A 57671-nucleotide genomic window follows, 5' to 3' on the forward strand; every position below is an offset into this window, starting at 1 on the left:
GTTCAAACAAAGAGGAACAAGAGGGGCGAATTTATCACAATTCCTAGATTTATTGAATTTACCATATGGTAAATCAGCTTTAATCGATGCTAAAAGCCCTGATTATCAAAAAATCCAGCAATTAAAAACCACCGTGAGAGCAAGCGCCATGACGCCTGCTCTCATGGTGAGGACTCACCCCTGCTCAAAGGCCTGATGGTAGCGCACTTCACCACTGGGCATGGCAGCGCCGAACGAGCGGGCCATGAAGTACTCGGCCGGCACGCCGGGCAGCGTCAACCCCGGCTCGGACACGAAGCCGAAACGACCGTAGAAGCCGGGATCCCCCAGCACCACGCAGCCGGCCGCTCCCATCCCCTTGAGCTCGGCCAGACCCGCCTCCATCAGCCGTGAACCCAGCCCCTTGCCGTGCAGCTCGGGGGAGACGGAAATGGGGCCAAGACCATACCAGCGTTCGCTGCCATCGCTGATGGTCACCGGCGAGAAGCAGAGGTGGCCGACCACTCGCCCCGCCTGCTCCGCCACCAGCGACAGACTGAGTGCCCCGGCCTGGCGCAGATCGCGCACGATCAGCTGCTCGTTGTGATCGGTATGGGGGGCCTTGAGGAATGCGGCCACGGTCACCGCTTCAATGGCGTCTTGATCGGTGACCGTTTCCGGTCGAATGAGGATGTTCATAAGGGTTTCTCCGTTTGCTCTCTTTCAATGGATGTTCTGATCAGACTGCCTGCAGGCAGCAGATCACATAGCCGTAGCTGCCCAGGTATTGGCGGTGAATGGCCACTTCCCGGCTCAGATCCTGCCAGGCTGGGCTATCCCCCAGCTCGGCGCGATGGCGCGCCAGATTGCGCTCGATGGGATCCAGATAGTTGTGCCAGGCCCTTTGCGGCAACTGGGTGTGCCACAGGCAGCGATACCCCGCCTCCTGCACCGTCTTGAGCAGGCCAGCCAGGGTCTGCATGGCAGGATAATCCCGTTGCCAGAACGCCAGCGCCTCCTCTGGCGGCGTGTCGGTCAGCCACACCAGGTCGCTCAGCACGATGCAGGCATCAGGGCCGGCAAGGTGCGCCCGCCAGGCTTTGAGCGCATTGGCCACCCCTATGGTGTAGGCGCTCCCTTCGGCCCAGATAAGGTCGGCGGGGGCCAGCTCCACCGGCAGCGCCGCCATGTTGGCGCACAGGGTAGTGACCTGCTCAAAGCCAGCCGCGCTGACCGATCTGGCCACGGCGGCCAGCGCCTCCTCGTCGAGGTCGATGGCCACGATGGCGGCATCCGTCACCTGTGCCAGCGCCAGGGTGGCGGCGCCGCGCCCGCAGCCCATGTCGAGGATCCGGCGAGGTGCCATGGGCAGCGCGGCAAACTGCTGCTGAGTGAAGGCGCAATCCCCCGGCCCCCAATAGCTCATGCCATCCAGCAACTGTTTAAAATCCTGGATGTAGCGATCATGCTCGTTCATGTCTTTGCTCAGCCACTGCAAGTGGTAGCGCTCCTTTTCACTGAATCCCTGCTTCATCACCCAGTCGAAGTAGGCCTGCGGGGCTTGATGCTGCAGTTGCAACTGCCAGGCCTTGAACTCGTCGCCGGAGTGCGCACGCAAACCAGCGAGATCCGCCAGCAGATCCCTGGCGCGTTGCATCCGCGCCAGCTCCTCATCCAGCTCCCTGACCCGGGTCTGCAGCGTTGCCTGCTCCAGCTCCCCCGCCAGACAGGCGAGGCACTGCTTGAGGCTGAGCCCGCCCGCCTGCAGGGCCTGCACCATCCGCAGCCGCTGCAGATCTTCATCGTCGTAGTGGCGATAACCGTTGGTGCCTCTCGTTCCCGCAATCACCCCCAGCTTCTCGTAATAGAGCAGGGTGGAGCGGGCCAGGCCGCAGCGCCTGGCCAGTTCGGATATTTTCATGACAGCGACTCTCAGTGGGGTCCGTGACCCGATGAAGGAAAGCTTAAACTGTGAAGCAATAGACGGGTCAACGGCAAAATCCGGGTTCATACCATAAAAAAACGGCCACCCTGAGGTGGCCGTCATCGGCAGCAAGAGAGACTCGCGGGATCAGAGGCCGGCGGCCTCCAGATGCTCCACCAGCAGCTGCACGCTGCGGTTGCCACGCCACTCGTTGACGTCGAGCCGGTAGACCAGCCGCACCCGTTTGACCGAGGCATCGGGCCAGCGCTGCAAGTCGACCCCGAAGGCGATGGCATCCACCGCGTGGCCGGAATCCGTGGTCAGCATCATCTTGAGGTGCTTCTCCCCCACCAGCCGCTGCTGCACCAGCACGAATTCGCCATCGAACAGCGGCTCGGGGAAGGCCTGACCCCAGGGGCCGGAGGCGCGGATCAGCTCCGCCAGCTCGAGGGTGAGCTCGTCCGGCAGCAGTTCGCCGTCGGTGAGCAGCACCCCGGTCAAGAGCTCAGGGGTCACCAGCTCGCCGATGACCGCCTCGAACGCCCGCCCGAAAGCCTCGATATTGGCCTTGGGAAGGGTCAGCCCCGCCGCCATGGCGTGGCCGCCAAACTTGCCCATCAGGCCGGGGTGACGGGTATCGAGCAGTTCCAGCGCATCGCGCAGGTGCACCCCGGGGATGGAGCGCCCGGAGCCCTTGAGCTCGGTCTCACTGCTCTCGGCAAACGCGATGACCGGGCGGTAGTACTTCTCCTTCACCTTGGAGGCCACCAGCCCCACCACCCCCTGATGCCACTCGTCCCGGTGCAGCACGATACCGGAGGGCACCTCGCCATCACGAAACCGGATCTGCTCCAGGGTGGCCAGCGCCTCCTGCTGCATCCCCTGCTCTATTTCCTTGCGCTCCTGGTTGAGGCTGTCCATTTCGGATGCTAGCTGGCGCGCCAGGTTGATGTCCTCGCTCAGCAGGCAGGCGACCCCGAGGGACATGTCGTCGAGCCGGCCCACCGCGTTGAGGCGCGGCCCCAGCGCAAAGCCGAGATCGGCGGCGCACAGGCGACGACCATCGCGACCGGACACGTCCACCAGCGCCTGGATGCCGGGGCGGCAGCGGCCGGCCCGGATCCGCTGCAGGCCCTGATGGACCAGGATGCGGTTGTTGCCATCGAGCGCCACCACATCGGCCACCGTGCCGAGGGCCACCAGATCCAGGTAGTCCGCCACGTTGGGGGCGCGCAGCCCCTGCCGCTCATACCAGCCGCTCTGACGCAGGTGGGTGTTGAGAGCGGCCATCAGGTAGAAGGCTACCCCGACTCCGGCCAGCGACTTGGAGGGGAAGTCGCAGCCATGCTGGTTGGGGTTCACTATCGCGTCGGCGTCAGGCAGCTCCTGGCCCGGCAAATGGTGATCGGTAACCAGTACCTGCATGCCGGCCGCCTTGGCCGCCGCCACCCCGGCAAGGCTGGAGATGCCGTTGTCCACCGTGATCAGGAACTCGGCGCCGCGGGCCACCGCCAGCTCGACGATCTCGGGGGTGAGGCCATACCCGAACTCGAAGCGGTTGGGCACCAGAAAGTCGATGTGGCGGCCACCCATGGCGCGCAGGGCCAGCACACACAGGGCCGAGCTGGTGGCGCCGTCACAATCGAAGTCACCGACGATGAGAATGCGCTTTTGCGCCGTCAGCGCCTCGGCCAGCAGGGGCACCGCCTGCGCCATGCCGAACAGGCGCTGGGGTGGCAACAGCTGATTGGCGCTGCGCTCCAGCAGGGCAGGGTCTTCGACTCCACGGCTGGCGAAGATTTGCCGCAGCAAGGGATGAAGGGTGGCGGGCAGATGGGTATCATCCACGCGCGGACGACGACGGATTAGCAGGGGCATCGATGTGATCCAGTATCTTGAGCAGTTGTTCAGGGCTCTGATAACCGCGCAGCAGGTCGCCATTTGGCAGGACCCAGCTCGGCAGCGCCTTGATCCCGAGCCACTGGCTCAGGCCGATATGATGGGCAAGGATCTCATTACAGCCGCTCTCAGGCAAACGATCACTGAGTTCGAGTTCGCGCAGCAGCCCGGGATCGCACCAGCGCGCCTGCGCCTCGGCCAGATCGGCAAAGGGGCCAAGCACCGGCAGCAGCTGCACGCTCACCCCCCTCGCCTGCAAGGCGGACAGCTCATCCAGGGTGGTGCGACAGCCGCGGCAGGCGAGATCGGTAAACAGGGTGAGGCGGTGGCGCTCGGGCACGGCCTTGAGCTGCATCCGCCGCTCGCCGATCTGGGCCAGGGCCAGCTGCCGCTGTTGACGCTGGCCCAGCATGGTGAGGTTCTTCATGTCGTGGGCCAGATCCAGCATGGTGCCCAGCAGCACATGGTCGCCTCTGGCATCGGTATAGAGGGGCCCCTGCGCCGTGCCCAGCAGATAGAGGCCGGAGACCGGAGTCTCGTCCACCAGGTAGACCTGCACCCCGAGCCGCCGCTCTATGGTCTGTTTCAACAGTTGGGGATCCATCCCCGCGCTGACGGCAAAAGAGCCCAGCAGCATCATTCCCAGCAGTAAATAGTGCACTTTTTTACTCACTTGGCATGAACGAATGGACTCACAAGGTTACTCAGCAAATATGCTCGCCTCAACTGCTTAATTACTGATTGGTTAATAGAAGGGTCGCAAAAAAATCCCGATCTGACAGGTTGCCAATCGGGCAAAGCCCCAGCAAGCTAACCGGGACGACAGGAAACACGATGGTCATCCTCTGTTTTCCTGATGCTTTATTATTCAAACACCAGGGCGGCCCAGGCCGCTGCTAGCCCATTTTTGGAGGGGAAAATGAGTCTGATTCAAGAGTTCAAGGCCTTTGCATCCAGAGGCAACGTCATCGACATGGCGGTCGGTATCATCATCGGGGCCGCCTTCGGCAAGATCGTCTCCTCCTTCGTCGGTGACGTGATCATGCCGCCCATCGGCCTGATCCTGGGGGGCGTGGACTTCAGCGACCTCGCCGTGACCCTGAAGGCCGCCGAGGGCAGTGCACCGGCCGTGGTCATCGCCTACGGCAAGTTCATCCAGACCATCATCGACTTCCTGATCATCTCCTTCGCCATCTTCATGGGGCTCAAGGCCATCAACACCCTGAAGAAAAAGCAGGAAGAGGAAGCCGCGGCACCGACCGCCCCCACCAAGGATCAGGAGCTGCTGACCGAGATCCGCGATCTGCTGAAATCCCAACAGGGAAAATAAGCGCCAGCTCCTGTCGTGTACTGGAAAAAAACCGCCTTCGGGCGGTTTTTTAGCTACATCAGCAACGGAACACTTTACACTTGGCATCACCCAGACCCTGATCTGCATCCGCCCCCATCCCACGCACATCATGCTTGAATGAATGTAAACCTACAGGAATCATCGCCATGACATCCCCGACAGTGAAGACCAGAGCGAAACATGGTTTCATTCTGCGCTATTTGCTGTTGCTCTCCCTGCCCCTGCTATTGATGACAGCCAGCAACCTCTATCTGTTTTTCATCAAACAACAGAACGTAGTACGCGAGCGCATGGAGTTTTTCAGCAGCAGTACGGCCCAGCAATGGGACAACGCGCTGAGCTCGGTCGAAGAGCAACTCAATATTCTGGCGGTGGATCTCGCCAACCATGACGGCGTGCTCCCGCCAGAAATGCGGGCGCGGCACTACTCGGTGTGGCAGCAGCTCAGCCGCTCGGGCAGCCTGCTGAAGGGGCTCTACTATGTGCAGCGGGACAATACCTTGGTCAACTTCAACCACCAGCTCCCCCCTTCCCCCCAGGCAATGGCCAAACAAGCATGGTATCTGGATGCCATCCATACGCCGGGGATCAATATCTGGAGTGCCCCCTATCTCGACACCGTCCAGCACATTCCGGTGGTGACCCTGTCACGGGCGGTCTTGAACCACAGCGGCAAGATAGTGGCCGTGATTGGTCTGGACGTCGAGCTGTCGCGAGTCTCGGACCGGATCGGGCGCATGCTGCAGGGCGGCAAGCAGATGACTTACCAGCTCTACGATCGCCGGTATCAGCGCATCGTGGCACACAGCAACCCGCTGCTGAACGCCACCCCGCTCGACGAGCCCTGGTTATCCCGGCTCCAGGGGAAAAATGGCGCGATCCAGAGCCAGGATGACGAACTCATCGCCTACTACACCCTGGCCAACAACCCCGGCTGGCAGGTCATCATCATCTACCCCTTCAGCAACTCCTTCGTCATCAGGGAGCTGCTGCCCAACATGATGATGGGGCTGTTGCTGTCGCTGGTCATGTTCATCCTGGTGGCCGTCATCTTCCATCAGCGGCTGGAGAACACCATCGGCATGCTGGTGCAGGTGGTGCGCCAGCTGCGGGTCACCCCGCCGGGACAGCCCCTCATCATCCCCCGCATTCCGGGCATCGAGGAGCTGGAGGACGAGATCACCCTGATTTCGGACCAGATGCAGGCGGAGAGCGAGAAGGCCCAGCGCGATGCCCTGACCGGGCTCTACAACCGCCGCTACATGGACACCCTGCTGAGCGAGCTGCACCAGCAACATAGCCCCTATGTGCTGGCCATCATCGACATCGACAACTTCAAGCAGATCAACGACCGTCATGGCCACCCCGCCGGCGACAGCGTGCTCAGACGCACCGCCTCTCTGGGCAGCAAGCTGCTGGAGGGCAAGGCCACCCTCTGCCGCTTTGGCGGCGAGGAGCTGGTCGCCATCTTCGAGCAGGGGCGGCTTAAGGAGGCACAGCAGCAGATGGATCAGTGGCGCCGCGCCATGGCCACGCAGAACTGGCGCGAACCGGGCTTGACCGTCACCTTCAGCGGCGGGCTGGCCGAGGCGCTGGATGCCCCGCCCGCCGAGGTGCTGGCCCGGGCGGATGCCGCCCTCTATCGCGCCAAGCAGGAGGGGAAAGATCGCCTCTGTCTGGCCTAGGCGCGCGGGTGGTGCTGGCCGTGCAGCGCCTTGAGCCGCTCGTTGGCCACGTGGGTGTAGATCTGGGTGGTGGAGAGATCCGCGTGGCCCAGCAGCATCTGCACCACCCGTAAGTCGGCGCCGTGGTTGAGCAGGTGGGTGGCGAAGGCGTGGCGCAGGGTGTGGGGAGATAGCTCCCCGCTGATGCCGGCCCGCAGGGCATAGAGCTTGATGCGGTGCCAGAAGGTCTGGCGGGTCATCATCTGGGCCCGCTTGGAGGGGAACACCACGTCCGAGCTGGTGCCCCCCAGCAGCAGGCCGCGCCCCTCACGGTAATAGCGCTCCAGCCAGTGCACCGCCTCCTCGCCCATGGGAACCAGCCGCTCCTTGTTGCCCTTGCCCACCACCCGCACCAGCCCCTGGCGCAGGCTGACATGCTCGGCGGTCAGCCCCACCAGCTCGGAGACCCGCAGCCCGGTGGCGTAGAGCAGCTCGAGCATCGCCTTGTCGCGCAGCTCTAGCGGGTCGTCCACCAGCGGCGCTTGCAGCAGCGCCTCCACCTCGGCTTCGCTGAGATCCGATGGCAGCTTCTTGGGCAGCTTGGGCCCCTCCAGCAACACGGTGGGATCGTCGCTGCGCAGCTTCTCCCGATTGAGATACTGGTAGAAGCGGCGCAGGGCCGACAGGAAACGGGCCGTGCTGCTGGCCGCGAACTGCTGGTCCACCCGCCAGGCGAGGTAGTGCTGGATGTCGTCCAGCCCGGCCAGCAGCAGGGAGCCCCCCTGCTCGTCGAGCCAGAGGGAGAATTTTTCCAGATCGGTGCGATAGGAGCTGACCGTGTTGTCGGAAAGGCCCCGCTCCAGCCAGAGGGCGTCGAGAAACGGCTCGATCAGGGGATGGGATTCAGCTTTGCTCATGGTACGCCGCGCTCAGGGAAACAGGCCCCCATTGTAACGTGTCGACCCACCCGGCCCGCAAGGCAGGCTTGTCCATGGCCCGGCAAGAAGTGAAGCGCGCCGGGCAATCTGCTAGACTGGCGCCCACCCCGGGCGCCGCTGTGCCGGTCACGCCCCTTGCCTACTGCGATCAAGAGAAGAGCGATGAAGATAGGTTTGTTTTACGGCTCTACCACCTGCTACACCGAGATGGCCGCCGAGAAGATCCGCACCCTCATTGGCCCGGAGCTGGTCGATCTCCACAACATCAAGGACGTGCCCCTCATCCGCATGCAGGAGTACGACATCCTGATCCTGGGCATCTCCACCTGGGACTTCGGCGAGCTGCAGGAGGACTGGGAATCCCGCTGGGAAGACATTGCCGACCTGCATCTGGAGGGGCGCATCATCGCCCTGTTTGGCCTCGGCGATCAGCTGGGTTATGGCGAATGGTTCCAGGATGCCCTCGGCATGCTGCACGATCAGCTGGTGCCCAAGGGGGTCAAGCTGGTGGGCTACTGGCCCAACGAGGGGTACGAGTTCGACGCCTCCAAGGCGCTCATCGACGATGGTCGTCACTTCGTTGGCCTGGCCCTCGACGATGCCAATCAGTACGACCAGACCGAATCGCGCATCGAACAGTGGGTCGACCAGATTTTGAGCGAGATCCACGAACTGCTGTGACGCCGGGTTTTCTGACAGCAGTGGCGATGGCTCCCTGCCATCGCCCGCTCCCCGCACGGCATGTCGAAAAAGGCCTTGTGACAGGCCCCTTGAACAGACGTCAGCTGCGACGCTTTCCCGCCTGCCGCCCCAGGTTTCGGACCACCGGGCGCATAAATCGCACCGATTTTCTCAATCGGTATCATCGCATGACGCTATAGCGACTTTTTTATCCTGGTCTGCAACAATGGAAGCGATACCCCATAACAATCACAGCCGGGTGTCGGAAGCAAACGGACAGACCAGAAAAGGACATTCTATGACCCCATTCTCCCTGTTGGCCCCCGCCATCGCCCGCGACGTGCTCGATCACGCGCTGGCGCTGGGTGCCGACTTCGCCGAGCTGTTTGTGGAGCGCAAGCGCCGCAGCCAGCTCAGCCTGCTCTCAAGCCAGATAGAAAATATCAGCGGCGGCCTCGATTTCGGCATCGGCGTGCGCCTGTGCTACGGCCACAAGGTGCTCTACGGCTACACCAACCTGGCCGATCGCAACGAACTCTTGCGCATCGTCACCCTGCTGGCGGCCAAGGACAGGCGTGACCCCGTGGTCACCGCCACCGCCTTCGATTTCACCCGCCTGAACGATCGCAACCCGATCGCCCTGCCCCTGTCGGCTGACAAGCTGCTGGAGCAGAAGATCGCCTACCTGCACGCCATGGATGCCGCGGCCCGCGCCGAGAGCGACAAGGTGAGCCAGTTCTCCGGCAACGTGCTGGGCTGGGAGCAGGAGGTGGAGATCTTCAACAGCGAAGGGGTGCAGGTGAGCGATCGCCGCCACTACAACCGCATCATGGCCCAGACCATCGCCGCCCTTGGCAGCGAACAGAGCGTCGGTTACGAAGCCCCCGGCGCCATGATGGGCTGGGAGCACGCCGCCAGTATCGATCCCCGCGAGCTGGCCCTCACCGCCACCCGCCAGGCGCTGGTGAAGCTGGGTGCCGCCCCCTGCCCGAGCGGCAAGCTGCCGGTCATCATGGAGAGCGGCTTTGGCGGCGTCATCTTCCACGAGGCGTGCGGCCACCTGCTGGAGACCACCTCGGTGGCCAAGAAGGCCTCGGTATTCCACGACAAGATGGGCCAGCTCATCGCCAATCCGGCGGTCAGCGCGGTGGACGAAGGCTTGCAGGGCAACGCCTGGGGCTCCATCAACGTCGATGACGAGGGAATGGCGACCCAGCATACCCAGCTCATCAAGGATGGCGTGCTCACCGGCTTCCTGGTGGACCGGATGGGGGCCCTTCGCACCGGCTACGCCCGTACCGGCTCCGGACGCCGTGAATCCTACAAGTTCGCGCCGGCCTCGCGCATGCGCAACACCTATATCGAGCCGGGCAATCACAGCCTGGACGAGATGCTGGCGACGGTGGAGCACGGCATCTATGCCAAGCGGATGGGGGGCGGCTCGGTGCAACCCGGCACCGGCGAGTTCAACTTCAACGTGCAGGAGGCCTACCTCATCGAGCACGGCAAGATCACCCGGCCCCTCAAGTCGGCCACCCTGATCGGCACAGGCCCGCAGGTGCTCAAGGAGATCTCCATGGTGGGGCGCGATCTCGCCCTCTCCGCCGGCATGTGCGGCTCGGTCTCCGGATCCATTCCCGCCTCGGTCGGCCAGCCACCGCTCAAGGTTGACAGCATTCTGGTGGGAGGGAACGCCTGATGAGCCAACTCGACATGAACCAACTGCTTGCCCGCCTGCTGGACCAGGTCGCCGATCTCGGTGCCGAGGCGGACATCATCGCCAACCAGGACAAGGCCTTCTCCCTCAAGGCCGACAAGGGCGAGCTCAGCGAATACAAGGTCACCAGCAGCCAGCAGATCGGCATTCGACTGATAAAAGAGGGTAGGGTCGGCATCGCCTATTCGGAGTCTCTCGACCAGTCGGCGCTGACCGCCATGGTGCAGGATGCGCTGGATGCCAGCCGCTTCGCCAAGGTGGACCCGGATCAGACCATCGCCGTGCAGCAGAGCCGGCTCACCACCGACTGCGCCGAGATCAATCAGCCCGACACCACCCCAGTGGAGGAGAAGATTGCCCTGGCCCTGCGCCTCGAGTCGGAGATGCTGGCGCTGCCGGACGTGACCGGCGCCCCCTACAACAGCTTCTTCGAGGGGGAGAGCCGGCTGTGGCTCGCCAACAGCCAGGGCAGCCTCTGCCAGCACCAGGCGTTCAGCGTCGGCTGCTACAGCTCCGCCCTCATCGAGCGCGACGGCCGTCAGTCCATGTTCTCCCAGGGGCAGTATGAGCGCCGCTTCGATGCGCTGGACAGCCAGACCCTCATCCAGCAGATCCACGCCGTGGCCGACGGCCTGCTGGCGGGAGACGCGGTGCCGAGCGGTCACTACAGCGCCATCTTCGACACCAATGCCCTGGCCAGCCTGTTCGGCTGCTTCCAGGCCGCACTGTCGGGCAAATGGGCACAGCAGGGGATCAACCCCTGGCGGGGCAAGCTGGGCCAGTCGGTGGCTTCCCGCTGGCTCACCCTGGAGAGCCGGGCCTATATGCCGGGCGGCATGCACATCAAGGCCTTCGATGGCGAGGGTGCCCCCACCCGGGATCTGCTGCTGATCGGCGAAGGGGAGCTCAAAACCCTGCTGCACAACAGCGCCACCGCCCGCCACTTCGGTGTGGCCAGCAACGGCTCGGCGGCCCGCAGTGCCCGCAGTGCGCTGGATGTCAGCCCGCACCACCTGGTGTTCGGGCTCGGCCCCCACAGCGAGGCCGAGGCGCAAGCCGGCGAGTATCTGGAGCTGGTCAAGCTGGACGGCCTGCACTCCGGCGCCGATGCGGTGAGCGGCGACTTCTCGTTCGGCGCCTCCGGCTTCCTGTGTCGGGACGGCGTGCGGGTGGCCCCGGTACGCGGCATCACGGTGGCGGGCAACTTCTACCGCCTGCTGAGTGAGCTGGAAGCGGTCGGCAACCTGCTGCACCACGACGATGGCAAGAGCTTCTACGCGCCGCTTATTCGCTTCGGCGGGCTGAGCATTGCAGGCAAGTAACTGTATATCTAGGGAAAAAACCTCCAGTTCCCCACCCAAAAGCGGCGCCTGATGGCGCCGCTTTTTTAGCTCTGGCGCCCCTCATGGGCCACTCCTAACCTCTAAGAAGCTGTCTACGACCTGCCGCGAGAGGCCGTCAGCAAGGAACAGAGCCGCCGGTCGCATCGGCCGGCACATGCAGGAGATCATCAAGATGGACAATACCCTGGTCTGGGCCGACATTCCGACACGGGATCTGGATCGCGCCATGGCCTTCTACTCGGCCCTGCTCGACGTGCCGGTCACGCCGATACAGGAGGAGATCCGCTTCGCCATGCTGCGCCACGACGGCAACAACGCGGCGGCCTGTCTCGGTCCCATGGACAAGTACCACCAGCCGGGGCACTCGGGCCCCCTCATCTACCTCGCCCTGGGCGATCGCCTGCAGGAGGCCGAACAGCTGGTGCCCAACATCGGCGGACGGGTGCTCGAGCCCCTGCACAGCATCGGCAGCGGCCATGGCTCACGGATCATCATCGAAGATACCGAGGGCAACTGGCTGGCCCTCTATGCCCCGCCGGCCGGCTGACGACGGCGGCTCCCAGAAACAACAACGGCGACCTGATGGTCGCCGTTGTGCATGAGCCAGTCTCCCGGGTCATCAGACCTGCGGGTTGAGACGGGTCGGCATGCCGGTACGCTGTTCCAGCACCTGTTTGACCACGTTGGAGTCGCTCTCCGCGTGGGCGATGAAACGGGTGGTGGCCGGGGTCATGGGCAGCGGCACGGAGGCGGTGGAGTTGAACTCCGCCTCGGTGCGCGACAGCGGCTCGTGCACTTCCATGTAGCGGCTGCCATCCGGCTCGACCGTGGTCTTGACCGGCTGGTTGACGAACTGGACGCGGGTGCCGACCGGCACGTGGTCAAACAGGTACTTGATGTCGTCGGCACGCAGGCGCACACAACCACTGCTCACCCGCAGGCCGATGCCGAAGGTGGCGTTGGTGCCGTGGATGGCGTACAGGTTGCCGATGTAGAGCGCGTGCAGGCCCATGGGGTTGTCCGGGCCGGCCGGCCAGACCGCAGGCAGGGTCTTGCCCTGGGCGGCATAGCGGCGACGGATGTTCTCGGTCGGGGTCCAGGTCGGGTTGGCACGCTTGCGCTCAACCTTGGTGATCCAGTTCTCCGGGGTGTTGACCCCCAGCTGGCCGATGCCGATGGGCAGCACCTGTACCACGTTCTTGCCTTTCGGGTAGTAGTAGAGACGCATCTCGGCCACGTTGATGACGATCCCTTCGCGGGGAGCGTTGGGCAGGATCAGCTGATGGGGAATGATCAGCTTGCTGCCAGCCTTGGGCAGGTAGGGGTCGACGCCCGGGTTGGCTTCCATGATGTTGGTCAGACCCAGCTGGAAGTCAGAGGCGATCTGCTCCAGCGGACGGTTGTCCGCGGGCACCACGTATTCCTGATTCTCGCCGATCAGGCGGCTGTTGGCGGCGGGCAGCTGGTATTCAACGGCGGCAGCCTGCTGGCCGGCCAGTGCCAGCGTACATAAAAGAGCCGAAGCGGCAATGCGAAGGGGATTCATAAAATTCCTGTGTGGTTTCCTGTACCAAGTTGGCCGAAGGCCGTGTCATCCTCGGTTGCGCCGGGGCGCAAAGGTGGCGTCCGCGGTCGATTACCGAGCGCGCATTCTTTCCTGAGTCGGCCAAAATTTCAACGTCGAAAACGCTCTTTTTTGCATGAAAAAGCGCATCCGGCGCCACTGGCGCAGCCTGCTGTCATGATGGCCACGCTAGCAGCCACAAACTGAGCAGAAGCTGAACAAAAAGGGAGGCCGCCTGGCCTCCCCTTCATCACGGTATCAAGGTCGTCCGCCGAGCAGATCCGCCACGCTCGCGGCGATGGCGGCGCGGCCATCGAGCGCCGCCATCTCCTCGGCCAGCAGCCGTGCCCGGGCGCGGTAGCGCGGCTCACTCACCACCTTGCGCACCGCCGTGGCCACCATGGCCGCCGTCGGCTCGTTACTGTGCAGATTGATGCCGACCCCGCTCCAGGCCACCCGGGTCGCCACCTCCGCCTTGTCCTCTCCGGTGCCCGCCACCACCAGCGGCACCCCGTGGGCCAGCGCGGACTGCACCGAGCCGTAGCCGCCGTTGGTCACCAGGGCGGCAGCGCGGGGCAACGCCAGCTCGAACGGCACGTGGTCGGTGACGATGGCATTGGCCGGAACGGCATCGCCCAGCAGCGCCGGATCCCGCCCGCCGGTGGTCAGCAGCAGTTGCAGCTCGTCGCCGGCCAGCCCCTGCATGGCCGGCAGCAGCAACTGCCCCAGATCCACGTTGGCCAGAGTGCCCTGGCTGACGATGACCAGCGGTCGCTCATCGAGCCTCTCCCACCAGGGCGGCGGCGTCAGCTCAAGCCGGGGTGGCAGCAGCGGGCCGACATAACGGATCACCCCCTCGAGTACTGGCCGCTCGTATTCAAAGCCGGCGCAGGAGAGCTGCAAGAAGGCATCGGGGGCCGTCACCATCACGTCGGTGAAGGGGGCCGTCAGCGGCGGCGCACCCGCCTCGGCCAGGGCGGCATCGAAGTGCTGCTGAACCTCCCTTTGCAGTTGCCGGGTCGGCTCATCGAGCCAGGGCAGCTCGCCAAGGGAGCGGCGCAGCTCGGGGGGAATGCGTGGGCCGTAGAAGATAGCGTCCGGACTCGAGTAAGAGACAGGGTTCACCCCCAGCATCAGGATCGGCACCGGCCGGCCATGGGGTTGCTGCAACAAGGGCAGCACCCCGTAGAAGCCGTTCTCCACCAGCAGCAGATCCACCCTCTCCGCCGCGATCAGCGCCCTCAGCTGACTGTCGTGCTGCGCCATGGGGGCGGCGAAGAAGCGTTTGAGTGCCAGCGCCATCTGGGCGGTGCCGCTCAGGCTGGCCCGCTCGGGAAAGTGCCGCTCCAGCGCCCGGTAGTCAAAGTCCACCTCGGGGGCGAAGGGCACGAACTCGGCGCCGGTGTCACGGATGTGCCGCTCGAACAGGGCGCCGCACAGCATCAGCACTCTATGCCCCTGCGCCACCAGCAGACGGGCCGCCGCCAGCATGGGATTGACGTGGCCCGGGGTGGCGGTGGCAGCCAGCAAAATGGTCGCCATCACGCCGCCCCTTGCGGCGCCAGCGCCGGGTTGAGGCAGACCGGGCTGGCCTGGATGTGGACCCGCTGGATGTGGCGCGCCGAGCGAGCGGTGAACCCCTCGCGGCCGTGCAGCAGGCCAAGGTTGTCGGCGATCACCACGTCTCCCCCTTGCCACTGGTGGGCATAGAAGTAGCGCGGGTCATAGAGCCGCTCGTGCAGATCCTGCAGGAAGGCGGCCTGCTCGGCCGGTGCCACCCCTTCAATCTCGAGGGCATGCTGGTTGAGAAAACGCACTCCCTCGCGCGGCGGCTCGTTGTAGCGCAGCACCGTCTCGCCGCTCACCGGGTGGGGCACCAGCAGTGGCGAGCGCACCTGGCCGCCGTAGTGCACCACCTGCTTGATGCGATAGGTGATGTGCACCCGCTCCCAGCGGGCCAGCCGCTCGCCATCGAGCTCGGTGAGCAGCTGGCGGGTATTGATGAAGGTGGTGCGCCCCCCTTCGTCCGCCGCCGGGGCGTGCACGCAGTGAAACAGCTGGAACTCGGGCAGGGTCGGCTTGTACATGCCGTCCCAGTGCAGCGGCACATAGCTGGAGTCGAAGATGTGGTCGGTGGCGTTCTCGTGCTCCTTCACGTCCAGCACGGCGCCGAAGGGCCACATCATGATCTCGCCCCACTCCTCGCCGTAGCGGGTCAGCCGCTCGGGATCGGTGAAGCCCGACTCGAACCCGCGCAGGATCAGCACGCCGTGGCGGCGGGCCAGCTCGCGCAGCGCCTCGATCGCCAGACTCTGCACCGGCTGGCCATTGCGGGCCGGCTCAATCAGCAGGCCGAACGGGGCCTGCGGCAGGATGCGGCAGCGCTCGCCGCCGAGGGTAACGATGGATGCAGTCATGGGAAACTCCTCAGGCGGCGGCCTGCTTGCCGTTGATCAGGTAGTGGCTCGGACGGCCGTGGATGTGGACCAGCTCATGCTCCATCGCCAGCACGTCGCGCCGCTTCATCAGCACGAACTGGCCATCCAGGTTGGCCGCCACCCCGTGCCAGGGGGTGAGCCAGTCATCCCGGGTCGGCAGCATGTGGATGCCCATCTTCAGGCTGTGGCTCGCCTGGGGGTGGATGGAGAGGCGGATCGCCTCGGGGAAGCGCTCCGCCAGCAGGTTGCCCCAGGCGCGGCTGCGCTGGATCACCGCATGGGTGCGCCCCTTGGCATCCCGCTGCAGCGCCGTGTTGGAGAGCGGGGTGTCCGGCAGCTGGCTGTCTTCATAGAGGAAGCGGGTCATGGCGCGATAGAGACGAATGCCCTCCTCGGTGCTTCTTACCTCCTGCGCAATCAGTTCCAGCGGCTCGGCGTAACGCTCCACCAGCTGTTCGCGCAGGGTGTCGAAGTCGCGGCTGGCGCAAAACTCGGCCATGCCCGCCACCATCCCCAGGTGGAAGACCCCGAGATGGGTCGCCCCCAGCTCCAGGATCAGCTGCTCGATATGGGCCTGATAGGCGTCGATGGCCGGATCCGCTACCCGGATGAGGTCACCGAACACGTGGCCGTCCGAGCAGATGAGGATCCGCATGCCGGGCGCATAGTGCAGCTGGATGCGCTGGCAGAGGTGGTTGAGAAAACTGAGGGAGAGCCGCTCCGCCATGTCCGGCAGAGAGCCCAGCACCTTGTTCGGATTGGGCGACTTGGTGGGAAAGGCGGGCAACACGCAGAGGATGGTCTCGCCCCGCTCGATGAAGTCTTGCAGACGGGGGATCTGGATGGCGGCCACCTCTGCCTCCTCCTGCTGCCGATCCAGGATGGGATCGGGGAAGCGGCGGCGATAGGGCAACAGCTCGGCAAATATATTCTGGGCAATTTGATGGGAAGATAAACCACTCATTATTCCGGCTCCTTTGGCAGGATTAAAATCAATAAAGATGACTCTTTATCAATGCGTCCAGTCTCTGTTGTTATTATTTGTGTATCCGTTTGCTACCCAAACGAATCGAGAGGGGACAGTAGCCGAGATAAAGTCAGGCTATCAATTCGCCATTGATGTAAACAGCTTCAACCCTGCGCTAATAATCTTTACCGCATAAGCAATTCACATTTATCTATATGAATAAAAACAAAATAATGAATATTTAAGCGGTTACCAAAAAACCTTTTCCCAAAAAGTTCCCTAGCCATTATTTTATTTGGTCACAAGTTGACTCAGCCATTATTTAGCAGAGCTTAATAGTGATAGCGGCTCAACGGAATAATAGTGACCACTTCGCCGAAAATATCGCAAACAATTATTTATTCACATAATAAGCCGATGTGCCATGGCCGGGTTCCGGGATGGCGCAGACACAAAAAAACCGGGTTGCCCCGGTGCTTTGCATCTCGTCCCAGCGACGCTGCCTATGGTCGACCGAATCTCCTCAGGCCGGCACCGGCTCCGCCGCCAGATAGTCGAGGGCTGCCTGCCAGCCCATCCGGTAACCCTGCTCCAGCCTCGCCCGGTCGGTGGTCATGCGGCCGACCCGAAAGTTTGCCGGCGGTACTATGACCCGGATGCGGCAATCGGCCGGCGGCTGGCGGATGAAGTCGATGGCATCGTTGTAGCTTTGATGGCGCGACAGGCTGGCGCGAGCCAGCGCCGGCGTCTCGCGCAGCAGGTAGCGATGCAGGGCAGGCAGGCGCGGCGCGCGCTTGCGATAGCCCAGCGGGCGGGAGAGCACCACTGTGATGTCGCGCGCCCCCTGTTCATAGGCGTGGCGCACCGGAATGGAGTCGGCCACCCCGCCGTCCGTCATGGCTTCCCCGTCGATGCGCACAAAGTCCCGGTAGACCAGCGGCACCGAGCAGGAGGCCTTGATCTGCTGCTCCAGCTCGGCGGCATTGGCCTTGAGGTAGGCGGCCTGGCCGTCCGCTACCCGGGTGGTCACCACGGTCAGCGGCACCGGGTTGGCGGCAAAGCGCGCCAGATCGAGCCGGCACTCGCGAATGGTAATGGCCCACAGCCAGTCGAGATCAAGCCAGTGGCCGCCACGCACGAACTTGGCCAGGTTGATGAACTCGGGACGGCAGGAGTAGTCGGTGATGACGTTGTGGTTGCGCCCCTGCTGGCCGGCCAGAAAGGCTGCCAGATTGACCGCCCCGGCCGACACCCCGATGCAGTGATCGAACGCCGTGCGGCCCTTGGCCAGAAACGCATCCAGCACCCCAGCGGCAAAAATGCCGCGCATGGCGCCCCCCTCGACCACCAGGGCCGTTTGTCGCCGACTCATCCCGCCTCCCCGTTTTGCTCTGTGAATGGTCTCACACTTTGGCCCATTCAGAGCCCGGCGGCCTGCCGGGATCCCTATAATGGGCCCGCCTTCGCTCCCCATGAGCAAGGTATAACTTATTGATGCTACGGAATATTACAATGAAAAATATCAGCAAGTCCCTGCTCGCGGCTGCCATTTCCCTCGGATTGATGGCAGGCTGTAACAGCCAGAATGACTCCGAGACCCCGACCCCCATGGTTCGCTTCGCTACTTTCAACCTCTCCTTCGATCGCACCGCCGCCGGCATGCTCGCCGGTGAACTAGCCCTGAGCCGCACCGAGCAGGATGCCCTGCTGGCCCGCCTCGCCGACGGCACCTTGAGCGGTGCCGAGAAGACCAAGGCCCTCGACGTGCAGCAGATCCGCAACATCGCCGAAATCATCCAGCGCACCCGGCCAGACGTGTTCCTGCTCAACGAATTCGACAATGACGGCAAGGGCAGCGACACCACGGACCTCAAAGCCTTCAACGACAACTACCTGGCCCACGCCCAGCACGACGAGGTGAAGGCCATCAGCTACCCGGTGCTGCAGAACTTCGCCACCAACACCGGCCTGATGAGCGGCCATGACCTCAACCTGGACGGCAAGGTCAACAACGGGCCGGACGACGCCTGGGGCTTTGGCAACTATCACGGCCAGTACGCCTTCGCCGTGATGTCCCAGTACCCCATCGATACCAAACAGATCCGCACCTTCCAGAAATTCAAGTGGAAGGACATGCCGGGCGAAGCGAACCCGGTCATCGACGACTGCAACAATGCCAAGGCGCCGATCCCGGCCGGCCGCCAGTGCGGCGATGCCTGGTATGACGACGCTGCCTGGCAGGCCTTCCCGCTCTCGTCCAAGAACCACGCCGACGTGCCAGTGCGCATCAAGCGTGGCAACAAGGAGGAGGTGATCCACTTCCTCATCTCCCACCCCACTCCGCCCATCTTCGGCAACGCGGCGCGCCACAACGTCAAGCACAACCGGGCCGAAGTCGCCTTCTGGCAGGATTACGTGGAGACCGCCAGCTACATGGTGGATGACGCCGGCAAGGCCGGTGGCCTGCCCGCGGGTGCCAAGTTCGTCATCGCCGGCGATCTCAACGCCGATCCCCAGATTGGCGATGGGGATCTCACCGCCATTCAGGATCTGCACAACCATGTGCTGGTCAATCAGGCCGTCACCAACGGCGCCCTGATCCCGGTCAGCCAGGGCGGCCCCGAGTGCCTCGCCAGCCAGCCGGATCTGTGCAAGCGCAACAACAACCGCCCCACCCCGGAGCGCATCACCAGCAGCAGCGGCCTGCAGCTCGACCACGTGCTGCCCTCTGCCAACCTGAACGCGGTCGCCTCCGGCGTGTTCTGGCCGGCCAGCTTCGAACCTGGCTACCACCTGGTGTATGACGCCAAGCTGGGCATCGCCAAGGGAGTCAGCTCGGATCACCGCCTGGTGTGGGTCGACTTCAAACTGTGACAGTGACACAGAGCAGATAAGCAACGGGGCCCGCAGGCCCCGTTTTCATTGGATCGTCATACCAGCTTCTCCACCCGGGCCGGCAGCCCCTGACGGGCCGACGAGCCGATGGCCCAGTCCACCAGGGGGTAGCGGCCATGGCGGCTGGGATCCAGCACCGCCAGATCATTGAGGTTGACCCCGGCTCCGCGCAGCGGATTGGCAACCACTTTCTGGCCGTCTATCCAGTGTTCCCGCGCCCCCAGCTCCTTGTGGCCGAAGCCGTGCTCGATGGCGATGGCATCGGCCTGCACCCCGGCCACGCACTCGGCCACCCCGATCACGCTGCCATCCGGGGTGCTCACCCGCACCCTGTCCCCGCTCTCGATCCCCAGCTGCGCCGCCGTCTGCGCATTTAGCCGCACCCGGTTGCTGGGGTTCACCTGGCGCAGGCGATCCGAGCCGATACTCATGGAGCTCATGGTGTGGGACTTGTAGCTGGTGAGCAGCAGCGGCCACTGGGTCGGCTTGAACGCCTCATTGAGCGGCGTGCCGTCCGCCAGCTGGGGACGGAAGAAGCGCGGCGTGCCGCTCAAGTATTGCCCGCTCTGGCTGTGACGGCGGCTGCCCACCTCGGGGTTCCACACCATCAGCGGCTTGGGCCAGCGCTTGCTCGGCTGACCCGCGTCGTCACGCCCCTTGGCCGCCGGCTCGAAGCGCCCGCCGCGGGCGAAGAGGTAGGCGGCGCGGCCCGCCTCCTCCACACTCAGGGTGGCATTCAGCACCGGCAGGATCCGTTCTACCCCGGACCAGGCGAGATCCTCAGGCCCAATAGGAGGCACCGGCTCGCCGAGATAGGCGACGTTGGCCGCGCCGTAGAGGGAAAAGTCCGCCGCCCGGTTCAAGCCGTGCAACTTGCCGTCCACCCCTTTGAGCGCCCCCTCGCCAAAGCCCGGCAGCCCCAGCCGTTTGGCCACCGCGATAAAGAAGGACTCCATGCAGACCGGATCTCCCTCGGCGGTCTTGGCGACACGGGGCTCCACGATGGGCCAGCGGCCGGTGGAGACCTTGGTCATCACCCCGTGCCAGGCGGTGGCCCAGCCCCAGGATTCGTAGGTGAGGGTGTCCGGCACTAGGTAGTCCGACAGCGCCGACGACTCATTGATGAAGCTGTCGATGCTGACCACAAGGGGCAGCACGGCGGGGTCTTTGAGCTCTTCGCCTATGGCCTTGCTGAGCCCAGCCTGACCGTAGAGGGGGTTGCCCATGTGATTGATCCAGGCCTTGAGCCGGTAGGGATAGCCGTTCACCGCCGCGGTCAGGTGTTCGCCGAGCAGAGGGCCCGAGATCGGGAACCAGGGCTCTTGCGCCGGATAGGGGTTCTGGCCCGCCTCGCGCTTGCGCCGATATTCGGAGGTCTTCTCGTAGGGGAACTTGGAGCGCGACAGGAAAACTCCGGTGGGTTTGACCATGCCGGGGAAGCTCGCCAGATCGTAGCGCGGCCCCGCCCCGAAGGGATCGAACTTGCCGCCGCTCGCCACGGTGCCGCCCCGGGCATTGAGGTTCCCAATCATGACGTTGAGCATCATGATGGCCCAGGCCGAGTAGAAGCCGTTGGCGCTCATGGTGCCGCCGTGGGAGACCACTGCCGCCCGGGTACCGTGGCTGGTGAATTCCCGCGCCAGCGCCTCGATATCGCTCACTGGCACGGCGCACTCGGCGCTGTATTGCTCGAGAGAGTGCTCGCGGCACGCCTCGGCCAGCAGCTGGAAGCTGCTCTTCACCATCAGCGCCCCCTTGGGGCCCTGAATGGTGCGATCCACCCAGAGGTTGGCCCGCTCACACTGGTCGGCGGGTCTCGGCTCGCCGCTGCTCGCCTCCTCTACCAGCATGGCGTCCCCCTCCCCATAGGCTTCCCCCTCAAAGGGCAAGCCGAGATCGCTGGCCCGCAGCATCTGGCCGAAACGTGGGTGGGACTCGTCGCAGAGCACCAGATGGCTGGCGTTGCAAAAACCGCGATAACCGGCCCGCTCGGCAGCAGCGGCATTGGGAGCCGTCAGGAAGGGCTCGGCGTAGCGTTGGTTGTCGATGATCCAGCGCAACATGGCCATGGCCAGCGCCGAGTCGGTGGCGGGGCGGATGGGCAGCCAGCGGTTGGCGGGGGCGGACGGCATGTTCACCGTGTTGGGCAGGCTGGGGGCCACCACCACGTAGGAGAACGGCTTGCCCGGCCGCGCCCGGTTCGCCGCCAGCTGACGAGACTGGCGCTTGAAGGGGTTGCCCGATTGCTGGGGCGAGGTGCCCATGAACAGCAGGAAGTCACTCTCGTCCCAGTCCGGCTTGAGGTGGGCGTTCTTCTCCAGATCGTCCAGCAGGGCGCCGGCCCCGACCCGGAACGACAGGCCGCAATAAGCGCCGTGGTTGGCGAAGTTGCGGGTGCCAAAGCTGTTGAAGGTGAAGCGCTTGATGAAGTGATCTCGCCCTTCGTCAGAAGCGTTGCTCACCAGCAACTGGTTGGCCCTGGGGCCGTACTCCGGGTTGGCGGGGTCGAGCGGCTCGGCGAGGTTGCGGATGGCCCGCAGCCCCTCAACCTGGCCCTCGCCAAACAGATCGCCCCCCTCCACCACCTCGGCCACCAGCTGCTCAAAGGGGATGCTCTGCCAGCGACCGCTGCCACGGGGCCCCACCCGCTTGAGACAGCGGGTGACTCGCTGCGGGCTGTCGAGCTGCTCGAGCATGGCATTGCCCCGGGCGCAGGCGGTGGAGCGCCCGTCCAGCCCCCCTTCCTGGTAGCCACTGGTTGCGAGCAGCGCCTGTTTGACCGGGGTCTTGAAGTCGATGTGGTGCCGGGCGGAGAGGGGGTGATAGGGGTTGCCCAGGATCCGCACTATCTGGTCGCGCTCGTTGTCGATGCGAGCCCGCACTCCGCACAGGGTCCAGCAGCCGAGGCACATGGTGTTGGCAACCCGCTGGTCCGGGTTGGGGTACAACTCCCCCCGCTCGTCGACCCGGTACTCCACGGCCAGCGAGTTGCCATGGATGGGATCCCGGGTCGGCTTGCCCGAGCTGCCGGTGGCGAGGCCACTCGCCACCTGCTTGAGGGTGTCGCTGTAACCGGCGACGAACAGCCCGGTGCCGCCGGCGATGGCGGCGCCCTTGAGAAACTTGCGTTTGCTGTGATCCATCAGAGTGCCTCGCGTGCAAAAGGAGTGGGTGCCTTGATGGCGGGGGAAGCAGAGGGGCGCACCAGCTCGCTGAGCGCCACCAGCAGGGCCACCAGCAGACCGAAGGTGCCGAGAATGCCGAGCACACCGGCCGGGCCCCAGGCGATTTCATAGAGATAGACGCCGGCCCCGTACTTGGGCGCGAGCTGCCCCTGGATCAGCAGCAGCCAGCGCAGTCCCCACACCAGGTGCAGCCCCAGCAGCGCCAACCCCCAGAGAGCCAGGCGGGCAGAGAGCCTTGGCCGGAGCAGCATCAGCAGGCCGGCCAGCCCCAGGATCAGCAACAGCCAGTGGGCCGCCAGCCGCCAGCTCGGGTCGAGCCGATAGAGGGCTGCGGCCTCTGCCGCCGAGGCACCGCCCAACAGGGCCCAGCCCAGCAGGGAGAGCGCCAGCAGGCCTAACGTCCAGCCGCTCTGGCGCAGCAGGGTCGACTCGGTCTCGGCACGCCAGCCCGCCAGCAAGCGGTTGAGCAGCAGCAGGGCACTCTGGGCCCCCAGCACGGCGCTCAGAGTCAGTAGCCAGGGCAACCAGGGGGTATGCCAGAGCGGGCGCGCCGCCACCGCCATGGTCTCGAGCCCGGTGTAGAGGGCGATGCTGAGCCCGCTCACGGCCGCCAGCAGAGAGAGGGGCCGCAGCCAGACGTGCCCCGACCAGTTTCCCAGACAGAGCAGCCGGGCAAGGCGGGCTATCTTGTCCCCTTCGGCGCCGCGCCGGGCCAGGGCGGGCCTTAGCAGCAGCCAACCGAGCAGCATGGAGAGCAGGCTGAACAGCGGCAGCAGATAGGCGCCATACCACATGACGGAGCCAAAGCGCGTCTGGGCGTAGAAGTGCCAGGCCCGGGCCGGCTGGTGCAGATCCGCGGTCAGGGCGATGGGAGCCACCAGACCGGCCGCCACCATCAGCACCGCCGCCAGGGTCTGCTGCCGCGGGTCCGGCGCCTTGCGCCACAGCTCAAACGCGCCGAGCCAGAGGGCTCCGTAGGCGAGGCCAATGAGGAAGAAATATTGCACCGCCCAGGGCAGCCAGGTGATGGGCTGAGCCGGGGCCAGCAGTTCGTTAATGACCATGGGCTATCTCCTTGCCATCGTCGGTGAGCAGGGTGCGCAGGGCCGGATTGCCGTCGACCTTGCTGACGAAGGCCTCGTCCATGCCGAGATAAAAGACCCGCGGCTGGGTATTGGCCTCGGGCTTGAGCACCTTGAGCGCCGGCTCGTGTTCGCGCAGCAAGCGGCTGATCCGGCTCTTGGGATCGTTCAAATCGCCTATGATGCGCGCCTCGCCGACACAGCTCTCCACACAGGCGGGCAAAAGCCCCGCCTCCAGCCGATGGGCGCAGAAGGTGCACTTGTCGGCGGTGTTGGTCTCGTGGTTGATGAAGCGGGCATCGTAAGGGCAGGCCTGCACGCAGTAACCGCAGCCGACGCACCAGTCGTTGTTGACCACGACGATGCCGTCATCGCGCTGGAAGGTGGCGCCGGTGGGGCAGACATCGAGGCAGGCGGGCTCGGCGCAGTGGTTGCACAGCCTCGGCAGCATCAAGAGAGAGGCGGGAGCCGCGAGGGCGGCCACGTCGCTCACCTCGTACTGGCTCACCGTGGTGCGAAACTGGCCGAGGGGAGGCTGATTTTCGATGGTGCAGGCCACGGTGCAGGCCTGACAGCCGACGCAGCGGCGCAGGTCGATCAGCATGCCGTAACGCTTGCGCCCGTCCCCCCGGCTGATGGCCGCCCGCCCGTTGCGGGGAGCGGGAACGGACTGCGCCTGAACCTGGGTGACGGGGATCAGGGCAGCCCCTGCGGTGAGGGCGGCGATCCCGGATAACAATCGGCGCTTGCTGGGCTCCATGGCGTCTTTCCTTCTGCTGAGCTGGCTTGAAAGGGGTTGGGCCGATTGTCCTCAACGCAGGAAGTCGCCTCTATTGTGGTTTTCCACATACCGGGAGCCGGGTTGATCCAGCGCAATAAAAAATACCCCAGCCCTGCTGAACTGTGACCGGGGCAGCGTTTGCCACCCCTCCCGGCCCCGTTCGCGTGCAAGCGCGCGCCCCGGTGATAGACTGCCCCCTTTGCACCGAGAGGAGAGCCCCTTGCACGCCCCAGTCCCCTTGTCCCTGCTCAGCCTGCTGCTCTGGCTCGCGCTGTCAGCCCTGCCGCTGCGGGTACAGGCCGCCCCGACCCCCTCTTCGCCAGCGCCGGCCCGACAGGAATCAGCACCATCCCAGGCCACGCCGGTGCAGGCCTTGGCCGAGCCGATACGCATCGGCGTGCTGGCGACCCGCGGCCCGGCCCTGGCCAGAGCCCAGTGGCAACCGCTGCTGCGCTGGCTGGCGCAGCGCGTGCCCGGCCATCGCTTCGTGCTGCATCCGCTGGGGCTCAATGAACTGGCCGAGGCCGTCGCCCGCGAGCACCTCGATTTCGTCATCACCAACCCGGGCCAGTCGGTGAGCCTGGCGCGCCAGTATCCGCTGGCCTGGCTCGCCACCCTCAAGAGCCCGGCCGGGGGAGACAACCTCGCCATCGGCGCCGCCCTGGTGGTGCCTGCCCAGGCCCCCTACCGACACTGGCGTGACCTCGAGGGGCAAGCGGTCGTCGCCGTCTCGGAGAACGCCTTCGGCGGCTACCTCGCCTATCGCTTCGAGGCGGGCGAACAGGGGGTTCGGCTGGAGCACTTCTTCTCCACCGTGCAGTTCACCGGCTTTCCGCTGGACCGGCTCATCGAGCGGCTGGCGGCAGGGGAGGTGGCCGCCGCCATCGTGCCGGTGTGTCAGCTCGAGCGCATGGAGCGGGAAGGCAAGGTCGCCAGGGGGGCGTTTCGGGTGCTGGACGATCAAGCGCCAGCCGGCTTTGGCTGCCAGAGCTCGACCCGGCTCTACCCCAACTGGTCCTTCGCCAAGACAGAGCGGGCCTCCCCCGCGCTGGCACTGGCGGTGACCCGCGCGCTGTACGAGCTGCCCGCTGATAGCGAGGCGGCCATCGCCGCCGATTCGGCGGGCTGGACCGTGCCCACCAGCGAGCTCGCCATCGACCGCCTGCTCAAGGCGCTGGATCGCCACCCGCTGCAGGGCCCCTGGTGGCAAGCGGCCTGGCACTGGCTGCGCCAGCATCAGCAGTGGGGCTGGGGTGCCCTAGCGCTGGTACTGCTGCTGGGGGGTCACCACCTGCTGCTGCAATACCTGTTCAACCGCAGCCAGCGCCGGCTGCTCAAAGCCCGCCACCAGCTCGATCAGAAGGAACGCCAGCTGGCACAGGCCAGACGGCTCGCCGAACTGGGCGAGCTGGGCGCCAACGTGGCCCACGAGATCAATCAGCCCCTCAGCGCCATCGCCAACTACAGCCAAGGGGCCTTGTTGCGACTGGACAGATTGGCACAAGATCCGGCCCAGTCTGCCGCCCAGGCCTCCCTGCGTCAGGCCCTGGAGCAGATAGGGCTCCAGGTCCAGCGCATCACCCAGACCGTCAACCGGCTCAGGGCCCGGCTGCAGAAGCGCCCTCCCCGCTTCGCGCCTTGCGACCTGCCCACCCTGGTGGCGGAGTTGCGCCCCCTGCTGGAGCAGATGCTGGCGCCGCTCGACGTCGCCTTCACCCTGCACTGGCGGGGCCAGCCACGCCCGTTACCTCTGGACGGCACCGGGATGGAGCAGTTGCTGGTCAACCTCATCAAGAATGGCGCCGAGAGTGCGGCGCAGAGGGCAGCGAAGAGTGCGGTGAAGAGAGAGCGCGCCGCTGTTCACTCTCCTGCTCAACCCCCTGCGCAAGCACCGGCACAGGCGCCTGCCCAGGTCGAGCTGTTCATCGCCTTCGAGGCGCAGAGGTTGATGCTGGAGATCCGCGACAACGGTGCCGGCCTGAGGGTTCCCGCGACCGAACTGCAGCAGGCGTTTTACAGCGACAAGCCCGATGGCATGGGGCTGGGGCTGGCCATCTGCCGGGAGGTGGTCGAGAGCCATCGCGGCCAGTTCACCCTGGAAAACCTGAGCCCCCACGGCTGCCTGGCCAGGGTCATTCTGCCCGTGCCGCCACCCGAAACCCTCCCTTCATCCACCGACATGCCGAGGAACTGAGATGACGTCCCCTGCCCGCCCCCCGCTCTATCTGGTCGACGATGACGAGGCCGTGCTCGACTCCCTGCGCTTCATGCTGGAGAGCTGCGACGAGCGACAGCTGCTCAGCTTTGCCGATGGCGAGCGCTTTCTGGCCGAGGTCGACCTGCACCAGCCAGCCTGCCTCGTCCTCGACTGCCGCATGCCGGGGCTCTCTGGCCCCGAGGTGCAGCAGCGGCTGAAGGCGGCCCAGAGCCCCATCGCCATCCTGTTTCTCACCGGCCACGGCGAGGTGCCGCTGGCGGTGGAGTCCCTCAAGCAGGGAGCGGTGGATTTCTTGCAAAAGCCGGTGCAGCTGGCCCCCCTGCTCGCCGCCATCGCACGGGCCGAGCAGGCGACCCTGAGTGCGGCCACCCGTTTCGCCCAGCTGGCCGCCTATCAGCGGCTCACCCCGCGCGAGCACCAGCTGCTGCAACTCATCGCCCGGGGCCACAAGAATCAGCAGATTGCGCAGGATCTCTGCATCTCGGTGCGCACCGTCGAGGTGTGCCGCGCCAGCCTGATGAAACGCCTCGAGGTCGATTCCCTGGCCGAGCTGATGTTGCTCTATGCAAACGTCCACTCAGCCCCCTGATCCCTACCCGAAGGAGTGACCCGGCCTGCCGGGCCGATGCCCATCACCCATCGCTGGCGCAAAGGATCTCTTTGGCTTAGGACACACGAGTGCCAAGTAGCCCTGACCAGCGCCAGCAGATCCCTCGCCAGCTTCATCAGGCCTCTCTTTGGTCAAAAACGGTCTCATCAGGGTACATGGCGAGTCGATCACAGAACCCGACGCCGGATCGGGCTAGAATGGGGGCTTCCGTCAGCCGGCCTGGGCCGGTGACCTCTTCGCGCTTTCACTTATCGAGGACACGCTTCATGGAACTGCTTCTTCTCAGCAACGGCAAAGCCACCGAATGCCCGGGCCTGCTCGGCTGGGCCCGGGATCGGGTGCAGACCCTGCTCGCCCGCAAACAGGTCAAGCGCATCCTGCTGATCCCCTACGCGGTGATCCGCAGCGACTGGGATGCCCGTGCCCTGGAGCTCAGCGAGAGCCTGGGGGTGGAAGCCATCAGCATCCACCAGTTCGACGATCCGGTGGACGCCATCCAGCAGGCGGAGGCCATCTTCATCAGCGGCGGCAACACCTGGCGCCTCAACCAGCTGCTGCACGAAAACGGCCTGGTGGTGCCCATCCAGCGCGCCGTGCGCGAGCGGGGCGTGCCCTATGTGGGCTGGAGCGCCGGTTGCAACGTGGCGACCCCGAGCATTCGCACCACCAATGACATGCCGGTCTGCAGCGCCGCCGTGCTGCCTGCGCTGGGGCTGTTCCCGCTGCAGATCAACCCCCACTACCTGGACGCCAGCATCAGCGGCCACATGGGGGAGACCCGCGACGAGCGCCTGGCCGAGTTCTGCGCCATCAACCCGAGCGAACACGTGGTGGCCCTGCGCGAGGCAAGCCTGCTGCAGGTAAGTGGTGAGCAGATCGAGTACTGGAGCGCCCGCGGCGAAGGCTTCAAAATCTTCAAGCACGCCGAGACCACCCAGGAGTTCACCACGGCGGCGCCGTTGGCCGAGCTGACGCCGTTTCGCCCCCGCGGCTGAATGACACTGACCGGCGGATAATTCGACAGGGGCGCAGGATGTCGCCCCTTTTTCGCAATGAAGGGAGAACAAGATGAAGAGCAGGAGTGAACACGACAGCTTCGGCGAGATAGCCGTACCGGCCGACCGGCTGTGGGGAGCCCAGACCCAGCGCTCCCTGCAGCACTTCGATATCTCCGGCGAGCGCCAGCCGATGGCGCTGATCCACGCGCTGGCCCGCATCAAGTCGGCCTGTGCCCGGGTCAATCACGCCAAGGGGCTGCTGCCCGCCCGCACGGCGCAGGCCATCATGAGCGCCGCCGACGAGATCCTGTGCGGCCAGCATGATGAGGAGTTCCCGCTGCGGGTATGGCAGACCGGCTCCGGCACCCAGACCAACATGAACCTCAACGAGGTGCTGGCCAACCGGGCCAGCGAGCTGCTCGGCGGCCCCCGCGGCGAGGGGCGGCTGGTGCACCCCAACGACGAGGTGAACAAGAGCCAGTCCAGCAACGACGTCTTCCCGAGCGCCATGAACCTGGCCGCCGTCACCACCCTCACCCGGCAACTGCTGCCCGCCCTGGCCACCCTGAGCGCTACCTTGGCCGGCAAGGCGGCTGCCTTCGACGACATCGTCAAGATAGGCCGCACCCATCTGCAGGATGCCACCCCGCTCACCCTGGGGCAGGAGTTCTCCGGCTGGGTGGCCCAGCTCGAGCAGGGGGAGCGCCATATCCGCGCCGCCCTGCCCCATCTGTGCGAGCTGGCGCTGGGGGGCACTGCCGTCGGCACCGGCCTCAACACCCCGCCCGGTTTCGCCGAGGCGGTGGCCGCCACCCTGGCCGAACAGACCGGCCTGCCGCTGGTGAGCGCCCCCAACAAGTTCGAGGCGCTGGCCGCCAGCGACGCCCTGGTCCATGGCCACGGCGCCCTCAAGACGCTGGCAGCCTCCCTCATGAAGATCGCCAACGACGTGCGCTGGCTAGCGAGCGGCCCTCGCAGCGGGCTCGGCGAGCTGCTCATCCCAGAGAACGAGCCCGGCTCCTCCATCATGCCCGGCAAGGTCAACCCGACCCAGTGCGAGGCGCTCACCATGCTGTGCGCCCAGGTGATGGGCAACGACGTGGCCATCAACATCGGCGGCGCCAGCGGCAACTTCGAGCTCAACGTGTTCAGGCCGATGATCGCCCACAACTTCCTGCAGAGCGTGCGGCTGCTGGCGGACGGTATGCAGAGCTTCCACGATCACTGCGCGGTCGGCATCAGCCCGAACCAGCCCCGCATCGACGAGTTGCTGGCCCGCTCCCTGATGCTGGTAACGGCCCTCAACCCCCATATCGGCTATGACAAGGCGGCAGAGATCGCCAAACGGGCCCACCATGAGGGGCTCAGCCTGCGGGAGGCGGCCATCGCCTCCGGCCACCTGACGGCGCAGCAGTTCGATGCCTGGGTGGTGCCGGCCGACATGGTGGGCCGGCGCGGCAGCTGAAGCACCCTGGCGGAAGAGACGAGATAAAAAAGAAGCCGGGCGGCGCCGGCTTCTTTTTATCGACAAATCAGGATTTGATCAGCTTGCTGAGTGCGTCCAGCTCGCGCTGGGCGGCCAGCAATTTGGTCTGGGCCTCTTCCAGCTTGGCCTGCTTCTTGGCGATCTTGTCGGGCTTGCCCGTCACCCGGGCGTTCTGCAGCTCGACTAACCGCTCGTTGACCTGCTCCTTGAGCTCGGCCACCCGCTGCTGCTGCTCCTTGAACAGGCCCGCATCGGTGCAATGGGTCTCGATATTACGCAGGGCCCGCTCCAGCCCGGCCACCTGGTCCCCGTTGTCGTGCGCCTTGGCAATGGCCAGCTGCTCCTTGACGGCCTGCTGGCGCGCCTTGCAGCCAACGGCCTCACTCCCGTAGGCCTGACCGGCCAACAGCAGCATGCTCATTCCGATAACCTTCCACATAACGACCTCGTTCCCCTGTCATGTTTGATGGCCGCCTATCAGACCGTACTCGGCCGGCCGGGTCAAGGCGCGGGCAAACCGCTACGACAGAGTTTGTGCGACGTCACGCCAATGGTGGGCTGCTGGGTCTACAATGGCGACTTTCATGAAGGAGTCTGTTATGAATCAAGAGATTGTCATCATCGCCAACGGCGCCCCCTATGGCAGCGAATCCCTGTTCAATGCCCTGCGCCTGGCCATCGCCCTGGGCGAACAGGGCGGTACCAGCCTGAAACTGTTTCTGATGTCCGACGCGGTCAGCGCCGCCCTGGCGGGCCAGGCCCCGGCCGAGGGCTACAACCTGCGCCAAATGCTGGAGATCCTGCTGGCCCAGGGGGTCACCATCCGCCTTTGCAAGACCTGTACCGATGCCCGCGGCATCACGGCACTGCCGCTGATCGAGGGGATCGAGATCGGCACCCTGCCGCTGCTGGCCCAGTGGACCCTGGCCGCCCACAAGGTGCTCACCTTCTAGCACAAGGCAAAAATGGGCGCAGAGTTGATCTGTCACAACACTGCGCCATTTGAAAACCTGCTCCCGGCTGTTAATGTCTACACTGTCAATTACATAACAATGTGTGCGCCTTCATTTTTGCTCGGGAAACTGTCATGAACCCAACCGAACAGACGCTGCTGGAGCAGATGCGGATCACAGAGTTCGAAATCGCCCATCGCAAGGAGCTGCTGCTGCTGGACGAGCAGGATTTCCTCCTGCTCGCCAGCTATCGTCCCAAGATCGAGCCCCACATCGACGCCCTGGTCGACAAGTTCTACACCCTGCAGACCGGGATCACCGAGATTGCCCTGCTGATCGGCGACGCCGACACCCTGACCCGGCTGCGGGCGGCCCAGCGCCGCTACATTCTCGACCTGTTCAGCGGCCTGTATGACCTGGAGTACGTCAACAACCGGCTGCGCATCGGGCTGGTGCACAAGCGGATCGGGGTGGAACCCAAGCTCTACCTGGCCGCCATCAATACCCTGAAAGGGCTGCTCATCGAGGATATCTTCACCCAGATCCCCAGCGAGCAGGAGCGGGTCACCATGCTCACCGCCCTCGACAAGCTGTTCCTGTTCGACATCACCCTGGTGTTTGAGACCTATATCCGCAGCCTGGTGTCGGAGATCGAGTCCTCCAAGGAGAAATCCGAGCTTTACGCCAAGGCGCTGGAGGAGAAGGTACGCGAACGCACCCAGCAGCTGGAGGAGATGAGCCGGACCGATGCCCTCACCGGCCTGCTCAGCGTGCGCCATCTGCAGGAGAACCTCACCCGCACCCTGCGCACCTGCCAGCGTCGCTCCGAGCCGGTGGTCATCGCCTACCTCGACATCAATGACTTCAAGCAGATCAACGACACCCAGGGCCATCAGCGGGGGGACGAGATCCTGCGCATCGTCGGCGACTGCATTCGCCAGGTGTCACGGGTGGAAGATAGCTGCTTCCGCTACGGTGGGGACGAATTCTGCCTGATCCTGCCCAACTGCAACGAGGATCAGGCCAGGGACGTCTTCCTGCCCCGTCTCAACAAGACACTGGCCGAACGGACCGGTGACGTGACCCTCAGCATAGGGCTGGTGCAGACCGGGCCGGTGCAGTTCGACGAGGGCAACAGCCTGATCCGGCTGGCGGACGAGCGCATGTATGCCGCCAAGAAGGCGATGAAACAGGTCGCCCAGAAGGGTACTCACTGACCCGGGTTGGCCCGGGCCAGCTCGGGGCGCGGAATGCGGGCGCCCCACTCATAGAGCAGGAAGGTCAGCAGGCAGAGCAGCGCCATCAATGCATAGAGCAGCTGCCCGTTCCACTGGGCAAGGATCCAGCCTCCCAGCAGGGCGCCGATGGCGCCACCCAGCCCGGCCAGCGCGCCGGCCCCAAAGTAGCTCCCCTTCAGATGCGGGGGCGACATCTGATCGATCAGCACGTTGAGCAGCGGGAACAGTATGGTCTCCCCCACGCTCAACATCAGCACGGCACCGATCCAGTGCGACCACTGTTGCGGGTCCCCCAGCGCAAACAGCACCTGAGCCCCCAGAAACAGGGTAATGCCGACCTGCAGGCGCACCTTGCCCGGCCAGCGGGCCAGCAGATGCAGCAGGGGAAACTGCAGCAGCACCACGGTCAGGGCATTGGTGGCCACCAGGATGGCGATGAGGCTCGCCACCTCCGGGGTCCCGGCCCGGGTCAGGTACTGCACCAGCGGTGAGTGGAACTGGGAATAGACCAGGTTCATCAGCAGGTTGGCCAGCACCAGCAGCAAGAAGCCCCGATCCCGCCACAGCACCTTGATGGCCACCCGCAAGCCCAGCTCGTTGCCACGGGTCGCCGCAACCCTCCCTTGCGCAAATCCCCAGAGGAAGGCAGCCCCCAGCAGCAGATAGCTGCCGCTGAGCAGCAGGAAGGTCTGCTGCTGGGCATTGATGCCCAGGGTCACCCCCAGCAAGGGGCCGAGGGCCGCCCCCAGGTTGAGCAGAAAGTAACGCAGGTGCAGCGCCAGCTCGCGGGCCTTGGCCGAAGCCAGGCTGTCGGCCATCAACGCCTTGCCGGGCGCATCGATGAGACCGGAGGAGAGGCCGCTGCCGAGCACCCCGAGTCCGAGCCAGAACACAGAGTGGGAAAAGCCGAGCAGACCATAGCAGAGCACCGAGACCAGGCAGCCCGCCAGCAGGATGTTGCGCCGCCCCAGCTTGTCGGAGAGCCAGCCACCATAGAAGCTGACCAGAGTGGAGATGGCGGCGGTCGCCCCCAGCATGGCGCCGATGGCGGTCGCCGAGAGACCATACTCCCGATAGAGCAAGATGGAGAGAAACGGCCAGACCATGTAATAGCTGGTGCGCACCATGAAGGTGCCCAGGATCACGGTCCAGACCAGGGGAGGAAACTGCCTGAGGAGGGCCCACGACATCACACTGCTCCTTGTTGCCCGTCGCGCGAGAAGCCTTTCGTTATAACAAGGGGCCTCAAGAGAGACAACATCAGGCAGTAAATATAAAAAAAGCCGACCCTGAGGTCGGCTTTTTCAGCAAGCAGCGGCTTATTCGGCAGCCGGCTCTTCGACGGCAACGGCAGCCGGAGCGGCGGCAGCTTCGGTCGGGGCGTTCGCTTCCTTGATGGAGAGACGTACGCGGCCCTGACGGTCCACTTCCAGTACCTTCACCTTCACCACGTCACCGATCTTCAGGTAGTCGGCCACGTTCTGTACGCGTGCATCGGTGATCTGGGAGATGTGTACCAGACCGTCCTTGCCCGGCAGGATGTTGACGAAAGCGCCGAAGTCGGCCAGACGAACAACCTTGCCTTCGTAGATGCGGTTCACTTCGATCTCGGCGGTGATGGCCTCGATACGGCGGATCGCTTCCTTGGCGGCGTCACCGTCAACGGCGGCGATGCGGACGGTACCGTCATCATCCAGCTCGATGTTGGTGCCGGTCTCTTCGGTCAGGGCGCGGATCACGGAACCACCCTTGCCGATGACGTCCTTGATCTTCTCCGGGTTGATCTTGATGGTGTGGATGCGCGGGGCGAAATCGGAGATCTCGGCACGCGGCGCCTGGATGGCTTCGTCCATCACTTTCAGGATGTGCAGGCGAGCACCACGAGCTTGCTTCAGGGCAATCTCCATGATCTCTTTGGTGATGCCTTCGATCTTGATGTCCATCTGCAGGGCGGTCACACCTTCGGTGGTACCGGCAACCTTGAAGTCCATGTCGCCCAGGTGATCTTCGTCACCCAGGATGTCGGACAGCACGACGAAACCTTCTTCTTCCTTCACCAGACCCATGGCGATACCGGCAACGGAGGCCTTGATCGGCACACCGGCGTCCATCAGCGCCAGAGAGGAACCACAGACGGAGGCCATGGAGGAGGAGCCGTTGGATTCGGTGATTTCAGAGACCACGCGCACCACGTACGGGAACTCGTCGGCGCTCGGCATCACGGCAGCAACGCCGCGCTTGGCCAGACGGCCGTGACCGATTTCGCGGCGCTTCGGGCTACCCATCATGCCGGTCTCACCAACGCAGTATGGCGGGAAGTTGTAGTGCAGCATGAAGCGATCGGCGCGGTTGCCGGTCAGCTCGTCGATGTTCTGGGCGTCACGCTCGGTACCCAGGGTCGCAACGACCATGGCCTGGGTTTCACCACGGGTGAACAGGGCGGAGCCATGGGCACGCGGCAGTACGCCAGTGGCGACGGACAGGGCGCGGATCATCTCAGGATCGCGACCATCGATACGCGGCTCGCCACGGACAACGCGACCACGGACGATGCGGCTTTCCAGGCTGTGGAACTCTTCGCCGATCTTCTTGGCATCTTCTTCCACACCGGAAGCGATCACCTGCTCAACCACGCGAGCCTTGATGGCACCGATGGTTTCGTAACGCACGGCCTTCTCGGTGATGCGGTAGGCTTCACCCAGCTCGGCAGTGGCCAACTCGGCAACCTTGGCTTTCAGCGCTTCGTTGACGGCAGGCGCAGTCCAGTTCCACGGCTTGGTGCCGACGTCGGCAGCGAATTCGTTGATGGCGTTGATAACGGCCTGCATCTGCTCGTGACCAAAGACCACGGCACCCAGCATCACCTCTTCGGAGAGGATGGCCGCTTCGGATTCCACCATCAGCACGGCGTTGGCGGTACCGGCAACCACCAGATCCAGATCGCTCTGGGGCAGTTCGGTAGTGGTCGGGTTGAGCACGTACTGACCGTTCATGTAACCCACGCGGGCTGCACCGATCGGGCCGCCGAACGGGATGCCGGAAATGGCCAGTGCCGCGGAGGCACCGATCATGGCAACGATGTCGGGAGAGACGGCCGGGTTCACGGACATAACGGTGGCAACCACCTGAACCTCATTGAGGAAGCCTTCCGGGAACAGCGGACGAATAGGACGGTCGATCAGACGGGAGATCAGGGTCTCGCCTTCGCTCGGGCGACCTTCACGACGGAAGAAACCACCCGGGATACGACCAGCAGCATAGGTACGCTCCTGGTAGTTGACGGTCAGCGGGAAGAAATCACGGCCGTGATCGGCCTCTTTCTTGCCAACGACGGTCACAAATACGCAGGTATCGTCCATGCTGACCATGACGGCCGCAGTGGCTTGACGGGCCATCACACCGGTTTCCAGAGTGACGGTGTGTTGACCGTACTGGAATGACTTTACAATAGGATTCACGTGAATTTCCTTTTTACAATTTGGCGCTTTAAATTCGCGTGCAAGTATACTTGATTCGATGCAAAAGGTAAGCAGTGACACAAATTCTGTGAGGGCGGCAACAGCCTGACGCGCAATAAAAAAGGGGAACCCGGAGGTTCCCCTTTTTCGCGAAATCTGATGGTCGATTAACGACGCAGACCCAGCTTGGCGATCAGAGCAGCGTAACGCTGAACGTCTTTACGCTTCAGGTAGTCCAGCAGCTTACGACGCTGGGAAACCATGCGCAGCAGACCGCGACGACCGTGGTGATCCTTGGAGTGCTCCTTGAAGTGACCTTGCAGATGGTTGATCTGGGCAGTCAGCAGGGCAACTTGCACTTCGGGGGAGCCAGTGTCGTTGGCGCAACGAGCGTTGTCAGCAACGATTTGAGCTTTGATCTCAGCATTTAGAGACATGGTAATACTCCAGTAGAGTGTTTAAAGGTTCACAGCCAATCTCTAATTCAGCCGTGAAATGAGGGCGGTATCATAATCGTCCCCGCCCCTTTTCGCAACGATAAAGACGCGCAACGAGCAAGCAACCTGATACCGCCGGAGGATCACTCCTCGTCGTGGTAGCGCACCAGACGCTTGGGCGCCACGCGTCCCTCGTCGTCGATCTCGCCAACCCCGATGAATTCGCGCTCCGGGCCGACCGTCATGCGGACCTGGCCGCTCTGCGGGCTGCCTGCCACCTGCACGGCCTGGCCCTGGTTCACATAGGCGGCCACGGCAGCCAGCATGTTCACCTCGGGCAGGGAGGCCACCGCGGTATCCATCGGCAGCAGCAGGGGATCCAGCTGCTCGCGCGGCGGAATGCTCTCGGCCTTGGCCTGCTCGAAGATGCACTCGAGCTGCTCCAGGGTCAGCATCCGCTCATAGGGGTAGCTGGCCACCTGGGTACGACGCAGCTGGGTGACGTGGGCGCCACAGCCCAGCACTTCCCCCAGATCGTCCACTAGGGAGCGAATGTAGGTACCCTTGCTGCAGTGCACCTCAAGTCGCACCTCATCCCCTTCAAAGCTCAGCAGTTTGAGCTCGAAGACGGTGATGGGACGGGCTTCCCGCTCGATCTCGATGCCTTCGCGGGCATATTCGTAGAGCGGGCGACCGTTGTGCTTGAGGGCCGAATACATGGACGGCACCTGCATGATGGGGCCTCGGAACTGGTCCAGCGCCTCGATCAGGGTACCCACGGCCACGTTCACCGGACGGGTGGAGACCACCTCGCCATCGGAGTCGCTGGTGTTGGTGCGCTCGCCCAGCTTGGCGGTCACCTCATAGCGCTTGTCCGCCTCCAGCAGATACTGGGAGAACTTGGTGGCCTCGCCGAGGCAGATCGGCAGCATGCCGGTTGCCAGCGGGTCCAGAGCACCGGTATGACCGGCCTTGGCGGCGTTGTAAATCCGTTTGACCTTCTGCAACACATCGTTGGAGGTCAGGCCGGTCGGCTTGTCCAGCAGCAGGATACCGTGTACGTCACGGCCCTTGAAACGACGTCTACGAGACATCTCAGGCTTTATCCTCAGTAGTGTCATCCGGCGCGGCTTCGTCTTCTTCACGACCGGATTCGGCCATGCGACGCTTGTCTTCGCGGATGGTGTTGGTCACCAGGTTGGAGAGGCGCATCCCCTCAACCAGGGTCTGATCATAGAAGAAGCGCAACTCGGGCACCACGCGCAGGCGCATGGCGCTGCCCAGCAGGCTGCGGATGTAGCCGGCAGCTTCGGTCAGCGCCTTGAGCCCTTCCTTGATGCGCTCGGCATCATTTTCCAGCTGCAAGAAGGTGACATACACCTTGGCGTAATTGAGGTCACGGGACACTTCCACATCGGAAACGGTCACCATGCCGATGCGCGGGTCTTTTACCTCGCGCTGCAGAATGAGCGCGATTTCGCGCTGGATCTGCTGTCCGACCCGACGGGTCCGGCTAAATTCTCTGGCCATATTCTATCCTGCGATAAAAGGGGGCCGCGGCCCCCTATTTAATCTGACTCTTGGCTTACAGAGTCCGTTGGATTTCAACGGTCTCGTAAACTTCGATCTGGTCGCCTTCGCGTACGTCGTTGTAGTTCTTAACCGCGATACCACACTCGTAGCCGTTCTTGACTTCGTTGACGTCATCCTTGAAGCGACGCAGGGATTCCAGCTCGCCTTCATAGATAACCACGTTGTCGCGCAGAACGCGAATACGGTTGGAACGCTTGACCACACCTTCGGTAACCATACAGCCGGCAACGGCACCGAACTTCGGTGACTTGAAGACGCTGCGCACTTCGGCCAGACCGATGATTTCCTGACGGTACTCGGGGGCCAGCATGCCGCTCATGGCCTGCTTCACTTCGTCGATCAGGTCATAGATGACGGAGTAGTAACGCAGATCCAGGCTCTCGGCATCGATGACCTTGCGAGCAGAGGCATCGGCACGGACGTTGAAGCCCACCAGGATGGCGCTGGACGCGGCCGCCAGAGTGGCGTCGGTCTCGGTGATACCACCCACGCCGGAACCAACGATCTTCACCTTCACTTCGTCGGTGGAGAGCTTGACCAGCGCATCGCAGATCGCTTCCACGGAACCCTGTACGTCGGCCTTGATCACCACGTTCACTTCGGACACTTCGCCTTCGGTCATGTTGGCGAACATGTTCTCCAGCTTGGCCTTCTGCTGGCGAGCCAGCTTGACTTCGCGGAACTTGCCCTGACGATAGAGTGCCACTTCGCGGGCCTTCTTCTCGTCACGCACGACGGTGGCTTCGTCACCGGCAGAGGGAACGCCGGACAGGCCGAGGATTTCCACCGGCAGGGACGGACCGGCCTCTTTGATCTCGCGACCCAGTTCGTCACGCATGGCACGGACACGGCCGTATTCGAGACCGCACAGTACGATGTCGCCCTGACGCAGGGTACCTTCCTGTACCAGCACGGTGGCAACCGGACCACGGCCCTTGTCGAGGAAGGACTCGATCACGACGCCGTTGGCCATGCCGTCAACCACGGCTTTCAGCTCCAGTACTTCGGCCTGGATCAGAATGGCTTCCAGCAGGTCGTCGATGCCTTCGCCAGACTTGGCGGAGACGTGCACGAACTGGCAGTCACCACCCCAGTCTTCGGACATGACGTTGTAGCGGGCCAGCTCGGTCTTGACGCGATCCGGATCCGCTTCCGGCTTGTCGATCTTGTTGACCGCAACAACCAGCGGCACACCGGCAGCCTTGGCGTGCTGGATGGCTTCGATGGTCTGCGGCATCACGCCGTCGTCTGCTGCAACGACCAGCACCACGATGTCGGTTGCCTTGGCACCACGAGCACGCATGGAGGTAAACGCCGCGTGACCCGGGGTATCCAGGAAGGTGATCATGCCGCTGTCGGTCTGTACATGGTACGCACCGATGTGCTGGGTAATACCACCGGCTTCACCGGCAGCCACCTTGGCTTTACGGATGTAGTCCAGCAGCGAGGTCTTGCCGTGGTCAACGTGACCCATGATGGTCACGACCGGCGCGCGCGGCTTGGCTTCGGAGGTCTCGTCACGATCGGACAGCACCGCCTCTTCCAGCTCGTTCTCACGACGCAGCACCACCTTGTGACCCATCTCCTCGGCGACCAGCTGAGCGGTCTCCTGGTCGATCACCTGGTTGATGGTGGCCATGGCACCCATCTTCATCATCACCTTGATGACTTCAACACCCTTGACGGCCATCTTGTTGGCGAGCTCAGCCACAGTGATGGTCTCGCCGATGATGACGTCACGGTTGACGGCGGCAGCCGGCTTGTTGAAGCCGTGCTTCATGGCGTTCGGGGTAGCCACCTTGCCACGCTTGCCCTTGCGAGCGCGCGGGTCACGGGAGTTGCGGTCGTTGCGATCGTCGTCGCGGCGACCAGCCTTCTTCGGCCCCTTGGCAGCAGCAGCGGTGCGGCGGCTGGTCTCTTCCTTGCGATCCAGCTCGTCTTCAGCAGCCTGGGCGTGCTTGGAGGTGGTCACATGGTAATCGCTGCTCTCTTTGGCGCGAGCGGCTTCTTCTTCAGCCCAGCGGGCTGCGTTCTGTTCCGCCATGACGCGAGCCTCTTCGGCTTTCTTGGCGGCGAGTTCTTCAGCCTTTTGCAAAGCTGTTTGTTCCTGTTGGCGCTTCAGTTCTTCTGCTTCGCGCTTGGCCATCTTTTCTGCCTCTTGCTGAGCTGTGCTACTGGCTGCTTTGGCGGGCTGTTGAGCCTGTCGAGCCTTTTGTTGTGCCTCGATCCGCGCCTTTTCCTCAGCTTCACGACGAGCCTGCTCAGCCTCACGGCGAGCCTTCTCTTCAGCATCGAGACGAGCCTTCTCTTCGGCTTCGCGACGAGCTTTTTCTTCTGCTTCCAAACGCGCTTTTTCCTCGGCTTCCGCCTGACGCTGTTCATCTTCCAGCGCCGAGCGTCTTACATAGGTGCGAGACTTGCGCACTTCTACCTGCACTTCCTTGTTCTTGCCGCCAGTCCCCTGAACACTGATGGTGCTCTTGGTCTTGCGTTGCAAGGTCATGCGGGCAGGTGCGGCGACCTCGTCACCTCCATGCTGTTTCTTCAGGTGAGTCAGCAGAGTCTGTTTCTCAGACTCGCTGACCATGTCGTCGGCCTTGCTCTTGCTGATACCGGCATCGACAAACTGCTGGAGAAGACGATCAACCGGTGTGTCGATGTCAGTGGCAAGTTGTTTGACTGATACTTCTGCCATTCATTTTCCTCCGTTTGATCTTAACTAGACTGCTCTTCTCCGAACCAACAGATATTGCGAGCAGCCATAATCAGCTCACCGGCCTTCTCGGCGGTCAGCCCTTCGATATCAGCAAGGTCATCGATGCCTTGCTCTGCCAAATCTTCCAGGGTACCGATGCCGCGAGCGGCCAGGGCGTACGCCATTTCACGACCGAGGCCGTTCAGATTGAGCAGTTCTTCGGAAGGTTCAACACCTTCAAAGGATTCTTCTTTGGCCAGCGCCTTGGTGGTCAGGGCATCTTTGGCACGCTTGCGCAGCTCTTCGACCATGTCTTCATCCAGACCGTCGATGGCCAGCAGCTCGTTGACCGGTACGAAGGCGATCTCTTCCAGGGTGGAGAAGCCCTCTTCCATCAGCAGGCCGGCGAAATCGTCATCGATGTCGAGGGTGCTGGTGAACAGGTTCATGATGCGGTCGTTTTCGGCCTGGTGCTTGGCACGCATGTCCTCGACGGTCATCACGTTCAGTTCCCAACCGGTCAGCTGGGAGGCCAGACGCACGTTCTGACCGTTGCGGCCGATGGCCTGAGCCAGGTTGGCGGCTTCCACGGCGATGTCCATGGTGTGGTTGTCTTCATCGACGATGATGGAGGCCACATCAGCCGGCGCCATGGCGTTGATCACGTACTGGGCCGGGTTGTCATCGTACAGCACGATGTCGGCGCGCTCGCCGCTCAGCTCGGCGGAGACCGCCTGAACACGGGCACCGCGCATGCCGATACAGGCACCGATCGGGTCGATGCGGCGATCGTTGGTCTTCACCGCGATCTTGGCGCGGGAACCCGGATCACGGGCGGCGCCCATGATTTCGATCATCTCTTCGCCGATTTCCGGCACTTCGATGCGGAACAGCTCTTTCAGGAAGTCCGGGCTGGAGCGGCTGACGAACAGCTGGGAACCACGGGCTTCCGGACGCACAGCGTAGAGCAGACCGCGGATGCGGTCGCCCGGACGGAAGGTCTCGCGCGGCAGCATGTCGTCGCGGAAGATCACGGCCTCGGCGTTGCTGCCCAGATCCAGGATCACGTTGTCGCGGTTGCTCTTCTTGACCACGCCACTGATGATGGTGCCTTCTTTGTCCTTGAACTGGTCAACGACTTGTGAACGCTCGGCTTCGCGCACTTTCTGCACGATGACCTGCTTGGCGGTCTGGGTGGTGATGCGGTCGAAGGTGACGGAGTCGATCTGATCTTCAACATATTCACCGATCTGGATGTCCGGCTGCTCGATCTGCGCCGCTTCCAGGGTGATCTCGGCGTAGGGGTTCTCCATGGCGGCCTGATCCGCGATGACGACCCAGCGGCGATAGGTGTCGTAGTCGCCGGTCTTGCGATCGATCTCTACCCGAACTTCGATCTCGCCTTCATATTTTTTCTTGGTCGCCGTCGCCAGTGCGGTTTCCAGAGCCTGGAAAATCTTCTCGCGGGGAACCGCCTTCTCGTTGGACACTGCGTCAACGACCAGCAAAATCTCTTTATTCATATCCGATAGCCTCGTTAACCAAAGTTCGGCACTATGTTCGCTTTTTGGATATTGGTGAAAGCCAACACTTCGTCCTTACCATCTACCGTCAGAGTGATCATGTCGCCCTGCACGGCTTTGATTACGCCTTTGAACTTGCGGCGGTTGTTTGTTGCCATCCGAAGCGAAACCGCCGCCTCTTGGCCAACGTATTTTTCGAACTGGGCAACCTTGAACAGGGGGCGATCCAGACCCGGGGAGGACACCTCGAGGTAATACTCCTCGGTGATGGGATCCTCGACGTCCATGATGGCGCCAACCTGATGGCTGACTTCTGCACAGTTCTCGACGCTCACGCCATGCTCGCCGTCGATGTAGACGCGCAAGGTGGAGTGTTTACCCGCACGGATAAACTCGATACCCCACAGTTCAAAACCCAAGGCAACGACAGGAGCCTCGAGCAGATCGGTCAAACGTTGTTCCAACGTAGCCAAAGTCACCCTCCGAAAAACAAAAAAGGGCATAAAGCCCAGATAGAAATAGATTCAGAGTAAATTGCACATAACAAAAAGCCCCGATGTCAAATCGGGGCTTGGCGCTTTACCCTGATTGTCGCCTCGCAGCGACCGCCTTCCTGAGCGTAGGAAATGCGTGAAATTTGGTTGCGGGGGCCGGATTTGAACCGACGACCTTCGGGTTATGAGCCCGACGAGCTACCATGCTGCTCCACCCCGCGTCCGAAATCGTGCGAGATTATAGCCACTTCATTCTCGTCACACAAGACTGACTGGCTATAACACACCTGGTCACCCAGGCTTACTGCTTAATTGGTGCCGTGGGCGGGACTCGAACCCGCACACCCTAGAGCACTACCCCCTCAAGATAGCGTGTCTACCAATTCCACCACCACGGCAAAACTCTTACTCGGGAACGTCAGTGTCTTTCTTTACTGGCGCTTTGCTCTGCTCAACCTGTTGGGTCTGTTGCAGATTTTCCCATTCACTACCCTGTTTGACCTTGTTGCTGGACATAGAGCCAAGCACCAAGCTAATCAAGAAGAACAGAGTAGCCAAAATCGCTGTTGTGCGGGTCAGGAAACTGCCTGAACCACCGGAGCCGAATACGGTATTCGATGCCCCTGCGCCGAAGGAGGCGCCCATGTCAGCCCCTTTACCTTGCTGAATCATCACCAGACCAATCAGAGCCAGTGATACCAGCAGATAAACGACCAAAAGAATCTCGTACATTTAACTTGCACCCTTTGCCGCTTCAACAATTCCCAAAAACGTCTGGTCATCGAGACTTGCTCCACCAATCAGGCCGCCGTCAACGTCGGGCTGGGTAAACAACTCTCTCGCATTGGCCGGTGTCACGCTCCCACCATAGATGATTCTGACTTTCTCACCTATGACCGGAGTATCCTCCGCCAAGCGACCACGTATAAAGGAATGAACCTCTTGTGCCTGCTCGGGTGTGGCGCATTTACCTGTACCTACAGCCCAAATCGGCTCGTAGGCGATGATAGCATTATCGAAAGCCATCGCGCCATTTTTCTCTATGACAATATCCAGTTCTTCGGCAATCACCTCGAAGGTTCTTCTCGCCTGCCTTGCCGCACCCGACTCGCCCAAACAGAGGATTGGAACAAGCCCTGCCGACCTAGCCGCCGCAAACTTCTCTGCGACGATAAAACTGGTCTCACCAAAGAGACGCCTGCGCTCGGAGTGCCCTACCAATACGTATCGACACCCTGCCTCGACCAGCATCTGACACGAGACCTCACCCGTGTAAGCGCCCTGTCTGTGCTGGCTCACATTCTGAGCCCCCAACTTCATCACCCTCTGCTCACCGAGCAGAGCGGCCGTGAAGTCGATATGCACATGGGATGGACACAAGACCACGTCTACCTGTTCATCAACGCCTTTCAGGCATTGGCCGGCAAACTGCTCTAACTGCGACCTACTACCGTGTAACTTCCAGTTGGCTGCTACAAACGGCTTGCGATGTCCCATCGGCAACTCCCTTGCGAAAGCGGGGCTGATAATATCCAGAGGATTGTCAGCTGACAAGCGCTATTTTTAAATTTCTGAATCGTTTGAACAAGATACAACCAGGGCGGCTAAAAAGCCGCCCCATTTGTTCATTAAAACGCCGATTCAACCTGTTGTGCAATGCGTTGTGCCATATCGCGCACCTGTTGCTCGTGCTCCCCCTCCACCATGACGCGGATCAGGGGTTCAGTGCCGGACTTGCGCAGCAGCACACGACCACGACCGGCCAGCTCCTGTTCCACCCTGGCCACTTCCTGCTGTACGGCGTCAGCCGCCAGCGGGTCCTTGCCTTCGGCAAAGCGCACGTTGACCAGCACCTGCGGGAACTTGTTCATGCCGGAGCGCAGCTTGGCCAGTGGCATCTCCGCGGTACAGATGGCGGTCAGCACCTGCAGGGCGGCGACGATGCCATCCCCGGTGGTGGTCTGATCCAGGCAGATGATGTGACCGGAGTTCTCGCCACCGATGCGCCAGCCCTTCTCGTTCATCATCTCCAGCACATAGCGGTCACCCACCTTGGCGCGGGCGAACGGAATGCCCAGGGTCTGCAACGCCAGCTCCAGCCCCATGTTGGCCATCAGGGTGCCGACAACACCACCCTTGAGGCGGCCGTTACGCAGAGCATCGCGGGCGATGATGTAGAGGATCTCGTCACCGTCGATGATGTAGCCGGTGTGATCCACCATCACCAGGCGATCGCCATCGCCGTCGAAGGCAACGCCGAGATCAGCCTTGCACTCCAGTACCTTGGCGGCCAGTGCCTCCGGGGCGGTGGAGCCGACACCGTCATTGATGTTGAGACCATCCGGGCTGCAGCCGATGGCGATCACCTCGGCCCCCAGCTCGCGGAAAACGGAAGGCGCGATGTGATAGGTGGCACCATGGCCGCAATCCACCACCATCTTCAACCCTTCCAGGCTCAGATTGGAGGGGAAGGTGCTCTTGCAGAATTCGATGTAACGACCGGCGGCATCGTCGATGCGCAGCGCCTTGCCAAGCTCGGCGGACTCCACGCACTTCAGTTCGTGATCCAGCTCGGCTTCGATGGCCAGCTCGACCTCGTCAGGCAGCTTGGTGCCATCTGCGGAGAAGAACTTGATGCCGTTGTCGTAATAGGGGTTGTGGGAAGCACTGATGACGATGCCTGCCTCGGCACGGAAGGTGCGGGTCAGGTAGGCAACGGCCGGGGTGGGCATGGGGCCCATCAGAATGGCCTTGAGACCGGCGGCGGAAAGACCCGCTTCCAGCGCCGACTCCAGCATGTAGCCGGAGATGCGGGTATCCTTGCCGATCAGCACCTTGCGGGTACCCTTCTTGGAGAGCACCTTGCCCGCGGCCCAGCCCAGTTTCATTACGAAATCGGGAGTGATCGGGTATTCACCCACCTTGCCGCGTACACCGTCGGTGCCAAAATACTTTCTTGCCATTGTCTGTTCTCGTTTTTTTATTTGGATATGAAATCTTGTCCCGTCATGACCATCCAGCCGGTGCGCAGAGCATCCATGGTCGCTCGCACGTCGTGCACCCGGATGATCCGGGCACCACGCTGCATCCCGATAAGGGCACAGGCCAGGCTGCCGGCCAGCCGTTCATCAATCGGGCGACCGAGCAGGTTGCCTATCATAGACTTTCGCGACATCCCGACCAAGAGCGGAAGCTGGTAATCGAGCAATGACTCCTGCTGTGCCAGCAGCTGATAGTTGTGCTCAAGGGTCTTGCCAAAACCGTAGCCAGGGTCCAGCAGCAGCTGTTCACGAGCGATGCCGGCCGTCAAACAGGCGGCGATCCGCTCGTCAAAGAAGGCTCTCACCTCCCCCAACAGATCATCGTAATGGGGCTCGGCCTGCATGGTTCTCGGTTGCCCCTGCATGTGCATCAGACACACGGGGACGTCGGCAGCGGCCGCCGCAGCCAGCGCCCCAGGTTCGAGCAGGGCTCGTACATCGTTGATAAGATGGGCCCCCGCCGCGCAGCCCTCCCGCATGACCGTTGCCTTGGATGTGTCGAGGGAGATCATCACGTCGAGCTCACGTACCATGTGCTCCACCACGGGAAGGACCCTGTCCAGCTCTTCCTGCTCGCTCACGTCGGGCGCGCCGGGACGGGTCGACTCGCCACCGATGTCGATGAGGGTTGCCCCTTCCGCCACCATCTGGCGCGCATGGGTCATCGCACGCTCCAGCTGGTTGAAATGGCCGCCGTCGGAGAAGGAGTCCGGCGTCACGTTGAGGATCCCCATGACGTGGGGACGTTCGAGGGAGAGGCTGAGCCCCTTGCTGATTAGCTGCATCTTCACTTCCATGGACATAAAGAAAAACCCCGGGGCCAGCCCGGGGTTTGTATCATCACGACTTATTTGGCAGGCAGGTCGTTGGCCTTGTCGATATCGACATCGGCAACCTGTTCCGCCTCGGTCACGGTCGGCTTGGGCTCGGGTGCCACAGTAGCACCACCCTGCGGGGTATCGCCGTGCTCGTCATGCCAGTTGCTGGGAGCACGCACTTCGCGACGAGCCATCAGATCATCGATCTGCTTGGCATCGATGGTTTCGTACTTCATCAGCGCATCTTTCATGCTGTGCAGCACGTCCATGTTGTCCAGCAGGATCTGCTTGGCACGGTCGTAGTTGCGGTCGATCACCTGCTTGACCTCGGCATCGATAATGCGGGCAGTGTCATCGGACATGTGCTTGGCCTTGGCCATGCTGCGACCGAGGAACACCTCGCCATCTTCTTCCGCATAGAGCATGGGACCGAGACGCTCGGACATGCCCCACTGGGTCACCATCTTGCGGGCGATGTCGGTGGCACGCTCGATGTCGTTGGATGCACCGGTCGATACCTTCTCGGCACCATAGATCAGCTCTTCCGCCAGACGGCCACCGTACAGGCTGGAGATCATGGACTCCAGATGCTGCTTGGAGTGGCTCCAGCGATCCTGCTCCGGCAGGTACATGGTCACACCCAGCGCACGGCCGCGCGGAATGATGGAGACCTTGTAGACAGGGTCATGATCCGGTACCACGCGACCAATGATGGCGTGACCCGCCTCATGATAAGCCGTCATCTCCTTCTCGGACTCTTTCATCACCATGGAGCGACGCTCTGCGCCCATCATGATCTTGTCCTTCGCCTTCTCGAACTCGGCCATGGACACCACACGGCGGCTCTCGCGCGCAGAGAACAGAGCGGCTTCGTTGACCAGGTTGGCCAGATCGGCACCGGAGAAACCAGGAGTACCGCGTGCAATCAGCGCCGGGTTGACGTCATCCGCCAACGGCACCTTGCGCATATGCACCTTGAGGATCTGCTCGCGGCCACGCACATCCGGCAGACCGACTACGACCTGACGGTCGAAACGGCCCGGACGCAGCAAGGCAGGATCCAGTACGTCAGGACGGTTGGTAGCGGCGATGACGATGATGCCTTCATTGCCCTCAAAGCCATCCATCTCGACCAGCATCTGGTTCAGGGTCTGCTCGCGTTCATCGTGACCACCGCCCAGACCGGCGCCACGCTGGCGACCGACGGCGTCGATTTCATCGATGAAGATGATGCAGGGGGAGGATTTCTTGGCCTGCTCGAACATGTCGCGTACCCGGGAGGCACCCACACCCACGAACATTTCCACGAAGTCCGAACCTGAAATGGTGAAGAACGGCACCTTGGCCTCACCCGCAATGGCCTTGGCCAGCAGGGTCTTACCGGTACCGGGAGGACCTACCAGCAGTACGCCAGTCGGGATCTTGCCGCCCAGTTTCTGGAATTTGCTCGGGTCGCGCAGATAGTCGACCAGCTCCTTGACCTCTTCCTTGGCCTCATCGCAACCGGCTACGTCAGCGAAAGTGGTCTTGATCTGATCCTCACTCATCAGGCGAGCCTTGCTCTTGCCAAACGACATGGCACCTTTGCCACCGCCGCCCTGCATCTGACGCATGAAGAAGACCCAGACACCGATCAGCAGCAGCATCGGGAACCAGGAGATAAAGATGGAGGTGATCAGAGACGGCTCTTCCGGCTTCTCGCCCATCACTTTGACATTGTGATTGAGCATGTCGTTGAGCAGCTGGGGATCCGGCGCCGGGATGATGGTGGTGAAGCGTTCACCGGTGCGCTTGACGCCATTAATGACCTTGCCATCCATCCGTACTTCACGGATCTGCTCTTGGGTCACTTCTTTAACGAAGCTGGAATAGTCCAGCTGGCGACTGGTGGTATCGCTGGGGCTGAAGCTATTGAACACCGACATCAACACGACGGCAATGACCAGCCACAGGATTAGGTTTTTCGCCATGTCACTCAAATCAGTAACCTCGCAGACTGACAGTTAACGATGAAGGTTAGGGTACTACAGTTTAAAACCGGTAGCCACAATGTAGACTTCTCGTGAACGGGCACGAGACGAGTCTGGTTTACGAATCTTGACAGCAGAGAAAAGCTTACGGATTTCATTGAGATAGATGTCAAACCCCTCCCCCTGGAATACCTTGACCACGAAACTGCCGTTGGAACGCAGGACCTGATTGCACATGTCCAGCGCCAGTTCGACCAGATACATGGAACGGGCCTGATCCACCTGCTGGGTACCGCTCATGTTGGGTGCCATGTCGGACATGACAACGTCAACCTTGTCCGGACCGACCCGCTCAAGCAGAGCTCCCAGTACAGTTTCCTCCCGAAAGTCTCCCTGCAGGAAATCGACACCGGCGATGGAATCCATCGGCAGAATATCGCAGGCGATCACCCGCCCCTTGTCACCGACCTGATCGATGGCAAACTGGGACCATCCACCGGGGGCCGCCCCCAGGTCCACCACCGTCATGCCGGGCTTGAGCAGTTTGTCCTTGCCCTGGATCTCGTCGATCTTGAACACGGCACGGGAACGCAGCCCCAACTTCTGGGCTTTCTTGACGTATTGATCGTCAAAATGCTCTTTTAACCAGCGGGTTGAACTGGGGGAATGTTTTTTCTGGGTCATGATTGTCGACTTTAAAAAACCACAAGGGTTATTAGTATTAAGGGCTAAGTGGGGGTAGAATACGCCCCTTTCAACCCTGACTTATGAAGAAATTGCCATGATTCTCAACAATAAACAGAAACAGTACCTCAAGGGCCTTGCCCACAGTCTGAAGCCGGTCGTCCTGCTGGGACAACACGGTCTGACCGAAGGTGTGCTGGCCGAGATCGATCTGGCGCTCAACCACCACGAGCTGATCAAGGTTAAGGTTGCGTCTGAAGATCGTGAGATGAAACAGCTGGTTATGGATGCCATCGTCCGTGAAACCGGCGCGGTGAAAGTACAGAGCATCGGCCACGTGCTGACCATCTACCGTCAGGCCAACGAGCCGAAAATCCAACTGCCCCGCAAGTAACAGGAAAGAGCATCGCTCTTTCCTCTCATTTTCTCTCTTCCCAAGTCGCTTGCCAAAGTAGTCGCCAGGCCCTTAACCTGCGATGAATACTCGTGGAAACCCGCTATGGATCACCATCAGATTCTCACCGAAGATGAACTGGCCATGCTACGGGACTTGGGAAACGATCAGGAGACAGCCGCCGGACAACCCCTGAGCGGTTATCTCGCCCCCCCCCTGCTTGGCCTGTTGCAACGCGCCGACCAGCTGGTGCTGGAAGCCAGCTTCGCCGGACACCAGCTCCGTTTCCCACTGCGTTTAACTCAGGGCGATGACGGCTTTGTCGAACCACGCATCGCCGCCCCCGTTATCAAGGAGCTGGGTTACCCTCATCCGCGCACCTGGCGGCTGGATGAACAGGCCCGTTTCCAGATGGGAGAAGAGGACTACCTGGTGCACAGCCTGTCACTGGACGGGCTGGTGGTGGAAGGCTTGCCGGCGGAGCTGGCCATGGATACCACGCTGGCAGGCACCCTGCTGATCGAAGGTCTCCCTCCTCTCCCCCTCAGCGCAGAGCCGGTCAGGCGGATCCACCGTCGCAATGGCATACAGGGCTGGGCACTGCACTTCCAGATGGCCAGAGAGGATCTTGAACAACTGCGCGGCTGGGTGTTTCAGCGCCATCAGGACGCCTTCACCCAGGCTTATCAGCCCCGCTGAATACAAACAGGGGAGCCGGGCTCCCCTGTTGCTGGCTGGTCGCTACCTCAGAGGTAGGCGACTTCCAGGATCTCGTACTCCACGTCGCCGGACGGCGTCTTGACGATGGCGACATCGTCCACTTCCTTGCCGATCAGGGCGCGGGCAATGGGCGAATTCACGGAGATCATGTTCTGCTTGATGTCCGCCTCGTCATCACCCACGATGCGGTAGACCACCTCTTCTTCCGTCTCGCTCTTGAGCAGCGTCACGGTCGCCCCGAAGATGATGCGACCATTGTTGGTCATCTTGGTGACGTCGATCACCTGAGCGTTGGAGAGCTTGCTCTCAATTTCCTGGATACGGCCTTCACAGAAGCCTTGCTGCTCGCGGGCAGCATGATATTCGGCGTTTTCTTTCAGATCACCATGTTCACGGGCATCTGCAATCGCTTCGATAATCTGCGGACGAAGCTCGGTCTTGAGATATTCGAGCTCTTCACGCAGCTTTTCAGCGCCGCGAACAGTCATCGGAGTATGATTCATAGTCGAAACCTGGGTTGCTTGAAAAGAGAAGCTGCGGCTATCAGAGAGAGCCGCAGCTGTCGGTTCGGATGAGGCATCTTAATATGAAGCCGGCACAAAATCCATGTCGGTCCCTGCGAGGCAGATCGCGCTTTGGCATCACAATTGTCTGTGACTATTTCTGCTCCTGGGCACTTATCGGAGCAGATACCGTCGGTTTGCCCTGCATGATGGAGATCTCCACCCGCCGGTTCATGCGCCGGTTCTCCGGTGTCGTGTTGGGCACCAGCGGCTGGGAATCCGCCATGCCCTGCACCACCAGCCGGCTGCCATCAAAACCGGGCACCTTGATCATCTGATGGGCCACCGCCACCGCCCGCTGGGAGGAGAGTTCCCAGTTGGACTGGAACAGCTCATCCTCGGTGGCCACGTTGTCGGTATGACCGGAGATGGTGATCTCGCCGGGTACATCCTTGAGCAAGGCGGCAACTTTACGCACCACAGGCCAGAACTGGGGCTGCAGGAAGGCGGAGCCCGCCGGGAAGGCGGCTTTCTCGCGGATCCGGATGATGATCTGCTGGCCCAGCGCCTCGATCTCGATCGCCCCATCCTGGATCTGCGCCTTCATCTGATCCGCCAGCGCCTTGGCCAGCGCATTGGACTGCTCCTGCTGCTGTTTCTGCGCCTCCTGCTGGGTGTCGCCCCCCACCAGCTTCTCTTCGCTCTTGTCATGACCACCAGCTTTGTCGGCATCACCGGGCTGGAATTCCAGCTCTGTCTGGGTCATGTCGATAGTCTGCTGCATGATGGTATCGATGGGCGTTGGTTCCGGGCGACCCGGTCTGAACTCCTGGGCAATGACGGAGGTTCCCTTGGGGATGTCCTTCACCTCGAGGATGTTCTGCACCCCGAACGCCTTCTCCATGGAGCCGGCAATCTGCTTGAACTTCTGCACATCCATCTCGGCAAACGAGAGCAGCAGCACGAAGAAGCACATCAAGAGCGACATCAGATCGGCGAAAGTACCCATGTAACCGGGCAGCCCGGGGGGCGGACATTTGCAATCAGACATACATCCCCCTATTCATCGCCATTGTTGCGTTTCGACTGGTTGAGGTAGTTCTGCAACATGGACTGGATCACCCGCGGGTTCTGGCCATCCTGGATGCCCATGATGGCGTCCAGCACCAGGCAGCGACTCAGCTTCTCCTCACCGCTGCGCAGCTCCAGCTTGTCGGCAATGGGGATGGCGATCATGTTGGCCTCGATGGCGCCGTACAGAGTAGTGAGCAAGGCTACCGCCATGGCCGGGCCGATGGATTTGGGATCGCTCATGTTGGCCAGCATGGCCACCAGCCCGACTAGGGTACCTATCATCCCCATGGCCGGCCCCAGATCCCCGAGGGTACGAAACACCTTGATGGCGATGACATGGCGCTCGGCGGTGAGCTCTATGTCTTTTTCCATCACGGCACGGATGACGTCGGCATCGTGGCCGTCCACCAGCATGTCGATGCCCTTTTTCATGAAGGAGTTGGGCACCTCGGCCGCTTCCAGCGCCAGAAAACCGCCCTTGCGGGCCGCATCAGCCAGCTCGACCGCCTTGACGATCAGATCGTCAAGCTTGTCTCCCTTGTACATGAATGCCTTGCCGGCCACCTTGAACGCCATCAGGAACTGGCCGAGGTTGAACTTCATCATGGCGATGAAGATAGACCCGAGAATAGTGATATAGACCGAGGGCATGTCCACGTACATGCTCATGGGGCCACCCAGCAGCATGCCATAGATGACCACCCCAAATCCCAGCACTATGCCAATCAGACTACCTAGATCCACATCCCTACTCCTGTCAGCTGAAATTTGTTGTATCTGTAGTTTGTTGAATTTTCTGCTATTGGCTCACCAGCGGCAAGGGCCGCTACCATTTTCTCCTTTGGAAGATGGCTTATTATCGGCCACTTTTCCGAGAGTTTAAGCCGATGGCATTTTTCTGCCTCCCCCCTGCCCGCCGTCGATGTTAAGATAAGCCGTTTTTTTCAATCCCCGAGGATGGACATGGCCAGTAAAAAAATCGACCGCCTGAGTTTTGATGCCACTCTGGAAGAGCTGGAAACCATAGTTCATCAACTGGAACAGGGCTCCCTGCCGCTGGAAGAGGCCCTCAAGCAGTTCGAACAGGGCATTCACCTGGTGCGGGCCGGCCAGCAGAAGCTGGAGCAGGCCGAGCAGAAGATCCAGATCCTGCTGACTCAGGCCGATGGCAGCGAGCAGGCAGTTCCCTTCCAGCCAGAGCAAGGAGAGGAGTGAGTGACGCTGGACGATTTTTCCCGCCTGCACCGGCAACGTATTGACGACTGTCTCTCTGCACAACTTGAATCCTTGCCACCCATGGCCCCCCGCCTGCGCGATGCCATGCGCTATGGCCTGCTGCTGGGTGGCAAGCGGGTGCGCCCCTTTCTGGTCTACGCCGTCGGCGAGATGCTGGGTGTCAAGAGCGAGCTGCTGGACGGCCCCGCTGCCGCGGTGGAGTGCATCCACGCCTACTCCCTGCTGCACGACGATCTGCCCGCCATGGATGACGACGATCTGCGTCGCGGTCAGCCAACGGTGCACAAGGCGTTCGATGAAGGCACCGCCATTTTGGCCGGTGACGCCCTGCAGACCCTGGCCTTCTCCATTCTGGCTGATCACCCGATGCCGGATTCACTGCTGGCCAACCGGGTCCAGATGCTGAGCCGGCTGGCCCACGCCTCGGGTTATCTCGGCATGTGTGGCGGCCAGGCGCTGGATCTGCAGGCGGAAGGGCGTCAGATCACCCTGGCCGAGCTGGAACAGGTACACCGCCACAAGACCGGGGCCCTCATCGAGTGCGCCGTGGCGCTCGGCGCCCTGTGCAAGGCCGATGTGGATGAAACTACCCTGAGCGCGCTGCAAACCTACGCCGCCGCCATCGGTCTCGCCTTCCAGGTGCAGGATGACATCCTCGACATCACGGGCGATACCGCCACCCTCGGCAAGCGGCAAGGTTCCGATCTGGCGCTGGAAAAGAGTACCTATCCGGCGCTACTTGGGCTCGACAATGCCCGTGAGCTGGCTCGCGAACTGCATGGTAAAGCCTTAACAGCCTTGCAATCTTTGCCCTACAATACCGACATTCTGGAAGCGTTTGCCGATTACATCATCGAGCGAACCCACTAAACGCTGGATAACAGTAACAATATGAGCGTTGATATAAGCAATTTCCCCAACCTGGCCCTCGCGGATACGCCGGTCGAGTTGCGATCCCTGCCCTTCGAGCGACTGCCTGTGCTGTGCAACGAACTGCGTGAATATCTGCTGCGTTCGGTGAGTCGCTCCAGTGGTCATCTTGCCTCCGGGCTCGGCACCGTCGAACTGACGGTGGCGCTGCACTACGTCTACAACACCCCGTTCGATCGGCTGGTGTGGGACGTGGGCCACCAGGCTTATCCCCACAAGATCCTGACCGGTCGGCGCGATCGGATGCAGAGCATCCGCCAGAAAGACGGCCTGCACCCCTTCCCCTGGCGCGGCGAGAGCGAGTATGACGTGCTCTCCGTCGGTCACTCCAGCACCTCCATCGGTGCGGCGCTCGGCATGGCCGTGGCAGCCGAGAGCGAAGGGCTGGGGCGCAAGGTGGTGGCGGTGATCGGTGATGGCGCCATCACGGCCGGTATGGCGTTCGAGGCACTCAATCACGCCGGCGATGTCCACAAGGACATGCTGGTGGTGCTCAACGACAACGAGATGTCCATCTCCGAAAATGTCGGGGCGCTCAACAACCACCTGGCCCGTATCATGTCCGGCAAGCTCTACACCACCATCCGCGAGGGTGGCAAGAAGGTGCTGGCCGGCCTGCCGCCAGTCAAGGAGCTGGCCAAGCGGGCAGAGGAACACCTCAAGGGAATGGTGGTGCCCGGCACCCTGTTCGAGGAGTTCGGCTTCAACTACATAGGTCCCATCGACGGCCACGACATCAACGCTCTGGTCGAGACCCTGCGCAACATGCGCAACCTCAAGGGGCCGCAGCTGCTGCACGTCAAGACCAAGAAGGGCAAGGGCTATGAGCCCGCCGAGAAGGACCCCATCGGTTATCACGGCGTGCCCAAGTTCAATCCGGACGAGTGCACCCTGCCCAAGGCGAGTGGCGGCAAGCCGAGCTTCTCCGCCATCTTCGGCCAGTGGCTGTGCGACATGGCGGCCAAGGATGAACGGTTGGTCGGCATCACCCCGGCCATGCGCGAAGGCTCCGGCCTGGTGAAGTTCAGCCAGCAGTATCCGGATCGCTACTTCGACGTGGCCATCGCCGAGCAGCACGCGGTCACCTTCGCCGCTGGTCTCGCCATCGCCGACCAGAAGCCGGTGGTCGCCATCTATTCGAGCTTCCTGCAGCGGGCCTACGACCAGCTGATCCACGACGTGGCGCTGCAAGAGCTGCCGGTGCTGTTCGCCATCGACCGGGCCGGTCTGGTGGGGGCCGACGGCCCGACCCATCAGGGGGCGTTCGACATCAGCTTCCTGCGCACCGTGCCCAACATGGTGATCATGACCCCGTCCGACGAGAACGAGTGCCGTCAGATGCTTTACACCGGCTACCAGTACAACGGGCCGGCGGCGGTACGCTACCCCCGCGGCAGTGGCACCGGCATCCAGGTGGAGAGCGAGATGCAGGCGCTGGCGCTCGGCAAGGGCCGCATTGTCCGTCAGGGCAAAGGCACAGCCATCCTGGCGTTCGGCACCCTGCTGCAACAGGCCAAAGCGGCTGCCGAGGCGCTCGATGCCACCCTGGTGGACATGCGTTTCGTCAAACCGATGGACGAGGCGCTGGTGCTCTCCCTGGCCGCGACTCACGATCAGTTCGTCACTATCGAGGACAACGCCATCATGGGCGGCGCGGGCTCTGCGGTGAACGAGCTGCTGATGCGCAGCAAACAGTGCAAGCCGGTGCTCAACCTCGGCCTGCCGGATCGCTTCGTCGAGCAGGGTACCCAGGAGGAGATCTACGCACTGCTGAGGCTCGATGGCGCCGGCATCCAGCGCAGCATCGAGCAGTGGCTGCAGGCTTGATCCCTCAGCACACACAGCAAAAGGGCGCCGTTATGGCGCCCTTTTTGTTTGTCTGTCTCGTTTGTTTATCTGTGACCATCAGCCCTTGTAGAGCTTGGGATTGAACACATCCCGCAGCCAGTCACCCAACAGGTTGATGACCAGCACCAGCACCACCAGGCAGATGCCCGGGAAGGCGGTGATCCACCAGGAGCCGGAGAAGATGTAGTTGAAGCCCACGCTGATGAGCGAGCCCAGCGACGGCTGATCCACCGGCATACCCAACCCCAGGAAGGAGAGCGCCGCCTCGCTCATGATGGCGTTAGCCACCTGCACCGTGGAGATGACCAGGATCGGCGACAGGCAGTTGGGCAGAATGTGGCGGAACATGATGCGCGGGGCACGAAAGCCCATCACCTTGGCCGCTTCCACATACTCCTTTTTCTTCTCCGCCAGCACCGAGGCGCGCACGGTTCGGGCGTACTGCGGCCACTCGGCGATACCGATGATCACCACCAGCATCAGGATGGCGAACTTCGAGTAGAACTCGGAACCAAACGTCGCCTGGAAGATGGCGGAGATGATGATCGCCACCATCATGGTGGAGAACGACAGCTGCACGTCGGCAAAGCGCATCAGCAGGCTGTCGATGCGGCCACCGAAGTAACCGGCGATGAGGCCGATGACGATGCCGAGCACCAGCTGCAGCGCCACCGCAAACAGACCTATGGTCAGCGAGATGCGGGCGCCATAGAGGATGGTGCTCCAGATGTCGCGACCCTGGTTGTCGGTACCGAGCCAGAAACGCTCCTCACCCCCTGCCAGCCAGGAGGGCGGCAGTTCGGCATCCATCAGATCGAAGCTGGTCTGGTCATAGACGTTGTACGGGGCGAGCCAGGGCGCCAGCATGGCGGCCAGCACGAACACCACGAACACCGCAAAGCTGAACATGGCTACCTTGTCCCGCAGGAAGTAGTAGACGATGTCGGAATTTTTAAAACGTGCCCAACGGCTTGGGCTTGCAGTTACTGCATTGCTCATGTGCTTACCCCTTGGCGGTCAAGTTGACGGTCGGGTTGATCAACCCGTAGAGCAGGTCGACCAGGGTATTGGTCACCACGAAAATGAGCCCGACGAAGATGACGTAGGCGGTGATGAGGGGCGTATCGACCCGGTGGATCGCCTCGAGGAACAAAAAGCCTGTCCCTGGCCACTGGAACACGCTCTCGGTCAGTATGGTGTAGGCCACCATGGTACCGATCTGCACACCACCGACGGTAATGACCGGCAGCATGGTGTTCTTCAGGGCGTGCTGGTAATAGACCTTGTTGTTGTCCAGCCCCTTGGCGCGGGCAAACTTGACGTATTCGGAGGAGAGCTGCTCCAGCATCTCGGAGCGCACCAGCCGGATGAACAGCGGCAGCATGATGGAGGAGAGCGACACCGCCGGCAGGATCAAATGCTTGATGCCGTCCCAGGTGAAGAAGCCCGACTCCCAGCCCAGCAGGTTGTAGGTCTCGCCGCGGCCATAGGCCGGCAGCCAGCCCAGCTGGATGGAAAAGAGGTACATCAGCATGATGGCGGTCAGGAACACCGGGATCGAGATGCCGATGCTGCTCCCCGCCATGATGATCTTGGTCGGTATGCTGTGCGGGCGGATCGCCGAGTAGACCCCAAGCGGAATGGAGACCACCACGATGATCAGCGCAGCGCCAAACACCAGCTCAAGAGTAGCCACCAGCTTGTCGAGGATAACCTCGAGAGCGGGTCGCTTGAAGAAGTAGGAAGTACCCAGATCCCCGTGTACCGCGTTCTTCAAGAAGCGGCTGTATTTGACGAGGAAAGGATCGTTGAGGCCCATCTTCTCGCGCAAATCGTGGCGCTGGGCTTCGGAGACGGATTGTCCCACCAGCTCGCGCAGCGGATCCCCCAGGTTGTCCTGGATGGAGAAGGCGACCAGGCTGATGACGAACATCACTATCACGGCCTGATAGAACCGTTTCAGCAGGAATGTAAACATGCTTGTCCTTCTACGTGGCCTGTGTCATGGCACAGGCTTCTGTTAGCAGGCGGGGTGGCCGGCTGACCACCCCGCCCCGTCCTTCCTTGCGACTTGCGCTTACTTGCCGACCACCAGGTCACCCAGGTAAGGGAAGTTCATTACGTTGACCACCGGCTTGATGTCGGCGTTCTTCTTGGCGCCGTAAGCCAGATCTTCCCAGTGCAGCGGCACGTAGGCGGCGTCGTCGATCAGCATGGCTTCGACCTTCTTCAGCATCTCGGCGCGCTTGGCCGGGTCGGTCTCGGCATTGGCCTGCTCGACCAGCTTGTCAGCCTCGGCGTTGGCATAGCCGGCACAGTTGTACTGGCCCATGCCGGTCTTG

Annotated in this window: 52 protein-coding genes and 2 tRNA genes (1 of these 54 cut by a window edge); 18 read left to right on the forward strand and 36 right to left on the reverse strand. The window is 62.5% G+C overall.

Features of this window, described 5'->3' with window-relative positions; genetic code table 11:
* Positions 1–174: 174 nt before the first annotated feature.
* From G5134_RS05435 to G5134_RS05450, 4 genes are all read right to left on the reverse strand, one after another.
* Entirely contained in the window at positions 175–678 is a 504-nt protein-coding gene (locus G5134_RS05435; RefSeq protein WP_065016799.1) for a GNAT family N-acetyltransferase, read from the reverse strand.
* Positions 679–718: 40 nt separating this feature from the next.
* Entirely contained in the window at positions 719–1900 is a 1182-nt protein-coding gene (locus G5134_RS05440; protein ID WP_065016798.1) for a MerR family transcriptional regulator, read from the reverse strand.
* A gap of 150 nt (positions 1901–2050) precedes the next feature.
* A complete protein-coding gene (recJ, locus tag G5134_RS05445) occupies positions 2051–3781 on the reverse strand; it encodes a single-stranded-DNA-specific exonuclease RecJ (protein ID WP_065016797.1) in 1731 nt (576 codons plus the stop codon).
* On the reverse strand, positions 3744–4463 hold the full coding sequence (locus tag G5134_RS05450) for a disulfide isomerase DsbC N-terminal domain-containing protein (RefSeq protein WP_017788438.1): 720 nt from the start codon (positions 4461–4463) through the stop codon (positions 3744–3746). The genes recJ and G5134_RS05450 overlap by 38 nt, the downstream gene beginning before the upstream one ends.
* A 258-nt stretch (positions 4464–4721) precedes the next feature.
* On the opposite strand from G5134_RS05450, the gene mscL reads away from it, so the two are divergent.
* Both mscL and G5134_RS05460 read left to right on the forward strand, forming a co-directional pair.
* On the forward strand, positions 4722–5132 hold the full coding sequence (mscL, locus tag G5134_RS05455) for a large-conductance mechanosensitive channel protein MscL (RefSeq protein WP_065016796.1): 411 nt from the start codon (positions 4722–4724) through the stop codon (positions 5130–5132).
* A gap of 167 nt (positions 5133–5299) precedes the next feature.
* Positions 5300–6838: a sensor domain-containing diguanylate cyclase gene (locus tag G5134_RS05460; RefSeq protein ID WP_065016795.1), complete on the forward strand. Its 1539-nt coding sequence runs from the start codon at positions 5300–5302 to the stop codon at positions 6836–6838.
* Here G5134_RS05460 and xerD read toward each other — a convergent pair.
* On the reverse strand, positions 6835–7734 hold the full coding sequence (gene xerD / locus G5134_RS05465) for a site-specific tyrosine recombinase XerD (RefSeq protein WP_017765137.1): 900 nt from the start codon (positions 7732–7734) through the stop codon (positions 6835–6837). The genes G5134_RS05460 and xerD overlap by 4 nt on opposite strands.
* A 183-nt stretch (positions 7735–7917) precedes the next feature.
* Between xerD and fldB the strand changes: the two genes are divergently transcribed.
* From fldB to G5134_RS05485, 4 genes are all read left to right on the forward strand, one after another.
* Entirely contained in the window at positions 7918–8436 is a 519-nt protein-coding gene (gene fldB, locus G5134_RS05470) for a flavodoxin FldB (RefSeq protein ID WP_005298196.1), read from the forward strand.
* A gap of 298 nt (positions 8437–8734) precedes the next feature.
* Positions 8735–10135, forward strand: a complete 1401-nt coding sequence (locus tag G5134_RS05475; protein WP_065016794.1) for a TldD/PmbA family protein — start codon at positions 8735–8737, stop codon at positions 10133–10135.
* Positions 10135–11475 (forward strand): TldD/PmbA family protein, encoded by a 1341-nt coding sequence (locus G5134_RS05480; protein ID WP_065016793.1) that lies wholly within the window; start codon positions 10135–10137, stop codon positions 11473–11475. Before G5134_RS05475 ends, G5134_RS05480 begins: the two co-directional genes overlap by 1 nt.
* A gap of 175 nt (positions 11476–11650) precedes the next feature.
* The gene (locus tag G5134_RS05485; protein ID WP_065016792.1) at positions 11651–12043 is read left to right on the forward strand and encodes a VOC family protein; all 393 of its coding nucleotides are present in this window, start codon (positions 11651–11653) and stop codon (positions 12041–12043) included.
* 72 nt (positions 12044–12115) lie between these two features.
* Here G5134_RS05485 and G5134_RS05490 read toward each other — a convergent pair whose 3' ends face one another.
* The 5 genes from G5134_RS05490 to G5134_RS05510 form a co-directional block, all read right to left on the reverse strand.
* A complete protein-coding gene (locus G5134_RS05490) occupies positions 12116–13042 on the reverse strand; it encodes a L,D-transpeptidase family protein (protein ID WP_005298188.1) in 927 nt (308 codons plus the stop codon).
* Between the two features lie 276 nt (positions 13043–13318).
* A complete protein-coding gene (locus G5134_RS05495) occupies positions 13319–14602 on the reverse strand; it encodes a nucleotide disphospho-sugar-binding domain-containing protein (protein ID WP_065016791.1) in 1284 nt (427 codons plus the stop codon).
* The gene (locus tag G5134_RS05500) at positions 14602–15477 is read right to left on the reverse strand and encodes a TauD/TfdA dioxygenase family protein (protein WP_065016790.1); all 876 of its coding nucleotides are present in this window, start codon (positions 15475–15477) and stop codon (positions 14602–14604) included. Before G5134_RS05500 ends, G5134_RS05495 begins: the two co-directional genes overlap by 1 nt.
* A 10-nt stretch (positions 15478–15487) precedes the next feature.
* A complete protein-coding gene (locus G5134_RS05505) occupies positions 15488–16462 on the reverse strand; it encodes an L-tyrosine/L-tryptophan isonitrile synthase family protein (protein ID WP_042006910.1) in 975 nt (324 codons plus the stop codon).
* Positions 16463–16988: 526 nt separating this feature from the next.
* Positions 16989–17837 carry a patatin-like phospholipase family protein gene (locus G5134_RS05510; RefSeq protein ID WP_024941211.1) on the reverse strand — a complete coding sequence of 283 codons (849 nt, stop codon included), beginning with the start codon at positions 17835–17837 and terminating at the stop codon, positions 16989–16991.
* A 140-nt stretch (positions 17838–17977) separates the two neighbouring features.
* Here G5134_RS05510 and G5134_RS05515 point away from each other — a divergent pair, with 140 nt between their 5' ends.
* A complete protein-coding gene (locus tag G5134_RS05515; protein ID WP_065016789.1) occupies positions 17978–19339 on the forward strand; it encodes an endonuclease/exonuclease/phosphatase family protein in 1362 nt (453 codons plus the stop codon).
* A 56-nt stretch (positions 19340–19395) separates the two neighbouring features.
* On the opposite strand, the gene G5134_RS05520 is transcribed toward G5134_RS05515, so the two are convergent.
* The 3 genes from G5134_RS05520 to dsrO are packed head-to-tail and all read right to left on the reverse strand — an operon-like array spanning position 19396 to position 24387.
* Entirely contained in the window at positions 19396–22503 is a 3108-nt protein-coding gene (locus tag G5134_RS05520) for a tetrathionate reductase subunit A (RefSeq protein WP_065016788.1), read from the reverse strand.
* The gene (nrfD, locus tag G5134_RS05525; protein WP_065016787.1) at positions 22503–23609 is read right to left on the reverse strand and encodes an NrfD/PsrC family molybdoenzyme membrane anchor subunit; all 1107 of its coding nucleotides are present in this window, start codon (positions 23607–23609) and stop codon (positions 22503–22505) included. Before nrfD ends, G5134_RS05520 begins: the two co-directional genes overlap by 1 nt.
* Positions 23599–24387 (reverse strand): sulfate reduction electron transfer complex DsrMKJOP subunit DsrO, encoded by a 789-nt coding sequence (gene dsrO, locus G5134_RS05530; protein WP_011707059.1) that lies wholly within the window; start codon positions 24385–24387, stop codon positions 23599–23601. The genes nrfD and dsrO overlap by 11 nt, the downstream gene beginning before the upstream one ends.
* 259 nt (positions 24388–24646) lie before the next feature.
* Here dsrO and G5134_RS05535 point away from each other — a divergent pair, with 259 nt between their 5' ends.
* The 4 genes from G5134_RS05535 (at position 24647) to fumC (ending at position 29699) form a co-directional block, all read left to right on the forward strand.
* Complete coding sequence (locus G5134_RS05535) at positions 24647–26602, forward strand: sensor histidine kinase (RefSeq protein ID WP_065016786.1); 1956 nt, start codon at positions 24647–24649, stop codon at positions 26600–26602.
* Between the two features lies 1 nt (position 26603).
* Complete coding sequence (locus G5134_RS05540; RefSeq protein WP_024941217.1) at positions 26604–27215, forward strand: response regulator transcription factor; 612 nt, start codon at positions 26604–26606, stop codon at positions 27213–27215.
* Between the two features lie 287 nt (positions 27216–27502).
* The gene (gene pepE / locus G5134_RS05545) at positions 27503–28231 is read left to right on the forward strand and encodes a dipeptidase PepE (RefSeq protein ID WP_017779948.1); all 729 of its coding nucleotides are present in this window, start codon (positions 27503–27505) and stop codon (positions 28229–28231) included.
* 73 nt (positions 28232–28304) lie between these two features.
* Entirely contained in the window at positions 28305–29699 is a 1395-nt protein-coding gene (gene fumC, locus G5134_RS05550) for a class II fumarate hydratase (protein WP_005298174.1), read from the forward strand.
* Positions 29700–29766: 67 nt separating this feature from the next.
* On the opposite strand, the gene G5134_RS05555 is transcribed toward fumC, so the two are convergent.
* Positions 29767–30141 (reverse strand): DUF1090 domain-containing protein, encoded by a 375-nt coding sequence (locus G5134_RS05555; protein ID WP_010633120.1) that lies wholly within the window; start codon positions 30139–30141, stop codon positions 29767–29769.
* A 178-nt stretch (positions 30142–30319) separates the two neighbouring features.
* Between G5134_RS05555 and G5134_RS05560 the strand changes: the two genes are divergently transcribed.
* Positions 30320–30673, forward strand: coding sequence for a DsrE/DsrF/TusD sulfur relay family protein (locus tag G5134_RS05560; protein ID WP_005298170.1), 354 nt, complete (start codon positions 30320–30322; stop codon positions 30671–30673).
* A gap of 134 nt (positions 30674–30807) precedes the next feature.
* Positions 30808–31890, forward strand: a complete 1083-nt coding sequence (locus G5134_RS05565; protein WP_010633118.1) for a protoglobin domain-containing protein — start codon at positions 30808–30810, stop codon at positions 31888–31890.
* Here the strand turns inward: G5134_RS05565 and G5134_RS05570 are convergent.
* The 16 genes from G5134_RS05570 to rlmE all read right to left on the reverse strand — a co-directional run bounded on the left by G5134_RS05570 (position 31884) and on the right by rlmE (position 48624).
* Complete coding sequence (locus G5134_RS05570; protein WP_017784581.1) at positions 31884–33101, reverse strand: MFS transporter; 1218 nt, start codon at positions 33099–33101, stop codon at positions 31884–31886. The genes G5134_RS05565 and G5134_RS05570 overlap by 7 nt on opposite strands.
* A gap of 129 nt (positions 33102–33230) precedes the next feature.
* A complete protein-coding gene (gene pnp / locus G5134_RS05575) occupies positions 33231–35369 on the reverse strand; it encodes a polyribonucleotide nucleotidyltransferase (protein ID WP_005298164.1) in 2139 nt (712 codons plus the stop codon).
* A 167-nt stretch (positions 35370–35536) separates the two neighbouring features.
* A complete protein-coding gene (gene rpsO, locus G5134_RS05580; RefSeq protein WP_005298162.1) occupies positions 35537–35806 on the reverse strand; it encodes a 30S ribosomal protein S15 in 270 nt (89 codons plus the stop codon).
* A gap of 143 nt (positions 35807–35949) precedes the next feature.
* Complete coding sequence (gene truB / locus G5134_RS05585) at positions 35950–36900, reverse strand: tRNA pseudouridine(55) synthase TruB (protein ID WP_019839525.1); 951 nt, start codon at positions 36898–36900, stop codon at positions 35950–35952.
* Between the two features lies 1 nt (position 36901).
* Positions 36902–37336 (reverse strand): 30S ribosome-binding factor RbfA, encoded by a 435-nt coding sequence (rbfA, locus tag G5134_RS05590; RefSeq protein ID WP_005298154.1) that lies wholly within the window; start codon positions 37334–37336, stop codon positions 36902–36904.
* Positions 37337–37391: 55 nt separating this feature from the next.
* Positions 37392–40094: a translation initiation factor IF-2 gene (infB, locus tag G5134_RS05595; protein WP_005298153.1), complete on the reverse strand. Its 2703-nt coding sequence runs from the start codon at positions 40092–40094 to the stop codon at positions 37392–37394.
* 20 nt (positions 40095–40114) lie between these two features.
* Positions 40115–41617: a transcription termination factor NusA gene (gene nusA / locus G5134_RS05600; RefSeq protein ID WP_005298150.1), complete on the reverse strand. Its 1503-nt coding sequence runs from the start codon at positions 41615–41617 to the stop codon at positions 40115–40117.
* Positions 41618–41631: 14 nt separating this feature from the next.
* Positions 41632–42090 (reverse strand): ribosome maturation factor RimP, encoded by a 459-nt coding sequence (rimP, locus tag G5134_RS05605; protein ID WP_005298148.1) that lies wholly within the window; start codon positions 42088–42090, stop codon positions 41632–41634.
* 165 nt (positions 42091–42255) lie between these two features.
* Positions 42256–42332: transfer RNA gene (locus G5134_RS05610), tRNA-Met, on the reverse strand.
* 92 nt (positions 42333–42424) lie between these two features.
* Positions 42425–42509: transfer RNA gene (locus tag G5134_RS05615), tRNA-Leu, on the reverse strand.
* A 7-nt stretch (positions 42510–42516) separates the two neighbouring features.
* The gene (secG, locus tag G5134_RS05620; protein WP_010633113.1) at positions 42517–42843 is read right to left on the reverse strand and encodes a preprotein translocase subunit SecG; all 327 of its coding nucleotides are present in this window, start codon (positions 42841–42843) and stop codon (positions 42517–42519) included.
* Positions 42844–43608, reverse strand: coding sequence for a triose-phosphate isomerase (gene tpiA / locus G5134_RS05625; RefSeq protein WP_065016785.1), 765 nt, complete (start codon positions 43606–43608; stop codon positions 42844–42846).
* A gap of 131 nt (positions 43609–43739) precedes the next feature.
* Positions 43740–45074: a phosphoglucosamine mutase gene (glmM, locus tag G5134_RS05630; RefSeq protein WP_005298142.1), complete on the reverse strand. Its 1335-nt coding sequence runs from the start codon at positions 45072–45074 to the stop codon at positions 43740–43742.
* Between the two features lie 17 nt (positions 45075–45091).
* Positions 45092–45937 carry a dihydropteroate synthase gene (folP, locus tag G5134_RS05635; protein ID WP_065016784.1) on the reverse strand — a complete coding sequence of 282 codons (846 nt, stop codon included), beginning with the start codon at positions 45935–45937 and terminating at the stop codon, positions 45092–45094.
* A gap of 62 nt (positions 45938–45999) precedes the next feature.
* The gene (gene ftsH, locus G5134_RS05640; RefSeq protein WP_017765155.1) at positions 46000–47949 is read right to left on the reverse strand and encodes an ATP-dependent zinc metalloprotease FtsH; all 1950 of its coding nucleotides are present in this window, start codon (positions 47947–47949) and stop codon (positions 46000–46002) included.
* A 45-nt stretch (positions 47950–47994) separates the two neighbouring features.
* Positions 47995–48624 (reverse strand): 23S rRNA (uridine(2552)-2'-O)-methyltransferase RlmE, encoded by a 630-nt coding sequence (gene rlmE / locus G5134_RS05645; RefSeq protein WP_005298136.1) that lies wholly within the window; start codon positions 48622–48624, stop codon positions 47995–47997.
* 97 nt (positions 48625–48721) lie between these two features.
* Here rlmE and yhbY point away from each other — a divergent pair, with 97 nt between their 5' ends.
* Both yhbY and G5134_RS05655 read left to right on the forward strand, forming a co-directional pair.
* A complete protein-coding gene (yhbY, locus tag G5134_RS05650) occupies positions 48722–49018 on the forward strand; it encodes a ribosome assembly RNA-binding protein YhbY (protein WP_005298134.1) in 297 nt (98 codons plus the stop codon).
* Positions 49019–49123: 105 nt separating this feature from the next.
* Entirely contained in the window at positions 49124–49717 is a 594-nt protein-coding gene (locus tag G5134_RS05655) for a hypothetical protein (RefSeq protein WP_065016783.1), read from the forward strand.
* A 47-nt stretch (positions 49718–49764) separates the two neighbouring features.
* Here G5134_RS05655 and greA read toward each other — a convergent pair whose 3' ends face one another.
* From greA to pomA, 3 genes are all read right to left on the reverse strand, one after another.
* Positions 49765–50241: a transcription elongation factor GreA gene (greA, locus tag G5134_RS05660; RefSeq protein ID WP_005298120.1), complete on the reverse strand. Its 477-nt coding sequence runs from the start codon at positions 50239–50241 to the stop codon at positions 49765–49767.
* 154 nt (positions 50242–50395) lie between these two features.
* The gene (locus G5134_RS05665) at positions 50396–51292 is read right to left on the reverse strand and encodes a flagellar motor protein MotB (RefSeq protein WP_065016782.1); all 897 of its coding nucleotides are present in this window, start codon (positions 51290–51292) and stop codon (positions 50396–50398) included.
* Positions 51293–51300: 8 nt separating this feature from the next.
* Positions 51301–52059, reverse strand: coding sequence for a flagellar motor protein PomA (pomA, locus tag G5134_RS05670; RefSeq protein ID WP_017788418.1), 759 nt, complete (start codon positions 52057–52059; stop codon positions 51301–51303).
* Positions 52060–52278: 219 nt separating this feature from the next.
* Between pomA and xseB the strand changes: the two genes are divergently transcribed.
* The 3 genes from xseB to dxs are packed head-to-tail and all read left to right on the forward strand — an operon-like array spanning position 52279 to position 55308.
* Positions 52279–52530: an exodeoxyribonuclease VII small subunit gene (gene xseB / locus G5134_RS05675; protein ID WP_016351725.1), complete on the forward strand. Its 252-nt coding sequence runs from the start codon at positions 52279–52281 to the stop codon at positions 52528–52530.
* Positions 52531–53421 (forward strand): (2E,6E)-farnesyl diphosphate synthase, encoded by an 891-nt coding sequence (ispA, locus tag G5134_RS05680; RefSeq protein WP_065016781.1) that lies wholly within the window; start codon positions 52531–52533, stop codon positions 53419–53421.
* Between the two features lie 21 nt (positions 53422–53442).
* Positions 53443–55308 (forward strand): 1-deoxy-D-xylulose-5-phosphate synthase, encoded by a 1866-nt coding sequence (gene dxs / locus G5134_RS05685; RefSeq protein ID WP_065016780.1) that lies wholly within the window; start codon positions 53443–53445, stop codon positions 55306–55308.
* A 78-nt stretch (positions 55309–55386) separates the two neighbouring features.
* Here dxs and G5134_RS05690 read toward each other — a convergent pair whose 3' ends face one another.
* The 3 genes from G5134_RS05690 to G5134_RS05700 all read right to left on the reverse strand — a co-directional run.
* Positions 55387–56328, reverse strand: coding sequence for an ABC transporter permease (locus tag G5134_RS05690; protein ID WP_065016779.1), 942 nt, complete (start codon positions 56326–56328; stop codon positions 55387–55389).
* Positions 56329–56332: 4 nt separating this feature from the next.
* Positions 56333–57307 carry an ABC transporter permease gene (locus G5134_RS05695; RefSeq protein ID WP_065016778.1) on the reverse strand — a complete coding sequence of 325 codons (975 nt, stop codon included), beginning with the start codon at positions 57305–57307 and terminating at the stop codon, positions 56333–56335.
* A 99-nt stretch (positions 57308–57406) separates the two neighbouring features.
* Positions 57407–57671, reverse strand: the 3' portion of a protein-coding gene (locus tag G5134_RS05700; RefSeq protein WP_005298104.1) for an ABC transporter substrate-binding protein. Its footprint extends 1292 nt past the window's final position; the window shows 265 of its 1557 coding nt (coding positions 1293–1557); its start codon lies beyond the right edge, outside the window; the stop codon is at positions 57407–57409.

The sequence above is a fragment of the Aeromonas sp. 600276 genome (assembly GCF_049175815.1).
Taxonomy (GTDB): domain Bacteria; phylum Pseudomonadota; class Gammaproteobacteria; order Enterobacterales; family Aeromonadaceae; genus Aeromonas; species Aeromonas dhakensis.

Coding starts and splice junctions, on each gene's coding strand:
- G5134_RS05435 (WP_065016799.1), bottom strand. CDS start 678: ATGAACATCCTCATTCGACCGGAAACGGTCACCGATCAAGACGCCATT.
- G5134_RS05440 (WP_065016798.1), bottom strand. CDS start 1,900: ATGAAAATATCCGAACTGGCCAGGCGCTGCGGCCTGGCCCGCTCCACC.
- recJ (WP_065016797.1), bottom strand. CDS start 3,781: ATGCCCCTGCTAATCCGTCGTCGTCCGCGCGTGGATGATACCCATCTG.
- mscL (WP_065016796.1), top strand. CDS start 4,722: ATGAGTCTGATTCAAGAGTTCAAGGCCTTTGCATCCAGAGGCAACGTC.
- G5134_RS05460 (WP_065016795.1), top strand. CDS start 5,300: ATGACATCCCCGACAGTGAAGACCAGAGCGAAACATGGTTTCATTCTG.
- xerD (WP_017765137.1), bottom strand. CDS start 7,734: ATGAGCAAAGCTGAATCCCATCCCCTGATCGAGCCGTTTCTCGACGCC.
- fldB (WP_005298196.1), top strand. CDS start 7,918: ATGAAGATAGGTTTGTTTTACGGCTCTACCACCTGCTACACCGAGATG.
- G5134_RS05475 (WP_065016794.1), top strand. CDS start 8,735: ATGACCCCATTCTCCCTGTTGGCCCCCGCCATCGCCCGCGACGTGCTC.
- G5134_RS05480 (WP_065016793.1), top strand. CDS start 10,135: ATGAGCCAACTCGACATGAACCAACTGCTTGCCCGCCTGCTGGACCAG.
- G5134_RS05485 (WP_065016792.1), top strand. CDS start 11,651: ATGCAGGAGATCATCAAGATGGACAATACCCTGGTCTGGGCCGACATT.
- G5134_RS05490 (WP_005298188.1), bottom strand. CDS start 13,042: ATGAATCCCCTTCGCATTGCCGCTTCGGCTCTTTTATGTACGCTGGCA.
- G5134_RS05495 (WP_065016791.1), bottom strand. CDS start 14,602: ATGGCGACCATTTTGCTGGCTGCCACCGCCACCCCGGGCCACGTCAAT.
- G5134_RS05500 (WP_065016790.1), bottom strand. CDS start 15,477: ATGACTGCATCCATCGTTACCCTCGGCGGCGAGCGCTGCCGCATCCTG.
- G5134_RS05505 (WP_042006910.1), bottom strand. CDS start 16,462: ATGAGTGGTTTATCTTCCCATCAAATTGCCCAGAATATATTTGCCGAG.
- G5134_RS05510 (WP_024941211.1), bottom strand. CDS start 17,837: ATGAGTCGGCGACAAACGGCCCTGGTGGTCGAGGGGGGCGCCATGCGC.
- G5134_RS05515 (WP_065016789.1), top strand. CDS start 17,978: ATGAAAAATATCAGCAAGTCCCTGCTCGCGGCTGCCATTTCCCTCGGA.
- G5134_RS05520 (WP_065016788.1), bottom strand. CDS start 22,503: ATGGATCACAGCAAACGCAAGTTTCTCAAGGGCGCCGCCATCGCCGGC.
- nrfD (WP_065016787.1), bottom strand. CDS start 23,609: ATGGTCATTAACGAACTGCTGGCCCCGGCTCAGCCCATCACCTGGCTG.
- dsrO (WP_011707059.1), bottom strand. CDS start 24,387: ATGGAGCCCAGCAAGCGCCGATTGTTATCCGGGATCGCCGCCCTCACC.
- G5134_RS05540 (WP_024941217.1), top strand. CDS start 26,604: ATGACGTCCCCTGCCCGCCCCCCGCTCTATCTGGTCGACGATGACGAG.
- pepE (WP_017779948.1), top strand. CDS start 27,503: ATGGAACTGCTTCTTCTCAGCAACGGCAAAGCCACCGAATGCCCGGGC.
- fumC (WP_005298174.1), top strand. CDS start 28,305: ATGAAGAGCAGGAGTGAACACGACAGCTTCGGCGAGATAGCCGTACCG.
- G5134_RS05555 (WP_010633120.1), bottom strand. CDS start 30,141: ATGAGCATGCTGCTGTTGGCCGGTCAGGCCTACGGGAGTGAGGCCGTT.
- G5134_RS05560 (WP_005298170.1), top strand. CDS start 30,320: ATGAATCAAGAGATTGTCATCATCGCCAACGGCGCCCCCTATGGCAGC.
- G5134_RS05565 (WP_010633118.1), top strand. CDS start 30,808: ATGAACCCAACCGAACAGACGCTGCTGGAGCAGATGCGGATCACAGAG.
- G5134_RS05570 (WP_017784581.1), bottom strand. CDS start 33,101: ATGTCGTGGGCCCTCCTCAGGCAGTTTCCTCCCCTGGTCTGGACCGTG.
- rpsO (WP_005298162.1), bottom strand. CDS start 35,806: ATGTCTCTAAATGCTGAGATCAAAGCTCAAATCGTTGCTGACAACGCT.
- truB (WP_019839525.1), bottom strand. CDS start 36,900: ATGTCTCGTAGACGTCGTTTCAAGGGCCGTGACGTACACGGTATCCTG.
- rbfA (WP_005298154.1), bottom strand. CDS start 37,336: ATGGCCAGAGAATTTAGCCGGACCCGTCGGGTCGGACAGCAGATCCAG.
- infB (WP_005298153.1), bottom strand. CDS start 40,094: ATGGCAGAAGTATCAGTCAAACAACTTGCCACTGACATCGACACACCG.
- nusA (WP_005298150.1), bottom strand. CDS start 41,617: ATGAATAAAGAGATTTTGCTGGTCGTTGACGCAGTGTCCAACGAGAAG.
- secG (WP_010633113.1), bottom strand. CDS start 42,843: ATGTACGAGATTCTTTTGGTCGTTTATCTGCTGGTATCACTGGCTCTG.
- tpiA (WP_065016785.1), bottom strand. CDS start 43,608: ATGGGACATCGCAAGCCGTTTGTAGCAGCCAACTGGAAGTTACACGGT.
- glmM (WP_005298142.1), bottom strand. CDS start 45,074: ATGGCAAGAAAGTATTTTGGCACCGACGGTGTACGCGGCAAGGTGGGT.
- folP (WP_065016784.1), bottom strand. CDS start 45,937: ATGCAGCTAATCAGCAAGGGGCTCAGCCTCTCCCTCGAACGTCCCCAC.
- rlmE (WP_005298136.1), bottom strand. CDS start 48,624: ATGACCCAGAAAAAACATTCCCCCAGTTCAACCCGCTGGTTAAAAGAG.
- yhbY (WP_005298134.1), top strand. CDS start 48,722: ATGATTCTCAACAATAAACAGAAACAGTACCTCAAGGGCCTTGCCCAC.
- G5134_RS05655 (WP_065016783.1), top strand. CDS start 49,124: ATGGATCACCATCAGATTCTCACCGAAGATGAACTGGCCATGCTACGG.
- greA (WP_005298120.1), bottom strand. CDS start 50,241: ATGAATCATACTCCGATGACTGTTCGCGGCGCTGAAAAGCTGCGTGAA.
- G5134_RS05665 (WP_065016782.1), bottom strand. CDS start 51,292: ATGTCTGATTGCAAATGTCCGCCCCCCGGGCTGCCCGGTTACATGGGT.
- xseB (WP_016351725.1), top strand. CDS start 52,279: ATGGCCAGTAAAAAAATCGACCGCCTGAGTTTTGATGCCACTCTGGAA.
- dxs (WP_065016780.1), top strand. CDS start 53,443: ATGAGCGTTGATATAAGCAATTTCCCCAACCTGGCCCTCGCGGATACG.
- G5134_RS05690 (WP_065016779.1), bottom strand. CDS start 56,328: ATGAGCAATGCAGTAACTGCAAGCCCAAGCCGTTGGGCACGTTTTAAA.
- G5134_RS05695 (WP_065016778.1), bottom strand. CDS start 57,307: ATGTTTACATTCCTGCTGAAACGGTTCTATCAGGCCGTGATAGTGATG.